59 protein-coding genes (1 of these 59 cut by a window edge) are annotated in these 57671 nt (G+C 59.7%); 46 read left to right on the top strand and 13 right to left on the bottom strand.

Going from position 1 to position 57671, the window contains the following annotated elements; genetic code table 11:
* Positions 1-60: 60 nt before the first annotated feature.
* Positions 61-2109, top strand: a complete 2049-nt coding sequence (locus H6650_19775; GenBank protein MCB8954250.1) for a hypothetical protein — start codon at positions 61-63, stop codon at positions 2107-2109.
* Positions 2110-2130: 21 nt separating this feature from the next.
* On the top strand, positions 2131-3234 hold the full coding sequence (locus H6650_19770) for a DUF4037 domain-containing protein (protein MCB8954249.1): 1104 nt from the start codon (positions 2131-2133) through the stop codon (positions 3232-3234).
* A 106-nt stretch (positions 3235-3340) separates the two neighbouring features.
* On the opposite strand, the gene H6650_19765 is transcribed toward H6650_19770, so the two are convergent.
* The 5 genes from H6650_19765 to H6650_19745 form a co-directional block, all read right to left on the bottom strand.
* A complete protein-coding gene (locus tag H6650_19765; GenBank protein ID MCB8954248.1) occupies positions 3341-3829 on the bottom strand; it encodes a hypothetical protein in 489 nt (162 codons plus the stop codon).
* Positions 3830-3922: 93 nt separating this feature from the next.
* Complete coding sequence (locus H6650_19760) at positions 3923-4426, bottom strand: hypothetical protein (GenBank protein MCB8954247.1); 504 nt, start codon at positions 4424-4426, stop codon at positions 3923-3925.
* 62 nt (positions 4427-4488) lie between these two features.
* The gene (locus H6650_19755) at positions 4489-6135 is read right to left on the bottom strand and encodes a S8 family serine peptidase (protein ID MCB8954246.1); all 1647 of its coding nucleotides are present in this window, start codon (positions 6133-6135) and stop codon (positions 4489-4491) included.
* 218 nt (positions 6136-6353) lie between these two features.
* Complete coding sequence (locus H6650_19750) at positions 6354-8459, bottom strand: protein kinase (GenBank protein MCB8954245.1); 2106 nt, start codon at positions 8457-8459, stop codon at positions 6354-6356.
* 512 nt (positions 8460-8971) lie between these two features.
* Positions 8972-9358 carry a hypothetical protein gene (locus H6650_19745; GenBank protein ID MCB8954244.1) on the bottom strand — a complete coding sequence of 129 codons (387 nt, stop codon included), beginning with the start codon at positions 9356-9358 and terminating at the stop codon, positions 8972-8974.
* A 152-nt stretch (positions 9359-9510) separates the two neighbouring features.
* Between H6650_19745 and H6650_19740 the strand changes: the two genes are divergently transcribed.
* On the top strand, positions 9511-10923 hold the full coding sequence (locus H6650_19740; protein MCB8954243.1) for a hypothetical protein: 1413 nt from the start codon (positions 9511-9513) through the stop codon (positions 10921-10923).
* Between the two features lie 283 nt (positions 10924-11206).
* A complete protein-coding gene (locus tag H6650_19735; GenBank protein MCB8954242.1) occupies positions 11207-11620 on the top strand; it encodes a hypothetical protein in 414 nt (137 codons plus the stop codon).
* Between the two features lie 61 nt (positions 11621-11681).
* Here H6650_19735 and H6650_19730 read toward each other — a convergent pair whose 3' ends face one another.
* The 7 genes from H6650_19730 to H6650_19700 all read right to left on the bottom strand — a co-directional run bounded on the left by H6650_19730 (position 11682) and on the right by H6650_19700 (position 20790).
* Positions 11682-12125 (bottom strand): Ig-like domain-containing protein, encoded by a 444-nt coding sequence (locus H6650_19730; GenBank protein ID MCB8954241.1) that lies wholly within the window; start codon positions 12123-12125, stop codon positions 11682-11684.
* 265 nt (positions 12126-12390) lie between these two features.
* Positions 12391-12993: a GNAT family N-acetyltransferase gene (locus tag H6650_19725; GenBank protein ID MCB8954240.1), complete on the bottom strand. Its 603-nt coding sequence runs from the start codon at positions 12991-12993 to the stop codon at positions 12391-12393.
* Between the two features lie 163 nt (positions 12994-13156).
* On the bottom strand, positions 13157-13996 hold the full coding sequence (locus H6650_19720) for an SDR family NAD(P)-dependent oxidoreductase (protein ID MCB8954239.1): 840 nt from the start codon (positions 13994-13996) through the stop codon (positions 13157-13159).
* Between the two features lie 148 nt (positions 13997-14144).
* Positions 14145-15641, bottom strand: a complete 1497-nt coding sequence (locus H6650_19715) for a DUF2723 domain-containing protein (GenBank protein ID MCB8954238.1) — start codon at positions 15639-15641, stop codon at positions 14145-14147.
* Complete coding sequence (mfd, locus tag H6650_19710) at positions 15638-19225, bottom strand: transcription-repair coupling factor (protein ID MCB8954237.1); 3588 nt, start codon at positions 19223-19225, stop codon at positions 15638-15640. The genes H6650_19715 and mfd overlap by 4 nt, the downstream gene beginning before the upstream one ends.
* Before the next feature lie 63 nt (positions 19226-19288).
* Positions 19289-19951, bottom strand: a complete 663-nt coding sequence (locus H6650_19705) for an aminoacyl-tRNA hydrolase (GenBank protein ID MCB8954236.1) — start codon at positions 19949-19951, stop codon at positions 19289-19291.
* 44 nt (positions 19952-19995) lie between these two features.
* Complete coding sequence (locus tag H6650_19700; protein MCB8954235.1) at positions 19996-20790, bottom strand: hypothetical protein; 795 nt, start codon at positions 20788-20790, stop codon at positions 19996-19998.
* Between the two features lie 571 nt (positions 20791-21361).
* On the opposite strand from H6650_19700, the gene H6650_19695 reads away from it, so the two are divergent.
* From H6650_19695 to H6650_19675, 5 genes are all read left to right on the top strand, one after another.
* Entirely contained in the window at positions 21362-23407 is a 2046-nt protein-coding gene (locus H6650_19695; GenBank protein ID MCB8954234.1) for a DsbA family protein, read from the top strand.
* A gap of 164 nt (positions 23408-23571) precedes the next feature.
* Positions 23572-24270, top strand: a complete 699-nt coding sequence (locus tag H6650_19690) for a hypothetical protein (GenBank protein MCB8954233.1) — start codon at positions 23572-23574, stop codon at positions 24268-24270.
* The gene (locus H6650_19685) at positions 24200-25330 is read left to right on the top strand and encodes a hypothetical protein (GenBank protein MCB8954232.1); all 1131 of its coding nucleotides are present in this window, start codon (positions 24200-24202) and stop codon (positions 25328-25330) included. The genes H6650_19690 and H6650_19685 overlap by 71 nt, the downstream gene beginning before the upstream one ends.
* Positions 25331-25388: 58 nt before the next feature.
* Positions 25389-26978, top strand: coding sequence for an alkaline phosphatase family protein (locus tag H6650_19680; GenBank protein MCB8954231.1), 1590 nt, complete (start codon positions 25389-25391; stop codon positions 26976-26978).
* 257 nt (positions 26979-27235) lie between these two features.
* Positions 27236-27787: a hypothetical protein gene (locus H6650_19675; GenBank protein MCB8954230.1), complete on the top strand. Its 552-nt coding sequence runs from the start codon at positions 27236-27238 to the stop codon at positions 27785-27787.
* Here H6650_19675 and H6650_19670 read toward each other — a convergent pair.
* Positions 27741-28391, bottom strand: a complete 651-nt coding sequence (locus tag H6650_19670) for a class I SAM-dependent methyltransferase (GenBank protein ID MCB8954229.1) — start codon at positions 28389-28391, stop codon at positions 27741-27743. The genes H6650_19675 and H6650_19670 overlap by 47 nt on opposite strands.
* Before the next feature lie 285 nt (positions 28392-28676).
* On the opposite strand from H6650_19670, the gene H6650_19665 reads away from it, so the two are divergent.
* From H6650_19665 to rpsM, 37 genes are all read left to right on the top strand, one after another.
* Positions 28677-29483 carry a class I SAM-dependent methyltransferase gene (locus H6650_19665; GenBank protein MCB8954228.1) on the top strand — a complete coding sequence of 269 codons (807 nt, stop codon included), beginning with the start codon at positions 28677-28679 and terminating at the stop codon, positions 29481-29483.
* 24 nt (positions 29484-29507) lie between these two features.
* Positions 29508-30344 (top strand): MTAP family purine nucleoside phosphorylase, encoded by an 837-nt coding sequence (locus H6650_19660; GenBank protein ID MCB8954227.1) that lies wholly within the window; start codon positions 29508-29510, stop codon positions 30342-30344.
* A gap of 120 nt (positions 30345-30464) precedes the next feature.
* The gene (locus tag H6650_19655) at positions 30465-32600 is read left to right on the top strand and encodes a S8 family peptidase (protein ID MCB8954226.1); all 2136 of its coding nucleotides are present in this window, start codon (positions 30465-30467) and stop codon (positions 32598-32600) included.
* 167 nt (positions 32601-32767) lie between these two features.
* Positions 32768-33427: a hypothetical protein gene (locus tag H6650_19650; protein ID MCB8954225.1), complete on the top strand. Its 660-nt coding sequence runs from the start codon at positions 32768-32770 to the stop codon at positions 33425-33427.
* 184 nt (positions 33428-33611) lie between these two features.
* Positions 33612-34577, top strand: a complete 966-nt coding sequence (locus tag H6650_19645) for a prephenate dehydrogenase/arogenate dehydrogenase family protein (GenBank protein ID MCB8954224.1) — start codon at positions 33612-33614, stop codon at positions 34575-34577.
* A 14-nt stretch (positions 34578-34591) separates the two neighbouring features.
* A complete protein-coding gene (locus H6650_19640; GenBank protein MCB8954223.1) occupies positions 34592-35800 on the top strand; it encodes a glycosyltransferase family 4 protein in 1209 nt (402 codons plus the stop codon).
* 159 nt (positions 35801-35959) lie between these two features.
* The gene (locus H6650_19635; GenBank protein MCB8954222.1) at positions 35960-39886 is read left to right on the top strand and encodes a DNA-directed RNA polymerase subunit beta; all 3927 of its coding nucleotides are present in this window, start codon (positions 35960-35962) and stop codon (positions 39884-39886) included.
* A 309-nt stretch (positions 39887-40195) separates the two neighbouring features.
* Positions 40196-40615, top strand: coding sequence for a 30S ribosomal protein S12 (gene rpsL / locus H6650_19630; protein MCB8954221.1), 420 nt, complete (start codon positions 40196-40198; stop codon positions 40613-40615).
* A gap of 105 nt (positions 40616-40720) precedes the next feature.
* Entirely contained in the window at positions 40721-41191 is a 471-nt protein-coding gene (rpsG, locus tag H6650_19625) for a 30S ribosomal protein S7 (GenBank protein ID MCB8954220.1), read from the top strand.
* A gap of 14 nt (positions 41192-41205) precedes the next feature.
* The gene (gene fusA, locus H6650_19620) at positions 41206-43281 is read left to right on the top strand and encodes an elongation factor G (GenBank protein MCB8954219.1); all 2076 of its coding nucleotides are present in this window, start codon (positions 41206-41208) and stop codon (positions 43279-43281) included.
* Positions 43282-43406: 125 nt separating this feature from the next.
* Complete coding sequence (gene tuf / locus H6650_19615; protein ID MCB8954218.1) at positions 43407-44609, top strand: elongation factor Tu; 1203 nt, start codon at positions 43407-43409, stop codon at positions 44607-44609.
* Between the two features lie 67 nt (positions 44610-44676).
* The gene (gene rpsJ / locus H6650_19610; GenBank protein ID MCB8954217.1) at positions 44677-44985 is read left to right on the top strand and encodes a 30S ribosomal protein S10; all 309 of its coding nucleotides are present in this window, start codon (positions 44677-44679) and stop codon (positions 44983-44985) included.
* Positions 44986-45157: 172 nt separating this feature from the next.
* A complete protein-coding gene (gene rplC, locus H6650_19605) occupies positions 45158-45826 on the top strand; it encodes a 50S ribosomal protein L3 (protein MCB8954216.1) in 669 nt (222 codons plus the stop codon).
* Positions 45827-45839: 13 nt separating this feature from the next.
* Positions 45840-46505 carry a 50S ribosomal protein L4 gene (gene rplD, locus H6650_19600; protein MCB8954215.1) on the top strand — a complete coding sequence of 222 codons (666 nt, stop codon included), beginning with the start codon at positions 45840-45842 and terminating at the stop codon, positions 46503-46505.
* Between the two features lie 3 nt (positions 46506-46508).
* Positions 46509-46802, top strand: a complete 294-nt coding sequence (gene rplW / locus H6650_19595; GenBank protein MCB8954214.1) for a 50S ribosomal protein L23 — start codon at positions 46509-46511, stop codon at positions 46800-46802.
* 80 nt (positions 46803-46882) lie between these two features.
* Positions 46883-47722 carry a 50S ribosomal protein L2 gene (gene rplB / locus H6650_19590; protein ID MCB8954213.1) on the top strand — a complete coding sequence of 280 codons (840 nt, stop codon included), beginning with the start codon at positions 46883-46885 and terminating at the stop codon, positions 47720-47722.
* 11 nt (positions 47723-47733) lie between these two features.
* Entirely contained in the window at positions 47734-48015 is a 282-nt protein-coding gene (gene rpsS / locus H6650_19585; protein ID MCB8954212.1) for a 30S ribosomal protein S19, read from the top strand.
* Positions 48016-48017: 2 nt separating this feature from the next.
* Positions 48018-48395 (top strand): 50S ribosomal protein L22, encoded by a 378-nt coding sequence (gene rplV, locus H6650_19580; GenBank protein MCB8954211.1) that lies wholly within the window; start codon positions 48018-48020, stop codon positions 48393-48395.
* A gap of 12 nt (positions 48396-48407) precedes the next feature.
* Entirely contained in the window at positions 48408-49070 is a 663-nt protein-coding gene (rpsC, locus tag H6650_19575) for a 30S ribosomal protein S3 (protein ID MCB8954210.1), read from the top strand.
* Between the two features lie 40 nt (positions 49071-49110).
* Entirely contained in the window at positions 49111-49527 is a 417-nt protein-coding gene (gene rplP, locus H6650_19570) for a 50S ribosomal protein L16 (GenBank protein MCB8954209.1), read from the top strand.
* The gene (gene rpmC / locus H6650_19565; GenBank protein ID MCB8954208.1) at positions 49527-49955 is read left to right on the top strand and encodes a 50S ribosomal protein L29; all 429 of its coding nucleotides are present in this window, start codon (positions 49527-49529) and stop codon (positions 49953-49955) included. The genes rplP and rpmC overlap by 1 nt, the downstream gene beginning before the upstream one ends.
* Before the next feature lie 5 nt (positions 49956-49960).
* A complete protein-coding gene (gene rpsQ / locus H6650_19560) occupies positions 49961-50212 on the top strand; it encodes a 30S ribosomal protein S17 (protein MCB8954207.1) in 252 nt (83 codons plus the stop codon).
* An 11-nt stretch (positions 50213-50223) separates the two neighbouring features.
* The gene (gene rplN / locus H6650_19555) at positions 50224-50595 is read left to right on the top strand and encodes a 50S ribosomal protein L14 (GenBank protein MCB8954206.1); all 372 of its coding nucleotides are present in this window, start codon (positions 50224-50226) and stop codon (positions 50593-50595) included.
* Between the two features lie 12 nt (positions 50596-50607).
* A complete protein-coding gene (gene rplX / locus H6650_19550; protein ID MCB8954205.1) occupies positions 50608-50928 on the top strand; it encodes a 50S ribosomal protein L24 in 321 nt (106 codons plus the stop codon).
* A gap of 76 nt (positions 50929-51004) precedes the next feature.
* On the top strand, positions 51005-51547 hold the full coding sequence (gene rplE, locus H6650_19545) for a 50S ribosomal protein L5 (protein ID MCB8954204.1): 543 nt from the start codon (positions 51005-51007) through the stop codon (positions 51545-51547).
* Positions 51548-51597: 50 nt separating this feature from the next.
* Positions 51598-51780 (top strand): type Z 30S ribosomal protein S14, encoded by a 183-nt coding sequence (locus H6650_19540; GenBank protein ID MCB8954203.1) that lies wholly within the window; start codon positions 51598-51600, stop codon positions 51778-51780.
* A gap of 13 nt (positions 51781-51793) precedes the next feature.
* Positions 51794-52201, top strand: a complete 408-nt coding sequence (rpsH, locus tag H6650_19535) for a 30S ribosomal protein S8 (GenBank protein MCB8954202.1) — start codon at positions 51794-51796, stop codon at positions 52199-52201.
* A gap of 12 nt (positions 52202-52213) precedes the next feature.
* Positions 52214-52756, top strand: coding sequence for a 50S ribosomal protein L6 (gene rplF, locus H6650_19530; GenBank protein MCB8954201.1), 543 nt, complete (start codon positions 52214-52216; stop codon positions 52754-52756).
* An 11-nt stretch (positions 52757-52767) separates the two neighbouring features.
* Positions 52768-53130, top strand: a complete 363-nt coding sequence (locus H6650_19525) for a 50S ribosomal protein L18 (GenBank protein MCB8954200.1) — start codon at positions 52768-52770, stop codon at positions 53128-53130.
* A gap of 249 nt (positions 53131-53379) precedes the next feature.
* Positions 53380-53925 carry a 30S ribosomal protein S5 gene (gene rpsE, locus H6650_19520; GenBank protein MCB8954199.1) on the top strand — a complete coding sequence of 182 codons (546 nt, stop codon included), beginning with the start codon at positions 53380-53382 and terminating at the stop codon, positions 53923-53925.
* Positions 53925-54110 (top strand): 50S ribosomal protein L30, encoded by a 186-nt coding sequence (gene rpmD / locus H6650_19515; protein MCB8954198.1) that lies wholly within the window; start codon positions 53925-53927, stop codon positions 54108-54110. The genes rpsE and rpmD overlap by 1 nt, the downstream gene beginning before the upstream one ends.
* Entirely contained in the window at positions 54111-54557 is a 447-nt protein-coding gene (gene rplO, locus H6650_19510; GenBank protein MCB8954197.1) for a 50S ribosomal protein L15, read from the top strand. It begins immediately after the preceding gene.
* Positions 54554-55906 (top strand): preprotein translocase subunit SecY, encoded by a 1353-nt coding sequence (gene secY / locus H6650_19505; protein MCB8954196.1) that lies wholly within the window; start codon positions 54554-54556, stop codon positions 55904-55906. Before rplO ends, secY begins: the two co-directional genes overlap by 4 nt.
* Entirely contained in the window at positions 55906-56478 is a 573-nt protein-coding gene (locus H6650_19500; GenBank protein MCB8954195.1) for an adenylate kinase, read from the top strand. Before secY ends, H6650_19500 begins: the two co-directional genes overlap by 1 nt.
* The gene (gene map / locus H6650_19495; GenBank protein MCB8954194.1) at positions 56475-57242 is read left to right on the top strand and encodes a type I methionyl aminopeptidase; all 768 of its coding nucleotides are present in this window, start codon (positions 56475-56477) and stop codon (positions 57240-57242) included. Before H6650_19500 ends, map begins: the two co-directional genes overlap by 4 nt.
* Positions 57243-57310: 68 nt before the next feature.
* Positions 57311-57424 carry a 50S ribosomal protein L36 gene (rpmJ, locus tag H6650_19490; protein MCB8954193.1) on the top strand — a complete coding sequence of 38 codons (114 nt, stop codon included), beginning with the start codon at positions 57311-57313 and terminating at the stop codon, positions 57422-57424.
* Between the two features lie 54 nt (positions 57425-57478).
* Positions 57479-57671, top strand: partial view of a 30S ribosomal protein S13 gene (rpsM, locus tag H6650_19485; protein MCB8954192.1) — the 5' portion only. Its footprint extends 188 nt past the window's final position; only the first 193 of its 381 coding nucleotides appear in the window; its start codon is at positions 57479-57481; the stop codon falls past the right edge of the window.

The raw sequence follows: 57671 nt of genomic DNA, 5'->3' as shown, positions 1-57671 counted from the left end.
GTTACTGACAAGCTGTCCGCACATTTCCGCTCATTTAATTGCGGACAGCCACTTAGCTACATGAGAAACTCCGGGAATCGCCCACGGTGGGGGGGCTGGTTACTGCTAATCCTCCTCGCGCTGGGGGTAGCCGCCTATTTGCGCTTCGCCGCGCTGGCGTACAGCGAAATTGGCCCCGACCAATCCATCCTCACCCTCATTGCCATGCGGTTTGTCAACGGCGGCCCCCTGCCGCTGGCCGCCAACAAATCCTCCGCCGGCATCATGAATCCTCCCCTCATCGTCTATTTGCTGGCGCTGCCTTTGCGCTTGCGGCCGCTGCTCAGCAGCCCCATCTTGTTCCAGGCGGCGCTAAGTTTGGGCGGCGTGGCGCTGCTGGCCTGGGGCAGCCAGCGGTTGTTTGGCCGGCGCGTGGCGGCGCTGGCGGCGCTGCTCTTTGCCGTGAATCCGTGGGCGGTCCATTACAGCCGTTTTCTGTGGAACCCCAACCCCATCCCTTTTTTTGCCACTTTGCTGCTGCTGGCGCTTTTCTTTTTTCTGCGCCCGATGCCGGCACAATCCGCCCCACCCCCATCACGTAACGCCTGGTTAAGCCTGGCGCTGCTCTGCCTGGCGGCCATCACCCAACTCCACCTGAGCGGCCTCGTCCTCCTGCCCACCGTCGGCCTCATCCTGCTCCTCTACTGGCGCCAATGGCCCGCCCCCTCCTGGCGCGGGCGACTATGGCCGCTGCTGTTGGGCCTGGGGCTGGCCCTGCTCCTCTATCTGCCGTTCCTCCGCTTTGAGCAGGCCGTGGGCTTTGGCGACTTACAGGCCGTTTTCGACGCCCTTATCGGCGGGCGCAGCGGCGTCACCGGCGCGGTCGCGGCGGCGGAGACCAACACCGCATCGCTGGCGCTGGTGCTGGAATTGGCCGACGGCGCCGCCGTCTGGGGCGCGCAATCCGTCTGGCCGGCGGCGCTGCCGGATGGCTTTTTCCTCACCACACTGCTGCGCTGGCTGTTTGTCGCCAGCCTCGCGTGGGCGGCGGGCATGATAGCCTGGGATGCGCGACGACGGCAGCCGCTTTCGCCGCGACAACTGGCGCGCGGCGGACTGCTGCTTTGGGTGCTGCTGCCCGTGCTGTTCTACCTGCGGCACACCGTCTATCTGCAAAACTACTACTTCCTCTACATATTCCCCGCGCCGTTCTTGCTGGTGGCCTTGATGGTGGATGATTGGCTGGCGGCGCTGGCGCGGCGGAATTGGCCGACGATGGCGCGGCAAGGCGTGATGGCGGGCGTTCTGGCTGTTGTGCTGGCGATTGCCGCGTGGCAGTTCCTGATCAACCAAACCGGGCTGCGACTGCTGCAACGCGGAGAGATAGGGCCGCCACAGACGGCGGCGCAGGTGACGGCGGCGATCAGCGTCACGTCGGACCTGTTGGCCCGGTATCCGACGTGTGACCTGACGATTTTGTCGGCGGGCGGGGCGGCGGAGAGTTCGCCGCTGGGGCTGGTGGAGGCGTTTGTGTATCCGCGACGGGCGCGGTTGTTGGAAACGGGGCGGGGGTTTGTGATGCCGGCATCTTGTACCCTCTACCTCGTCACGGCCCCAGACCCGCTGGCGCAAGCCTGGCTGGACACGCAGGCCACGCCGCTCGCGCCCACCATCCCCGCCACGAACGGCGACTGGCATTTCTATTACGTGGGGGGAGAAAATGCCGGCATTCTCCCCCCGCTGGCCTCCTGGCAAAACGGGCTGCAACTGGTGCAGACCGAGGTCACGGGCGCGCCCGCCGCCAACGCCACCATCCAGATTGACCTCACCTGGCTCGTCACGGAAACGCCCCCGCCGGACATCCATTACCACTTCTTCAACCACTTCCTGGACGGCAGCGGCGCGCTGGTAACGCAAGACGACGCCCCGGCCATTCAGACCCAATACTGGCGACTGGGGGATCGGCTCGTGACCCGGTTCCACCTGCAACTGCCATCGGAACTCCCGCCCGGCCCCTACGACATTCGCACCGGGTTGTACATCTGGCCCGACCTGACGCGCATCCCCCTCGTGGATAGCGCGGAGACGACGGTGACTATCGCCCAGTTCCCATCCGCCACGACGCCATAACGCCGACAAAGCGAGACGCACATGACCACGGCATCCCCCTTCATTCCCGGCCTGGAACTGGCGCGCGCCTTCTACAAGGAAGCGGTGCGTCCCATCCTGGCGACAACTTTTCCCCACCTCGTCCATTCCGCCGGGCTGATTGGCACGGGGTCCGAGGTGCTGGGCTTTGATACGGCCATGTCCGCCGACCACAACTGGGGACCGCGCGTGACGCTGTTCCTGCAAGCGGCAGACCAGGCGCGGCTGGCGGCGGATATTGATGCGGCGCTGGCGGACGCGCTGCCCCCCACTTTTCGTGGCTATTCCACCCATTTCGTGACTGCCGCGGATGAAGCGGGAACGGTGTGGATGGCGGCGGCGGCAGAGGGCGGCCCGATTCGCCACCGCGTGCACGTGATGGTGCTGGCGGACTTCCTGCGCGACTACACGGGCGCGGACCTACCACTGCCGCCGACACTGCTGGATTGGCTGCTGATCCCGGAGCAGAAGCTGGCCTCGCTGGCGCGGGGGGGCGTTTTTCACGATGGCCTGGGGCAGTTGGCTCCCCTGCAAGCGCACCTGGCGTACTACCCGGAGGAGGTATGGCGGTATTTGATGGCGGCGCAGTGGCAGCGGATTGGGCAGGAGGAGGCGTTTGTGGGGCGTGCCGGCATTGTCGGGGACGAAACCGGTTCCGCGATCATTGCCGCGCGCCTGGTGCAAGACCTGATGCGGCTTTGTTTTTTGCAGGAGCAGCAGTACGCGCCCTATGCGAAATGGTTTGGCAGTGGTTTTGCGCGGTTGGCGGCGGCGGGGGTGTTGGGGGCGGTGATGCCGGCAATTTTGCAAGCCCAAACGTGGCGGGAGCGGGAGCGGCATCTGTGCCAGGCGTACACCATTGTTGCCCGGCGGCACAACGACCTGGGCATTACGCCACCGCTGCCCACGGCGGCGTCCCCCTTTCATGACCGCCCGTTCCTGGTCATCCACGGGGAGCGGTTCGCGGACGCGCTGCGGGAGACAATTACGGATGCGCGTGTGCGGGCGCTGCCGCCCATTGGCAAGGTGGAGCAGTTTGTGGAGAGTACGGATGTGTTGTCGGCGGGGGTGAAATGCCGGCAGTTGGCCCCCCTCTACATCGACTAGATTGGTCCATTCTCCAGGGGCGAAATTCAATAGTTGGCGAATTTGGCGCGAAATTTCCGCAAATGCAAATTTGTGCGCGTCGTGGATGGAATGCCGGCATTCTCCCCTACAAAGCCGCCAGAATCCGCGCGTCGGGGGCCAGGTAATAGTCGTCCGTGGCATCCGGGAGGACCAGCGTCGCCTCCCATTGGCGCAGGCGCGCCAGCGCGGGCTGCGTCTGTGGGTGCGCCCACAACCCCGGATTAAGCGAAGGAGCCACCACAACCGGCCAACCACGCCCGATAGCTTCTTGCGTCAGGGAGAGGGGCAGGTTGTCGGCCAATCCGCCGGCGAGTTTCTGCAGCGTATTAAAAGTGCAGGGGGCAATCAGTACCAGACCCGGCGCGGGGCGCGGCAGCATTTCCGCGGCAAAGTAGCCGGTAATGACCTGATTCCCTTCGATGCGGGCCAGGTCGCGTGGGCTGATGAGGCGTTCGGAGCCGGGGGTCGGCAAGGTGAGCAACTGGCGTGTGCGCGGCAGCAGCGCGGCGATCAAATCCGGCACGCGATACGCCGTCACCGCGCCGCAGACGATCAGGTAGATTCGGTCGTACATCTGGTTTATCGGGTTCAACACCTTCCTGGAAGTTGTGCGCTTCCAGGAAGGTCAGTGATGCAGCTTCCAGGAAGGAAAGACCTTCCTGGAAGCTCATTGTTGGCGGTGATAGGCCTGTATCCGGGACCGCTGCAATAGGAGCAGGGGAACCCGCGCCGTAGGGGCCTGGGCGACGGGGCGCAGCGGGAACAGCATTGCCTGCGTCAGGGGATAGAAGTCGCGGCTGTCGTCCAGCAGGTCGGTGTCGCGGGCGTCTACGTTCACGTGAAGCTGGCCCTGAATGGCAAACGAGGCGGTGTAAAAAACGACGGGGCGGCTGGCCTTGAGGAGTCGTTCATGGGACATCTGCGCCTCGTCCAGCAGGCACAGGGCGATCAGGTTGTCCCGCACCACGGTCAGCGATTCCTGGCGCACGCCGCGTACTTGACGGTCCGCGGCCAGGGGGAACAACTCGCATGATTCAAACGCAATGTTGCCGCGACGACGGTCATTGAGAAAGTTCATTAGCTCCCCTAGCGGCAGAAGATTGCCGCGCAGCAAGAAATCGCCGAGGATGGCTTCAACGCGCAGGAGCGGGCGGTCAATGTCACGATTCATAAGATAGTTGCGCATGAAGGCGCGACGCGCTTTGTCGCTGCGTCGCGCCTCTGGGAGCGGGATCAGGGCACGATGGTGTAATTGATCTTCTCTTCGCTAAAGCTGGTGGGCGTGGTAGCGGCAGCGTAAATGGCGAAGGTCGTGCCGGGTTGGATGGTGGGCGGCAGTTGGAAGGCAATGTTGCGCGTGAAAGATTGGCCCGCATTCAGGGTCAGATTCACGTTAGCCAGGGTGGCCGTCTGCCCGGTGACGAACTCGAAGTACAGGCGCAAATTGCCGCTGACGGAGGCCTGGGTGGTGTTCGCCAGGTGCATGTCAAAGGAGAGTGTGTCGCCGGGGGAAAGCTCCGTGGGGCTGACGGGCGTCAACTGCACGGTGAGCGCCTGCGCCATGCCGCAGCGCTGCAATGCCTTGTTGACGTTGAGGCGACCGCCGGTGACGACTGGCAGGCCGGTGTTGTCCGTGCCGGCAAGTAAGCACCATTTCACCTCGTTATTCGTCAGGTCGGGGTACTGCGCCAGGAGCAAGCCCGCCGCGCCGGCCACGTGGGGCGCGGCCATGGACGTGCCAAAGAGGTTGCCATAGTTGTTGTTGGGCAGGGTGCTGCGGATGCCCACGCCGGGCGCGCCCAGGTCCACGGAGACGACGCCGTAATCAGAGAAGCCGGCGAGGGCGTCCGTGTCCGTGGTGGCGGCGACGGAGATGATGTTTGCCAGTGGATAGGCGGAGGGGTAGGAGGGGGTGACTTCCTGATCGTTGCCGGAATTGCCGGCAGCTACCACAAAAACGGAGCGCGTGGCCAGAATCGCCGCCTGCATCGCCTGGCTGGGAGAACTGCCGCCCCAACTGTTGTTGGAAATGGGCACGCCCATCATCGTCTGGTACTCAATGGCGTTCATCAGGTCGGCGTCGGAAGCGGCGCAGAGGATGATGAGGATGGGTTCAAACGCCTTCAGGGGCATCAACTTCACGTTCCAGTTGACGCCGGTGACGCCCACGCCGTTGTTGCCGACCGCGCCCACCGTGCCCGCCGTGTGCGTGCCGTGGCCCAGGCAGCCGCCGCCGGCGGGGGAGGGATCGTTGTCGCCGCCGGAGAAGTCCCAACCATGCACGTCATCCACGTAGCCGTTGTTGTCATCGTCGATGTTGTTGCCGGCAATTTCACCCGGATTGGTCCACAAATTGGCGGCAATGTCCTCGTGGCTCATGTCCAGGCCGGAGTCCAGGACGGCAATGACGAGGTCGTTGCTGCCGGTGGTGATGTTCCATGCCTCCACGGCGTCAATGTCCGCGTCGGGCGTGCCGCCGGTCTGGCCGGTGTTGTTCATGGCCCACAGGTCGGTAAACTGGGCATCGTTGGGGATGACGGTGGTGGTGTCCAGATAGTTGTACCGGTTCGGTTCGACATATTGCACGCGGGCGTCGCGGGCGAGGGTGATGAGCGCCTGGTCTACGTTGAGGGATGCCGGCAAACGCAAATGAAACACATCCGTAAACTGGTAGCGATGAATCACCTGCGTGCCGTATTGCTGGTTGAACGTATCCACCGCCGCCGCGGCGATGTCGTCCTGGAACTTGAGCAGCACCTCGCCCGGCACATATTCGGGCCGCTGGCTGACGATGGGATCGGCGGTGGCCTGGCTCTCCTGGCGCAAAAACAGCGTCAGGCCGGCCACAAGGACGAATACGAAGAGAAGCCTTTTGGTCATGATACCTCCTGGGGGAATAGTGGGTAGTGGTCAGTTGGTCATTGATAGTTTGCCGCTTGCCGTTGACAGTTGGTAGAGGTGCCGCGCGTCAACTTCTGCGAAGATGTAGGGCGATTTTCTAAATCGCCCGCCCGATTTGGAAAATCGGGCTACGGTGGTCGTTTGAAAGCGGGTTGTTGATAGTTTGCCGCTTGCCGTTGACGGTTGACAGTTGTTGGTTATTGTGAGACGCATTGGCCTTCGGGAAACAGCGGGGCAACGTAAGGATTGGTGACGGGATCGAAGGCAATGTTGCGCGAGAGATAGTAACCCGCTTCATCTTGCACGCGGATTTCATGGATCCATTGGGCGCAGCGGCGGGCATGAATGATGTGATACTGGCTGCCGCCAAAATAGCGGGCGGGTTGATCGGCGTCGAACACCCAGATGGTATATGGCTCGCCAATGCCGCCAAAGGGGATGATCCGCACTTCGCAGCGCCATTCATCGCCGGCATATTCGCACCAGTCAAAGGTGATGGTGAAGCCGATATCGGAAACGGACTCAATGGTGGGCGAGGGCGTCAGGCTGGGGGCCGGCGGCGCGTTGGGCGTGGCGGTAGCGGCGACATAGATGCGCAAGGAGACGGGTATGGGCGACCCGACCGGCTCGCCGGTCTCGTTGCGCAACTGCCAGATGGTGTCGTATGTGCCGGCATTTTGCGGGGCCAGCAGCGAAACCGTCAACGTCGTCTTGCCGGATGGCGGCACCGGTTCCTCCAGCACCAACGGATCCTCCCGCCGAAACGCCGAGCCATCCTGCACCGTTAACTGCCATCCCACTGGCCAGGCGCACGTGCCCACGTTATGCAGTTCAAAACGCAGCGGGAAGCGCAACCCCGTGGGAGCCGACTGCGCCGCCGGATTGTCATACGTGTAATAGCCTTCGTTCTCGACGGCAAAAACGCATCCCGCAATATGCGTGGCCGTCAGGTCGGGCGTGGTCATCAGGGTAGGCGTCTCCGTAGGAACAGGCGTGTCGGTGGGCGGAAGGGGCGTACTGGTGGGCAGGGCCGTTTCCGTGAGGGCGATGGCGGCGACGGCCGTGCCGGCAAAATCCGGCGTCGGAACCGCTTCCGTCGGCGTTTCGGTTGGACCGGGCGTCTCCGTTGCCGTCGCCGCCGCCACAACCGCCGTTGGGGTCGGTGATGGCACGGGGCGGAAGTAGCTAAAGGCATACGCCCCGGCAGCCGCGGCCAGGATGAGCAGCAGCACGGCGGACAACATCCAGGGGATCCAGCGGTGGCGGTCCGCTCCACGAGGCGGCGGCGTGGAAGCCGCCGGCGCGATGCTTTCCAGGGTCGCCAGCCGCGCCTCCCAATCGGGTGGCGGGGATGGATGGGTGTTGCTGACGCGGGTTTGCGCGGCCATCGTACTCATGATCGCCAGCGGTTCATCGCGCATTAAGTCGGGGGGCAAGGCCGCCAGCAAGTCACCACCATTTTCGCGCAGGGCCTGGCGCAGCGCGTGGGCAAACTCATAGCCGGTTTGGTAGCGATCTTCGGGCGCTTTGGCGGTAACACGCAGGATGACTTCCTGAATGCCGGCAGGTACGTCAGGATTTACCATGATGGGCGGAGGCAGCGGCTCGGTCACGTGCTTCATCACCACCGCCAACGGTGTCGTCGATTCAAACGGCAGCCGCCCCGTGATCAGGTGGTAGAAAAGAATGCCCAGCGAGTACAGATCGCTGCGCTCGTCCCCCAAATGCCCCATCCCCTGCTCCGGAGCCATATACGCGGGCGTGCCCACCATAGCCCCCGTGATAGTATGCGAGGGTCCGCCCAAAATCTTGGCGATGCCAAAATCGGTGAGGACAGCGGTTCCGTCGGGCCGCAGCATGATGTTGCCGGGCTTGATGTCCCGGTGAATCATGCCGCGCGCATGGGCGTAGGAAACCGCGTCGATCAACTCCAACATGAGGCGCACCGCCCGGCTCAGGGGCATCCGCTCGCCGCGCGCCTCAAATTGCTCAATCTCCTCTTTCAAGGAACCGCCGCCGACAAACTCCATCACGATGTAGTACGTGTCATCCACCACGTCGAAATCGTACACATCGGCGATGTGCGGGTGCCGCAACAGGGCCATCGCTCGCGCTTCTCGCTTAAACCGCTCCAGAAAATCCCCTTCTTCCGCCAGGAAACTGTGCATCAGCTTCAACGCCACGTAGCGGTCAAGGTTCTGCTGATAGGCCTTGTAGACCACAGCCATGCCGCCACGCCCTAGTAGCTCGATGATCTTGTATTTGCCGATTGCGCGGCCTATGTAGGCGTTGGGGTCTGACATCTCTTTCAGGAACAGATAATGCGATACGTTAGGTCATTCGCCGAAATTCGCGTGCGCTTACTCGAAGACGCCCCTCTGGTTTTCTCACCTCTACGGGGGATTATCTCTTGAGTAAACCTGGCAAACTGGCGTGGATGGTTACATACGAGTTTTCGATGGCAATCGTTTTTTGACGGCAGTTTGAGTAAACGGACGGTAAGCAAGGCCAGGATTATAATCCGGGCGCGACATGACTCTCCAACCCATTTCAGCAGACCAACCCCGTCCCGCCACCGACGTGTGCTTCGGCCGCATCCGTTCATAGAGACTTCGCTCGGAAATTGACAGATGCGCCCTAAGTCCGATTGGACCAATTTCCTCCGGTGAATTTGGTCCAATCTCCAGAGAGCGTTAGTAGTTACGACCGGAGCAGGTTTGGAAACCGCTCCGCTCTCTTTGGAAATAGCTCAACCGCGCAATTCCTATGCTATCAGCTTTTGCCGCCCGACAATTGGCAACACCCGAACAATGTTTTACTCCGACTCCTGTGGTGCGCGGCTATCGGCCAAAGAGAAATGCGCCGTCCGCTGGTCCACAATTTGCCGTTTCTCGCCGGGGGCGACGTAGTAAGCAGTCACCAGGACGGTGTATGGTTCGGCCGGCTGGGCGTCACGCAGATGCATGGTCAGGTGAAAGTTGGGTTGAAGCGCTTCGATGACGTTGAGCGTGCCGGCAATTTCACCCACTGCATTCCGCACCACGACCTCCAGCGAGGGGCGCTCCAAAAACGGTGTCAGGTCAAAACCCACGGCCACGCGCCGCCCATCCGGGTAGACGTGCAAGCCAATCTCGTTGATCCGCACCTCTTCGCGGGATTTGCGCATCTGCGAAGGATCGTCGAAAAATTGAATCTGAGCCATGTGCGCATTATAACTCGTAGGAACGGAATCTAGCAATTCGCTCCAGAGGCAAAATCGGGCGAACAGCGGAGAAGAAGGCACAATCGAGATGGTATAATCAGGCCATTGCGCCATTTAATCTGCTACTGGCGCCCGATGGCCTGGATGAAATCATGGCAATGACCCCCGTGGAACTGGTTTTGGATGTGGTCGCCTATGCCTTTGCCCTCTGGCTAGGGCTACATGTTTGGTCGCGCAATCCGGGCGTGGCGCGGCTGCGCTATGCCGGCATGGGCTTGATCACCTATGCGCTGGCTTTGGCGGCTGCCGGCATGTCCGCTTTCACACCGGCGCCGGCATCACTCGCCTGGGGGCGCTGGAGTTGGACACTGGCGCTGATGCCCGCGTTATTTTGGTGCGCTACAATCTTCACGCTCACGTCCGACAATGCCGCCACGCCGGAAAACAGTCATCTGTCGGCCATAGGGGCGCTGCCGGCCATCGCTCTGCTCTTATTCCTGATGGGGATAGGGACGCCGTTCCTTTTTGTTTCATCTGATCATACATTGCGACCGGGTCCGTTTTTTGCCGGCATTGCCGGCATCATCTCCCTGCTCATGTTCACAGCCCTCGTCGTCGCCTGGCGACAATACCGCCGCCAGCCGCGGGCACCGCTGGGGCTGGCGCTCATCGCCACCCTGTTTTTTGGCCTCGGCATGGGATTGGTCATGTTTCCGCTGCTGCCCCTGCCCCTGTTGTGGCGACTGTTGGCGATAGGGCTGGACCTGGTCAGCCTGGGGCTGGTGGTCGCCTTTCTGGACGCCCTGGATGCCGGCGAGTCACTGGCGCGCGACCTGCTACGTTCCTTCACCTTCTCCCTGGCGATCAGTTTGCTCTTCGGCGGACAGGTAACGCTGGCCATCCTCATCAGCACCGGTCCCATACCCGCCATGCTCCTCCTGCTGCTGGCAAGCATCGGCACGGCCATCCTTGTACAGACGCAAGCAAGCAGGCTGCAAGCCGCGCTGGACCGCCTCTCTCTGGGGCGCGCGCCCCGGATGCAGCAGGAGCGAGAAACCCTGCGGGCAGTGGCGGAGGCTCTGCCGCGCGCGCGGGAAGACATGCCCCCACACTGGCTGGCCTCCGACGAGTTCGCCCGCCACACGCGCCGCGCCCTCAGCCACCTGGGGGCGCTGCCCCGCCTGGCCTCCAACCCGTTGACGCGACTGCGCCTGGTGGAGGAACGACTGGCGCGCCGACAAATACCGGATAACACCCTGGCGCGCGCCACGGAACTGCAAGCGATGCTGCGGGAAAGCATTATCCGCCTGAAACCCGCCGAGGACGCCGATTTTAACGGCAGCGACGCCTGGCGCTTCTACAACGCCCTTTACTACCCGTACGTGGTCGGCTTGAAGCCGTACAGCCGCCGCGCCCTGCACGACAATCTGGCCCCCACGGAAAAGGCCGCGCTTGACTGGTTTCGCGGGCAGGTTCCTGAGCGCACGCTCTATAACTGGCAAAAAGCAGCCGCGGAACTCATTGCGCAGGATTTGCGCGAGCGGGAGCGGAAGGTCGATGGTTGATGGTTGGCCGTTGGCGGCTGGTCGTGCCCGCCGACATTCGTCCTTCGTCTTTTCCCCTTAATTCCCCCCTCAGCCAACCATATTCACCCTATCTGGCACAATTTGGCACTTTTTTTCATAGACCTGGCACTGGTCCTGGCGGTATGCTGCGGCCATGAAACGGGGTAGATGACCACCGGGCATGATGGTCTGAGACGCACCGGCTACAACCAATCATCAACCGGCGGTCATCGTAATCGTGGTCCCCTCCCCACTAACACTTTCATCAACAAGGAGACACCGTATGTATACGAATGGTTCTGTTTCCGCGAGGATGCCTGCCTGGGTTTCTTCCGTGGTCACGGCGAATGGGATTTTTTGCGCGGGAAGCGGTCTCGTGCTGCTGGTCGCCAGCCGTCCGTTGGCGCAATTTCTGGGACCGGTGGAGGCGGTGATGCCGGCATTTCCCCTCCTCGGCATCATCTTATTCTTGTACGGCTCCCTGCTCGTGTGGCTGGCGCGCACAGGCAGGATCAACCGCCACCTGGTGGCCGTGATGGCGGAGTTGGATATAGCCTGGGTTTTAGGGAGTTATGGGCTGCTGTTTTGGGGTGGATTGGCATGGACAAATGCCGGCAAATGGACCATCATCCTCATCGCCGAAATCGTCTTCACATTTGCCCTGGCGCAGGCCATCGCCTGGTGGAAAGGGCGCTGACCGCGCAGGTGCCGAGCGCGGCGCACAACAGTGTGCGTCGCGCCGGCACCATGTCGCGCCGCTATGGCACGACGATATTCTTGGAAAGAACGCTGTTCACGTCGTCAAACGTGTAACCCGCCTTCTGCATCCCCTGGATCGTCAGGTTATAAACCCCCACGCCATCCGTGGTGAGGAAGCGAGCAATGCCACTGGCATTTGTCTGCGCATACCGGCTCTGCGTTGAGCCGTTAGGCAACGTCCACGTCGCGGCCACAATCGCGCCATTAACCGGCTGATTGTTCTCGTCCCGCACAAACACAAACCCGCCAACCACGTAGCCTTGACCGTATGGTACGGAAACACCATAGATGCCCACAGAGCGCAAGCAGTTCTGCGTGCATTCATACCCACTGCCAAACAACTGCCAGTCCAGCTTCTGCGCCGACAGTTCCATGTAAGGCGATAGGGCAAACCCGGCCATCAAGACGAGCAAAACAATAATCGTACGACTAAATTTCCTCATAATCATCTCCTTTGAAAATGTAGGGCGATTTTCTAAATCGCCTCTGAAAATGTAGGGCGATTTTCCAAATCGCCCGCCCGATTTGGAAAATCGGGCTACGACGGCACATCATTTTCATTCATGGTGGTCGGCGGCAGCCTGTGAAGTCTCCTTTGAGAACACCTTGTGGGGCGAGTTTCTGGCTCGCCTGAAAAAAGTTGACGGTTGGTAGTGTCGCGGCGCGAGCCGTGCGCGTCTCACACAAGCATCCACAAAATCCTGACGGTCACAGAGCGTGGTGTGCCGCGCGCCCCTGTTCTTCTTGCCGCGACTTCAGCCAATCGTCACGATAAACGCGGTAGATGTAATGATGGACCGGCTTCGTATATCCTTGCATCGAAGCGGGAAACTCAACAACCGCCTCGCCAACTCGCCGCCCGCCAACCGCTTCCTGCATTTTAATTGAGGCCGCATTTTCTACATTCGGCGTAGCTTCCACGGCAATACATTCGGTATGGTTGAATAGGAATTGCAGCAATCCCCTTTTTATCTCCACACCATAGCGATATCCCCAATAGGCGGGGAGCAGCTTCACATCCGTTCTGGCAATCCGCTCCTCGTCAGGAGGGTGCAGATGGCATTCGCCAATGGACTCTCCACTCGATTTCAACCTGACCACCAGCAAATGATCAAATGGCGGGTTTTCCTGGTTATTTATTCGTTCCTGGATTTCCTTTTGCGTGATTGGCAAGCCTTGCGGGAAGCCGACGTTGTGCATGACCTGGGGGTTGGTCCATAAGTCATAAAAGAGTGCGGCATCTTGATCTGATGCAACTTGAACGAGTAGCCGTTCCGTTTCAAAAACGGTCTCGCTTGCCGAAGCACTCATGCAAACATCCCCTTCATGTGCCCATTCGCGGGGTCGTTTCTTGCGAAATGCTGGGCTGCGCTCAGGCAACGCCGACTAAGAGCAATCCAGAATGGGATCAAGGCTTTTTCGGTACGGAATGGGATCATTGCCGCTCCTTCAAACTGGCGATGCAATGCACATCTTAATTCATCGCCAGTCCCAGGGTTGTACTTAAGTCCCATAATTGCCGGCATAACGCCTCATCTTTCACTGTCTCATTTACCTCGGTGCGCGTTTGCAGATCGAAGTACTGCCCATTTAAACCTTCGACTTCGGGAGAAGTGGCTAACCAGACCGGCGCCTTGGCCCCTTCTTCTGGCGTATCCCACGACCGCTTCATAAAGCGTAACAGCAGTCCAACAATGCCCGACGCATCGCCCAAATGGGTACGAATCACGCCAGGATGCACGGCATTGACTGTCACGCCGCTCCCCGCAATGCGGCGCGCCAATTCTCTGGTAAAAAGAAGATTGCACAACTTGGTATTGGCATACGTCTTTATGGCTTTGAAATCGCGTCCGTAGGGGGTTTTGTCGAGGTTGAGTTTCCCCATGGTATACAAACCCGCATTGACATTGACAATTCGTGCCGGGGCGTTGGCTTTGAGGCAGGGCAGCAGTCGGGTGCTTAAGATAAATGGAGCCAGATGGTTGACCATGAAGGAATACTCCAACTGATCCGGGTTGATCTGCTTTTTAAGCATCCAGACGCCCGCGTTGTTGATCAAAACAGCGATGTTGGGAAATCTCTCAAGTAGCGTATCCGCTAACTGATGCGTACTGGCTATTGTACTCAAGTCGCCGATGACCATTTCGACGTTTGCATGGCGAATTGCCTGCTGGATGCCGGCAACAGCTTGCACGCCCCTATCCTGGTTACGGCTCGTGATAACCACATGATGCTCGGCCGCCGCCAATGCTTGCGCAATCGCTCTTCCAATCCCGGTATTGCCACCCGTCACCACAAATGTTCTATTGGTCATTGGCGAAAACCCTGATAACTATGGGAGATTGGACCAGTTTCACCAGAGAAAATTGGTCCAACCTGGCCTTTTACAAACCCTGTTCATATTCCCGTGCTTCCGTGGAGAAGCCCATACGCGCGCGATGCACCAACCACTCCATGTCGTTTCACGGCGCTTCCTGGCGAGGGCGCACGGCATACAAGGGCCCCACGGGAACAAATTCAAACGCGGCACGCAGGGCAATAATGGGTTCGTTGATATAAACAGGACGCTGTCCTGATTGCGCGTAAATCAATTGATTCAGGCTGGCGCGGTCAATGAGAAAACGATTGATCGCCTGTACGTCCGGGCGCTGGTTTTCTACGAGTTGCAGATATTCTACCAGAGGAATTGTATCCCACCACCCCACAATAAGGGCATTTTCTTCAACTTGCGCCAGGATTTGCTCCCCTCTTTCCCGCGCGCTCCAATCAGTGGAAAGGTCAACGCGCGGCCAGGTCACGAATAGCCCGACCAGCACGGCGGCGGCTATGATGCCGCGCAGTAGCCAGCCATTGGCGCGCCCCTGTTCGCCGGCAGCGGCCCACCGTAGCAACCATTGGTAGCCAACTGCCAGCCAAAGCGCCCAGATGAAGTAGGCAGGCAGAAACATAGTGGCTTTGTCCAGGACGCGGTAATTGACGTAGAAGATGACGTTTGCCAGGAACATGAGCAGGAGCGCGCCCCCCCAGCGCCAATCCCGCCGCAGGGTGACGACCAGCCCCAGCAGGCCGGGGCCAATGCCAATGATGAGGAAGGCCTGCCATAGCTGGTTGATAAATCGGCTGACTTCGGTGAGCAGTTCGGCGGCGGTATAGGTGAAGAGGAGGCTGCTAAACTGTTTGCCGGAGACGAGCCACCAGAGGCCGTCCAGTGTACGCAGGTTAATGGGGTGGAAGATGGCCTGGCTGTCGTAGCTGCCGGCATAATTAAATGCCGGCATTCTCCCAAACCGCCACGGCACATACCCATACACGCACACCCCCAACAACAGCCCCCCACCCGCCAGCAGCAGCGCCCGCGGACGCAGCGCCTCGCGCGGCGCGGTCGTCAACACATACCACAGGCAACCCGGGGCCAACAGCACCATCGTCACATGATTGCCCATACTCAGCCCCATCCACAGCACCGCCAGCCCCAGGCGCGCCGGCGTCGGCTTTTCCGCCCAACCACGCAGCAGCAGCAGCAAACCCGCCATCAGCGCCACGTGCAGCGTATACACCTCCGCCACCAGCGAAAGCGACCAGTAAAACGGGGCCACCGCCAGCAACCCCAACGCCCCATAGCGGGCCGTGCGCGAGACACCATCACGGCGCAGCAAACGATCCGCCAGCAGCAGCGCCACCACCCCGCACACCGCCGAGAGCAAATTCAGGCGATACCCCACGTCCCCCAGCGGCAGGCGTGACCACAGCCCGCCGATGATTAAGTAGAGCGGATACCCCGTGGCCCGCGTGATGCCCCCCGTGGCCGCCGCCACCGTCAACTCCGCGCTATCCAGGTTGTAGACAGTCGGGGCCAGCGTGCGCCAATAGAGCGCCAGCGGCAGCAAAAACGCCCAGCCCTCCAGCCGGGCCAGCCGCGGTCGCCAGTTTCGCCACCACGCTGCCGCGGCCCGACTCATGCCGGCACGACATCCGAGTTTACCGCCTGAGCAGCATCAGGAAAAGTCGGCAACTTCTCCAAAAGCTGCACCAGGCGCACCTGCCAATCTTTCGTCCCCCCCTTCCAGGACATCCAGATAGCCGAACGGCTGACACGCACCTCCGCGCCCAGGAACCGCTGCAAACGGAAACGGTCGATTTGCTCCAGTTGCGGCCAACGCAGGCGAATTTGCTCGTTCTCCACAGTCACGCCCACCGCCCCCGCCCGCGCGGCCAATGCCTTAATCCGCAGTTGATAAAGCAGGTTATCCACGGGATCGGGAATCGGGCCAAAACGGTCGGCCAATTCCGCGGCCATCTCGTCAATCTCCGTCATCCGCTCCAGTCCGGCCATGCGCCGATACAACCGCAGCCGCAGCGCCGCATCAGGCACGTAGTCCGGCGGCACATACGTCGCCAGGGGCAGGTCGATGAGAATACTCTCGCCCAACTCCGGTGGCACTGTTTCCCCACGCCGCTCCGCCTTTTTCCGCTTCACCGCGTTCGCCAGCAGCCGCGTGTACAGGTCAAAGCCGATAGCCGCGATGTGGCCGCTCTGGCGCGCCCCCAGCAGGTCGCCCGCGCCACGAATTTCCAGGTCGCGCATGGCGATTTCGTACCCGGCCCCCAGATGCGATTCCTCGGCAATCGTTTCCAACCGCGCCTGCGCATCCGTCGTCAGCGTGCGCCACGGCGCATGGAAGAAATAGGCATAGGCACGGTTCATGCCGCGCCCCACGCGCCCGCGCAGTTGGTGCAACTGCGACAGGCCAAACTGCTCCGCGCGATCCACAATCAGGGTGTTCGCGTTGGGAAAGTCCAAACCGCTTTCAATGATGGTCGTGCTGAGGAGAACGTCTACTTCCCCATCGGCAAACCGCTGCATCACGTCTTCCAGTTCGCGCTCGCTCATTTGCCCGTGGCCGATGGCAATGCGCGCGTCCGGGACCAGCCGCTGAATCTGGTCGTGGACGATGTTGATCGTTTGCACACGGTTGTGCACGACAAAAATCTGTCCGCCACGATCCAGTTCGCGCAGGATGGCGCGGCGCAGCAGCGTTTCATCCGCCTCGCCTACATAGGTCTGCACGGGCAAACGTTCGGCGGGTGCGGTGGCAATCACGCTGACATCGCGCGCGCCGGCAAGGCTCATATGCAGGGTGCGCGGGATGGGTGTGGCCGTCATTGTTAGCACGTCCACTTCCTTGCGCAACTGCTTCAGGAGTTCCTTGTGACGCACGCCAAAACGCTGCTCTTCGTCGATGATCAACAGCCCCAGGTCCTTGAAGGAAACGTCGTCGGAGAGGAGGCGGTGGGTTCCGATGATGATGTCCACTTTGCCGGCACGCAAGCCCCGAATAATCTGATCCTGCCGCGACTGCGTGCGGAAGCGAGACAACATATCCACGCGCACGGGAAACGGTTGCAGCCGCTGCTTGAAGGTGTTGTAATGCTGCTGCGCCAGGATGGTGGTGGGCACAAGGATGGCCACCTGCTTGTCATCCAGCACCGCTTTGAATGCCGCACGCAGGGCCACCTCCGTCTTGCCATATCCCACGTCGCCGCAGATGAGGCGGTCCATCGGCTGCGCCCGTTCCATGTCTTGCTTCACTTCGGCGATGGCGTGGAGTTGGTCCTCCGTCTCCTGGTAAGGGAAACTGGCTTCCATTTCCGTCTGCCAGGGAGCATCGGGGGCAAAAGCGTGTCCGGCGACGGCTTCCCGTTCCGCGTACAGTTCCAGCAGGTCGTCCGCCAGTTCGTCTACCGCCTGCTGCGCCCGCGCGCGCGCCTGCCCCCAGGAGCGGTCGCCCAGGCGGTTGAGCTGGGGCGTGGCTTCTTCGGGGCCGATCCATTTGCTGAGGCGGTCGGCGTGGTGGACGGGGACGTAGAGGATGTCGCCATTGCCGTATTGAAGCTGCAAATACTCTCGCTCCGCTCCACCCACGGAGCGGACGACGAGGCCGAGGAAGAGGCCAATGCCATGTTCCAGATGGACGACGTAGTCACCGGCGCTGATGTCGGCGAAGAAAGTTTCCGGGGCGATGGAGCGGGGGGCGAGGCGACGACGGGGCGCGGGGCGATTCCAGCCGAATAGCTCGGCGTCGGTGAGGAGATTGAGGAGAATGCGGTTGTCGCTGAGGCGTTCGACGAGGAAGCCTTCGCTGAGGCTGCCTTGCACAAAGGTGAGGCTGCCGCTGTCGGGCATTTCGGGAATGTCGTCTACGGGGTGGTAGGCGGGAAGAACGTCGGCGAGGGTGCTTTGCGTGCCGGCATCTGGCCCCTCTTCCCGCCACAATTCCGCCAACCGCTGCGCCTGGCGACTGACCACCAGCGTCGTTTCCCCCTGCTTGCGCCCCTGCGCAAGCTGCGTCAGCAGTGGCTTAATCTGGCCGCCATAGCGCGGACCGGGCTGGAAAAACGGGGCCAGCGACATCGGCCCCAGGTCCGAGGCATGTTCCGTATGTTCGCCCAGCGTGAGCACGCGCCGGTAGGCCAGTTTCGCTTCCATGTCGCTCCAGGCAAACAGCGGGCCGCGGTAGCCAGGGGGCAGGCTGGCCTGCTCCTCCGCCAACTGGTCGGCGTGGTCATGCAGTTCGCGCACGGTCTGGTCCAACACGTGCCAATCGTCCACAACCACCAGGGCATCGGACGGCAGGTAGTCGAGTAGGGAGTCGGGGCGGCTGTAGAGGAGGGGCAGGTAGTATTCCAGATGGGGGGAGGGCAGGCCGCTGGCGAGGAGGGGGATGTCGTCCTGCCATGCCGGCAAATCATCCTCTTTCGGCGGCGCTTCTTCCTGCAACACCATCCCCAGCGGCTGCATTTCCCCGGGCATCGCCTCCCGCGCGGGCGGAATCACCACCCGCTCCAGCAAACTATCGGCCACGTCGGCGGACCGCTGCGTGGCCGGATTGAAATAGCGCATCGTGTCGATTTCGTCCCCAAACAACTCAATACGCACCGGATAAAGGCTGGCAATCGGGAACACATCCACAATACCGCCGCGCTGGCTGAACTGCCCCGGCGACTCCACTACGGACACCGCCTCGTAACCACTATGCAGCCAGTTCTGGCGTAGTTTCTCCAGGTCCACAATCTGGCCTGTGCGCAGCGTGCGCGTAGCCGTCACGAACCGGCCGCGGGGCGCGGTCTTTTGCAGCAGCGCCCGCGCCGAGGTGACGATCAGGGGCGGGTGCGGCAGCGGCGGCGCGAACGGCATTTGCAGCATGGCTAACTGCGTGAGCACCGCCAACCGCCCCAGGCGACTGCTCTCGCTCCAGGGGCCACGCTCAAATGGCAGCGGCGTCGGCTCCAGGAAGCGCAGAGATTGTCGGTCCGGCGGTAGCCAGGCAGCCAGGTCCTGCCGCCAGATGGGTACGGCATCAATTCGCCCCGTGATGAGTACAATGGGCACGTTGGCTTCGGCATGGATACTGGCCAGCAGCGCCGGCCAGACGCTGCGCGGCAGCCCCAGCGGGGCCACGTCGGCGTCTTCGCGCAATTTTCGGCGCAGTTCCTGGTAGGGGGGAAGCTGGTCGAAGAGGGTTAATAGGCCGGAGATGTTCATGGGAATAATTTATGGGTGAATGGTTGCCGTGGCGCTTCCGGGCAGGTGGGCTGGTCTATTTGGTCATCCGTTATCTGCGTCTCTGCCGGCAACGGGGCCGTTGTGGCGCGTCATGGCGATGTCTATACCTTGCGTGAGAAAGGTTTCCACGGCGGTCACGGCTTCTTGCAACATGATTTCTACGGTGATCTGTTCGGCTTCGGCAAAGTTTTGCAGCACGAAGGCGGCGGCGGGAAGTCGCCCAGGGGGACGGCCAATGCCCAGGCGCAGCCGGGGGAAGTCGTCGCCCAGATGCTGGATGAGCGAGCGCATGCCGTTGTGGCCGCCGGCGCTCCCTTTTTGGCGCAGGCGCAGCGTACCCAGGGGCAAATCCAGTTCGTCGTAGATGACGAGGAGGCGGCTGGCGGGTATTTTGAAGAAGCGCAGGAGTTGGGAGACGGCCGCGCCGCTGTTGTTCATGTAGGTTTGGGGCTTGGCGAGGATGACGGGAATGCCGGCAATCTCCCCATCCCCCATTATCGCCTGACTACGCGACTTGCCCACCTGGATGCCACGCGCCTGCGCCAGTTTGTCTATCACCATAAAACCGAGATTATGGCGGTTCTGGCGATATTCGCGCCCCGGATTCCCCAGACCGACCACCAGCGCCCGTTGGGGCGTTGATTCTGCGGCGAGGGCATCCGGCTGCAAACGGGAGAAGAGTGTGTCGAGAGAGTTATCGGACATCATGGCAACAATCAGTATGGTGACAGAGGGCGGACGCGCATCCCTTATGATCGGGGACGGCGGGTCGGCAGGCGGCGCAGCCAGCGTGTGAGCGCGCGCAAGAATACATAGAGACCACCGATGGCGAACAGGATGCCGGTGACACGCACGCCTGCCCAAAACGCACGGGAGAAGCGACCGGCATCAATGCCGGCAAGCTGCCCCAGCAAACCGCCCGTCTCCGAAGCGCCCTCCCCGCGCCCCCGCTCCGGCGAGATGGGAACCACATCGCCGGGCGGCGCGGCCAACGGCGTGAGGGTGGGAAACGGCGTCAACGAGGGCAGCGCGGCGGGCGATGGCACGGCAAAGGGGGTGGCGCCGGTCGATGCGGGAGGCGTGACGGTGACGGTTGTGGTGATCGTGGGTGTAGCCGTGGGTGTGTCGTTGGAAATGATGACGCCGCTGACGACATATTCATCGTAGTTGTAATCCTGGCGCACGACGCGCAGGCGGAGTTGATAAGCGCCATCAGGAAAGACGGCGGCGTTGGTGTTGCGCCCGACGGTGGTGTCCCACAGGGCGAGCGTGCCGGCATAAACAGGCTGGTCTCCTTCGGCAAAAACGATCCAATCGCCGCCCAATTCGCGGCGGAAGGCGAGTTCGTAGCGGAGGAAGTTGGGGTCGGCGGCGGTTCCGGAGATGGACACGATGCCGGCAACGGTCTCCCCGTCCGCCGGTTTTTCGATGCCATTGGTGCGAGTTTGGGCGGATGCCGGCATGATCCACCACGCCGCCCCCAACACACCCAACCAGCCCCAGCACAACCACCACAGCAGACGTCGCCTGTCTTTCTTGTTCATACGAGATACGGTATCTTCTCAATAAAGGGTGGTAAAGTTGGTTGGGCCTGTCGAAACCAACGGCCTTCGACAAGCTCAGGCTGCATTTCCCCCGAAATATCGAGAGCTGGCGTCTGGCGAAATCCACATAGGGTGGCCGGATCAAACGCCATACGTGGGTCGGCTGAAGCCGCCACGCCAAAAACGCCAGTGTCCAGTTGAGAATTTACGGGATACGTAAAAATGACTGTGCGTAAACCAAAAAGTATAGTCTAGCACAGCCGCCAGCCTCTGGCGAATCGCACGGAAGGCGGAAGTCGAGAGCACGTGCCCGGCCCCTCGCCACCCACCCCGCACATAAGCATTACCTGATCGTCGTCGTCCGTTCACTTGGTCGAAACAATGCGTGTGTGTCATAATTCCCCCCTGACGCAAACTGATTTCACCTTATGCTGACCATCGTTCTGGCGGCGCGGGCCTGGCCTGAGAGCCAGGCTATTGTGCGCCAACTGCCCCGGCTCCGCCTCCTGTCCTTGAGGTCAGCGTGAGAGAACGATCCGACCGATTGCCCATCAAGACATGGAGTAACTTTATGAAACCTCGCCTTTCGCCCGCGCCGCTTCTTTTCCTGGGCAGCTTGTTGCTGCTTTTTATCATAGCCGCCTGTGGCCCCGTGGAACCGTCCGTCAATGAAGGCGATACGCCCGCCGTAGATTTTGCCGCAACGGCCAATGCGGCATCCCTGGCCACGAGTGAGGCTATCACGGAGGCCAGTGTCGATCCGGAACTGCCCGCGGAATCTCCTGCCAGCAATGTGTCGGCAAATGCCGGCATCGAACCCACCATCAACATTGACCCCAACAGCAGCGCCATCTTCGCCGAGGGGCTGCAAGTCGGCTTCACCGTCGAAGGCTACCCCTACATGGGCGACCCCAGCGCCCCCGTGGTCATGGAAGAGTATTCCGACTACCAGTGCCCCTTCTGTAGCCGCTTCTTCACGGAAACTTTCGCCGCATTGCGCCAGAACCAGATCGCCAACGGCGAAGTAGTCTTCATTTTCCGCGACTTCCCGCTCACAAGTATTCACCCGCAGGCCGTGCCCGCGGCCAACGCCGCCCGCTGCGCCGGCGCGCAGGGCGCGGCGCAGTACTGGGCCATGCACGATCTCCTTTTCAGCACCGTCTCTCAGTGGGCCAATGCCGGCTATGAACAGGCGCTAACCAATCTGGCGAACCAGGCCGGGCTGGATATGGCCGCGTTTTCCGACTGCTTCTCCGCGCTGGAATACAACGACGCCGTGAAAGCGGATGCGCAGGACGCGCAGGCGCGTGGCGTCAACAGCACGCCCTCCTTCTTCATCAACAATCAACCACTGGTGGGCGCGCAACCGTTGGCCGTCTTCAACCAGGCCATCGAAACCGTCATGAACGGGGAACAGATCGCCGCCGCCGAAACCGAAGCCCAGCCAGACCAGCCGGTCGTCGCTCCCACCCCGGCCACGCTTACCACGAATTTCGCCGCCGCCAAAGGCGACCCGGGTGCGCCCGTCACTATCATTGAATTCACCGACTACCAGTGTCCTTACTGCCAACGACATTTCGCGGAAACGCTCCCCAGCATCATGCAAGACATGGTGGACACAGGTCAAGTCTATTACATTATCAAGGACCTGCCGCTGGAAAACATTCATCCGGCAGCGCGTGCCGCGGCCAATGCCGCCCGCTGTGCCGGGGATCAGGGCGCGTATTGGGAAATGCACGACATCTTGTTTGCCAGACAGCCCATCTGGAGCGACCCCAACGTGGACACAACGCAAAGCCTGATCGACCTGGCCGTGGAGTTGGGGCTGGATCAGGCCACATTCTCCGCCTGCCTGACTTCGCAAAAGTACGACAGCGAGGTGATAAACAATAAGGACGAGGCGCTGGCGCTGGGGGTGGACGGTACGCCATTCTTCTTCATCAATGGCTACCCGCTCAATGGCGCGCGCCCAATTGAGCACTTCCAAATTGCCACATCGCTGGCGGCGGAAGGACGATTGGCGGAAGCTTACGTGCCACAGCCAACCCCCACGCCGATACCCACGCCCTCTGGCCCCGTTAATGTCTCGCTAGATGACAGCTTTGGCATTGGCAACCCGGACGCGCCCGTGACAATTGTCGAGTTCACGGATTTCCAGTGCCCGTTCTGCAGCCGCCACCACGCGCAAACCTTCCCGTCGCTGCTGGAATCGTACATCAACACGGGTCAGGTGTATTACGTGATAAAAGATTTCCCACTGACGTCCATTCATCCGCAGGCGTTTTTGGCGTCGCAGGCGGCGTGGTGCGCGAGCGAACAGAGCGCCTCCGTGGAAATGATAGGTTTGCTGTTTAGCAAGCAGGGAGAGTGGGGCAACGAGAATGCGGCGAATTTGTTTACGAATTATGCCGGCACACTCGGCCTCGACACCGCCAGTTTCAACCAATGCCTGCAGAGCGGCCAATACGACGACGCCATCAACCGCAACCTGCGCGAAGGCGCAAGCCTGGGCATCACGGGCACGCCAACCTTCTTCATCAACGGAAACATGCTCGTTGGCGCGCAGCCTCTGGACGTCTTCAACCAGGCCATCGAACAGAGCCTCGCCGGTCGCTAACACGGCGGAAACATTATCAACCTTACAGGTCTTTGGCGACCTGTAAGGTTGATTGCCCAAAACTGCCAAGCCAGATTGGACCAATTTCCTCTGGTGAAAATGGTCGTTGCATGCGTAAAATTGGTCCAATCTCCAGATAGCGTTAATCGTTACGATTGTCCCTCATGCTAAAATTCGGAAAATCCGTCCCCTATCTGCTCGATCCCGCCCGCCCCCACCCCCGCGTCACGCCACTGGACCAGGCGCGCGCCGCCGCGCAACCGCCACAGGCGGTCCCTTTTCACTGCAAACCGTGGGGAGACGGGCAAAGAGTTGGCTGGACCCTGTTTTACGGCTACCTCACGGACGTTACAATTTCCGTCAGCGCCGCCGATGTTCTGGCGGTGGAGAACCTGCCGATGTTGGCCCGCGAGACCAATCAGCCGCGCATCATCCACCAGTTCGCCCCCGACCATTTCGGCATCGGCAGCGGCTACACCTTGAAAACGCCGCCAGGATTCGTCTCCTTGCTGCTGCCGGCAACGGATCCGCCGCCCGGCCTGGAGATGATTACCGGCGTCATTGAGTCAGACTGGTACCCACGCCAAACATTCCTCGTCTTCCGCCTGCCACAGCCCGATCAGCCGGTTCATCTTACGCGCGGCGCGCCTCTGGCCCGCGTCGTCGTCATCCCACGCCAGGACAACCTGACGGCACAACCTCTTTCCGCCGCGGAAATGGAAGACCTGGCGCAGGTAGAGCAACAATATCTGGCGGAAGCAGAAGATACGGCGAGCCGGTGGACCGCCGCGAATGGCGCGCAATTCACGCATCTCTACCGTATCTGGTCCGCTCTACACCGGCATGACATCGCCGCAAAGTAAATCCGACACGACGCTTCCCTTGCCGGCATTCGGCGTACAATTCCACGGGCTGCGGTTGGTGCTGCATTGCGCCGACGAACGCGCCCGCGCCCATTGGCGCACCCTGTTCGATGGCTTCCCACAGGATGAGGCCGCCGAAACGGCGGTAGCCGAAACGGCGGTAGCCGAAACGGCGGTAGCCGAACCGGATGCCGCCGATCTTTGTTTTGTGATTCGGACAAGGGATGCGCTGCCGTCGTTGCCGGCATTTCCACCCTACTTCCAGACCCCCCACCACGATCCGCACGCCCCTCGCCCCAACGTCGCCGCCTATCGCCTGCGAGATGGGCGCGTGCTACTGGCCTTTCACGATGGCGCGCAGGTCGCCCTGCCACTGGGCCAGCCTGCCGGCAACGTCATCCCGGTAGAGGCCGTGATCACGCCCGCTATTTTCAGGCGTGGGCGCGTCGAAGACGTAATTATGGCGGCGCTGGCGGCGTTGTTGCGTCCGCGTGGCTACTTTCTCTTGCACGCTTTTGCCGCCGTTCGAGATGGCGCGGCGACATTGTTGGTAGGGCAGTCAGGCAGCGGCAAAACAACCACGGGACTAAACCTGCTACGGCGTGGCTGGCATTACCTGGCAAACGATCTGACGCTGCTACAACAGCGCGCGGATGGCGTGTACGCGCTGCCTTCGCCGGGTGGGTTTAGCATCCAACCATCGTCGCTGCGGCTGCTGCCGTGGCTACAGCCGCTGGCGCGCAAATGGCCGTTGAATGGAGATGATGGGAAATATCACATGCCGGCATCCATCCTCATCACCCACCGCGCCCCCCCCAGCCCCATCCGCGCCCTCTACTTCCCCCAAGTCAGCCACAGCCCCACCAGCCGCCTCCACCCCCTCAAACCTGCCCTCGCCCTCGCCCACCTCATGTCCGAAAGCATCGACAGTTGGGACGAACCCACCCTCGACGCCCACGTCAGCCTCCTGCAAGCCCTCTCCCAACAAGCCCCCGCCGCCACCCTGCACCTGGGATACAATACGGAGGAAATAGCAGCGTTGATAGTTGACGGTTGTTAGTTGACGGTTTGCGGTTGGCGGTTTCTTCGCCACTCGCCACACACCACTCGCCCCTCCCATGCCACTCCTCATTGCCGGACTTGACGGCGCAACCTGGCAGGTGCTGCGCCCCCTGCTCGACGCAGGCAAACTCCCCACACTGGCCCGCCTCCGCGCCCAGGGCACGCACGGAACACTTACCTCCGTCTGGCCGCCCATCTCCGCCGCCGCCTGGGTGAGTATGCTCACGGGAACCAATCCCGGACAGCACGGCGTCTTCGATTTCCGCAACCTCGACCTGAGCCGCTACAGCGGCCACGACGAGCAGCTTGCCGGCGCCGCCAGCTACCAACTGCCCACCCTGTTTGACCTCATCGACGGCGGCGTTATCGCCTACCAGGTCCCCCTCACCTACCCCGCCTGGCCCGTCCGCGGCGTCATGGTCGCCGGCTACCCCACCCCCGACCGCCGTCGCGCCTACACACAGCCGCCAGCGTGGAGCGCGCGCCTGGGTCCGCTGGATACACACACGGCGGACCAGATCAGTCGCGCCCGCCCGTCGCGCCAGGCAGCCATCTACCGTCACAGCATGGCTACCATGACGAACAACCTGCTCCGCCTCAGCCAGGAGGTGGATTGGGACCTACTCATGTTCGTTAACGGAGCCACTGACGGTGCCCAGCACCGCTTCTTCAAATTTGCCCAACCCGGTTTTCCCGGCGTCAGCGCGGCGGCGCGGCAGCGATACGCCCCCTTGCTGGCGGACGTGATGATCGCGGCGGATGCGGAATTGGGGCGGCTGCTGGCGCACCTGCCGCCCGACCTGAACGTAATGGTCATTTCCGACCACGGCGGCGCGCCGCGCCCGCAACGCGCCTTCCACCTGAATGCCTGGCTGGCGGCGCATGGCTGGCTGCGGGCCAAGACGTCCGCCACCGCGCCGCCGTTGAGCCAGGCAGCGGTAGAGTGGGCCAAGCAACGCCTGCCCGTGGTGGACTGGGTGAAGCAATCGCTACCGACCCGGCTCAAGGAGCGCCTCAGCCGTATGCGCGAGGGTATCGACCAGATCGACTGGCCACGCACACAAGCCTATCGCGTAAAGCTCAGCCACCCCATTGAGGGCGTCCACCTGAATCTACAGGGTCGGCAGCCGCATGGCTGTGTTCCCCTTTCTGCCTACTCATCACTACGCGAAGAGATTTTGGCTACTTTGCGGCGGCAGCCGACGGTCGTGACCGCCCTACCGCGAGAAGCCGTGTATCATGGCCCCCACCTGAACCGCGCCCCGGACATCCTGGTACGGCTTCAGCCCGATGTGGACGGGGGCGCGGGGCTGCACGAGATGATGACGGAAATTCCTCCAAGCTGGCTGCGCGGCATCAGCGGCTACCATGACCTGAATGGCATCCTGGTGGCGGCGGGGCCGGCATTTGCACAAGGTGAAATACAGGAAGCCCGGCTGATTGACATTGCACCGACGGCGCTGCACGCGCTGGGTCAGCCCGTGCCGCGCCACATGGATGGGCGGGTGCTGCCTCTGTTCGCGCAGCCGCGCCCCGTGCGCTACGCGGAGGTGTCGCCAAAGCAGGAAAAAGGAAAGGAGCTATTGAGCGAAGCGGAAGAGCGCGGTATCATGGACGCTCTGCGTAACCTGGGGTACATTGAATAGGCAGCTATCTTCCTGGAAGCTTTTTGAACTTTAAGCGTAACTGCTCAGGAACGGAAAAAAGATAAGACAACGAAGTTGTTTCCTTACCGTTCCTTCAAACTGACGATGCCATTCCGCACTTTTTTCATCGTCAGTCCTAAGCCTGATTGGACTCATTTTCTCCGGTGAAAGGGGTCCAATCGCCAGAGAGCGTTAGTCGTTACCATCATTCATTGAGTTTCCAGGGAGGTGGCACACTTCTTTGGAGGGCAACCATCATGCGAACGATTCATTTCGGCAGTATTTGGGGCGTAACGATCAGCGCGAAAATGCCGGCACTCATCAGCAGCCTAATCCTTTGGGCAACCTTGGGCGCGGCCGGGTATCTGTTCCTCGGCCTATCCCTGGGATCCGCCGTGGCGGGCGGGTTCGTGGCCGTCCTGCTGCACTGGCTCTCCGATCTGGGGCATCAGTTGGGTCACGTCTGGGCGGCGCGGCGCGTCGGCTGGCCCATGCAGCGGCTGCACCTGCACTGGTTCCTGATTGGCTCCTTCTATCCGCGTGACGAACCGGAATTGCCGGCATCCGTCCACATTCGTCGCGCACTCGGAGGCTCCCCCGCCAGCCTGCTACTCAGCCTGCTCGGCCTCCTCGCCATGTTCGCCCTCCGCCCCACAGGCGGGCTGCCCGCCTACCTGAGCCAGTTTTTCTTCTGGGAAAACCTGCTCGTCTTCGCCCTGGGGGCCTTCCTCCCCCTCGGCTTCACCGATGGCAGCACCCTGCTCACCTGGCTGCCGCGTCTGCGCCAGGAACGTCAGAAGAACTCGTAACGCTTTCCCCTTCCGCCGCCCGCTGCCACCAGAACCAGGCAGACGGCCACGGAGGATTGTCGCCGACCTGGGTCGTGCCATATTCGACGCGCCGGAGGTGGAAGCCATCGCTGAACAAGCGCCGCAAAAGCGCCTCGTCGAGCCAGCGCGCTTCGGCGGCGTCCGGCGCGCGCAAATGCGCAAACAGGAGATAATGCGCGCCAGGCCGCAGGAGGCGGCGCAGTTCATGGCAATAGGCCACCAACTGCACGGACGAAAAATTGTGCATACAGCCCACATCCAGCGCCAGATCATAGGGAGCAAACAGGAACGGCATAGCCGTGACCTGGCTGAGGTGAAACCGCACGCCGTCCACGCCCATTCGCTGCGCCCGCGTGACCGCGCCGGCGATGGCTTCGGCGATGAAGTCCACGGCGTCCACTTCCCAACCCAACCGCGCCAGGTAGATGGCCGCCCGCCCAAAGCCTGTACCCAGGTCCAGCGCGCGCCCCGGCAACAACGTCCGCGCCAGGTCTATCACTTCCGGCGGCGGCAATTCCTGGTCCCAGGGAACTTGTCCACTCTGGTATCTTTCCAGAAGTTGGTGGTAGATGTCGTCTGACATGGGAACCATCCTTTTTGCGTCCATAGCGGACCAGGCCCATACAGGGAGGCGTCCTTGTCGTCTCCGCCCGTGCCGGGCAGCATGGGATGGCAGCAACTATACGACATTGCGGAGTGGAATGCACAGGAAACAGATTGGTTCATTCTCGGAGAATGAACCAATCTTGCCCCTTAGTGGCTGTCCGCAATTAAATTATCGGAAATGTGCGGACAGCTTGTCAGTAACCGTCCGTAAAAAGTGCGAAGTTATTTTGGGGCGGTTACATAGGAGACAGATAGCGCGTCTGTGACCGGTCGTATGCCAGGTATTCGTCAACACGTTTATGATCATTGGCCCCGCTACGTGGGCATCGCTCTGGCTAACGCGGCGCTGCTGCTGCTGATCCTGATGGTGGCAAGCCAGGGTTGGTGGGCGTATGCGTTGTTCGCGGCGGCGATCTGGCTGGTGCTGTTTTATTTTACGGCGGTGGGGCTGCTGCTGGCCCAGCGGCAGGGGCGCTCCCCGGATTATGCCTATTTGTTTGCGCTGGGGGAGATTACGCCGACGGAGCGGTTTGTGCAGATTGAGGTGGGGCGGAGAGATGCCGGCATTTACCTCACCACCCTCCTCACCACCGGCAAATTAACCATCATCGACCTGTATAACCCCCAACTCACCCCCAATCCCACCCTCCGCCGCGCCCGCCAGCGCCTCCTCCACCCGCCCCCCGACCCGCGACGCACCTGGATTGCCGGCAGCGTGGACCTCATCCCCCTGCCCGACAGCAGCGTTCCCGCCATCATCCTGCACGACACGCTGAGCCAGTTTCCGCAACATGGCGACCGCCAGCGCCTGCTGCAAGAAGCGTACCGCATCCTGGCTCCCGGCGGCAGGCTCCTCCTCTCCGAACGCACGCGCTCCCTCACCAACTGGCTCGTTCTCGGCCCTGCCGCCAACCGACTGCCCGAACCCGATCACTGGCGCGAAATGCTGCGACAGGCCGGATTTCACCCGCGGCAGGAGCAGCCGCGCCACGACATTACCACCTGCTTCCGCGCCGACAAAGCCGCCACGCCCCCTGAATATCAACTTGCCTTCAAGCTGGACCTTTAACCACTGTGACTACGCGCAAATACCATGCCCCCCAACACCCCCACCCTGCCCGCCCCCGTCGTCGTCATCTTCGGCGGCACGGCTGCCTACGAAATTGATCCGGGCGAATTCGCGCCCATCGTCGCCCGTCGCCGGCTCACCACCCCTTATGGAACCTCGCCCCTGTTCTACCAGTTACAGACGGCGGACGGTCGCGCGGTCTGGTTTAGTAGTCGGCATGGCGAGGACACCCTGGCGCGATCCGCCCGTTTTGTCAACCATCGCGCCAACATCTGGGCCGCGCGCGCCCTGGGCGGCACGCACATTCTCTCCTGGAATGGGGTGGGTGCGATCAATCCGCGACTGCGCGTGGGCGACATGGTTGTGCCGGCACGCTTGTTGGATTGGACACGCAACCGGCAGAGCAGCTTTGGCCCCACACCCCATCCCAGCCGCGCCGCCGCCCGCACCATTGACCACATCAACCAGGGAGACGACCCGCGCCAGGCGGCACAGCCTTTCGCCGCCGACGCACGCCAGGCGATTTTGGTCCACGGCGATGCCACCCTGGACCCGATGGCGGCCTTGACCTACGTCTGCACGGAGGGGCCACGACTGGAGACAGCGGCGGAAATCGCCCTCGCGGGGCAACTTGGCGCGGATGTGGTGGGGATGACGCTGTGCCCGGAAGTGTGGCTGGCGGCGGAACTGGGGGTGGCCTACGCCAGCCTCTGCCTGGTCACGAATTTTGCCACGGGGCTGTGGCATCTCGATCCCCGGCGTGATTTTGGCGCCGGCGTGGCGCGCCGCGCGCTGCCCGTGCTGCTGGCGGCGGCGGTTGAATTGGGCGCTCGTACGGCATTCATGCCGGCATCCGCCTAACTGTCATCCAAAATAGCGCGGAACAGGGGCAAAAACGAGAGACACACGATAAGGTTTCACATAATTATGACCATCTGTCGTCAACCTATCCGTTCTATTTTAACTGAGGAGGTTTTTCATATGAGATTGAAACAGTCCCGTATTCTGTATGTTGTTGCCGCCATCCTGGCGCTCGCCCTGCTGGCCGGCCCATCCTTTGGCGCGGACAGCGCCGCGGAGACGCAGCAGCGCGAGGCGGATGCGCCCGTCCTGTATGCGGACAGCGCCTATGCTATTCCCGATCAATACATTGTCGTTTTCAAACAAGGCGCCACCGCCGCCGTGACCGGCAGCCTGACCAACCAGGTTGAGGCACTCGGCGGGAAGGTCCAATACATTTACACGACGGCGCTGCAAGGATTTGCCGGCACGCTCTCCCCCGCGGCCCTGGCCGCCACCCGCCGCGACCCCAACGTCGCCTACATCGAAGCCGACCAGCAGGCTTGGGCCACCACCACACAGCCGAACGCCACCTGGGGCCTCGACCGGATTGACCAACGCGACCTGCCGCTGGACACGACCTACACCTACAACCTGACCGGCAGCGGCGTCCATGCCTACATCATCGACACCGGCATCCGCCCCACGCACAATGAGTTTGGCGGGCGCGCCTCCATCGCCTACGACAGCGTTGGCGACGGACAAAACGGGAATGACTGCAACGGACACGGGACGCATGTTGCCGGCACAATTGGCGGCAGCACGTATGGCGTAGCCAAAGCCGTCACCCTCCACGCCGTGCGCGTTCTCAACTGCCAGGGTTCCGGCTCCAACTCCGGCGTCATTGCCGGCATTGACTGGGTCACCAATAACCACCAAAGCCCGGCCGTGGCCAACATGAGCCTGGGCGGCGGCGCTTCCACGGCTATCGACAACGCCGTCATCAGCTCCATCAACAGCGGCGTCACGTACGCGATTGCCGCGGGCAACGACAACGCCAACGCCTGCAACTACTCCCCGGCCCGCGTAGCCGCGGCCATCACCGTCGGGTCCACGACCTCCTCCGACGCCCGCTCCTCCTTCTCCAACTACGGTACTTGCCTGGACATCTTCGCCCCAGGATCAGACATCACCTCCGCCTGGAACACCAGCGACAGCGCCACGAACACCATCAGCGGGACGTCTATGGCCACCCCGCACGTCGCCGGCGTAGCCGCCCTCTATCTGCAAAGCAATCCGGGCGCATCCCCGGCCACCGTGACCAACGCCATCATCACCAGCGCCACCAGTGGTCGCCTCAGCAGCATTGGCACGGGATCGCCCAACCTGCTGCTCTACTCCCTGCTGAATACGAACCCGCCCCCCTCTCCCACGCCGACAAACACACCCGGACCGCAAACGTGTACAACCTACACCAGCACCGACGTGCCGAAAAGCATTTCCAGCAGCGGCACACCCACGGTCACTTCAGTCGTCACGGTGGGCGGCAGCGGGACCATTGTGGACGTCAATGTGCTGGGGTTGAATGGCACGCACACCTGGATCAATGACCTGGACTTCAATTTGCAGAGTCCTGCCGGCACAACCGTGCAGATCATGGCCCGTTCGTGCGGCTCACAGGACAACTTCAATCTTAGCCTGGATGACGAGGCCGCGCCTGGTTCCTGGCCTTGCCCACCAACAAACGGCGGAACCTACCAACCCAGCAATCCGCTCTCCACGTTTGACGGGCAAAACAGCGCCGGAACCTGGACACTGATCATCCACGATAATGCCAACCTGGACGGCGGCAGCCTCAACGGGTGGAGCGTGGAAATCTGCACCGCGGGCGGCGGCGGCAACCCCACCCCCACACCCATCCCACCGACGGCCACCCCGACGGCCATCCCCCCCACGCCCACCAATACCCCCGTGCCCCCCACGCCAACGCCCATCCCCCCCACACCCACACCGCCTCCTGGTGGCGATCCCTGCACCAACTGTGAGCATTTCACCGGTACGCTTTCCGGCGCGGGTGATTATGATTATCAGCCGAACGGGACGTACTATTACAGTAATGCCGGCACGCACAATGGGTGGTTGGAAGGTCCGGCAGGCACAGACTTCGACCTCTACCTCTACAAGTGGACCGGCTGGTATTGGTCTTCCGTCGCCAGCTCAACCAGCGCTTCCAGCAGCGAGAGCATTAGTTACAACGGATCCGCTGGCTACTACTACTGGCGCATCTCCTCTTACAGCGGTTCTGGCGGTTACGATTTCTGGCTCGAACGTCCGTAGGAAAAGATGCCGGCAGTCTGAAACATAACCTGATGAAAGCCCCGTCCCTGGAGACGGGGCTTTTTTTCGCCAGCATTCGCAATCTCAGACACACGAACCCCCGCACGATTGAGGGATGTCGCAAGTCAACTTTCACCGCTTTTGCCCGCTTGAGATACAATGGTTGCATGATCACGCTGGCTGTCCTTGATTATCGAATGCCGGCACGCGCCGCATCCTCTCCCGACATCCTGGAAACCCCTTTCGGCCCGGTTGCTGGCCGCCGCACCGCCGGAACCATAACCCTGGCCGCGGCGACGTTGCCCGATCCCCGTGCCGCCGCCTACGCCGCGCGGCTGGCGGGGGCGGAACGTGTCCTGGCCGTCATTTTGGAACCAGACCTGACGCAGCCCACGCTCCCCCGCGACTTCATCGAATTCACCGACGAACGCCCCACGACCTTTTTCGAGACCGTCGGCACGGGCTACGTGCAACAGCAGCCCCCCTTTTGCCCGGAAATGACCACGGCCCTGGGCGCGGCGGGAGCGCGGCAGGGGGGCAACCTTCTCATCCTCGACAACCTCCCCGCGCCAGATACGCGGGCGTGGTGGCGCAACCAGGGCGTGGCAGCCTTCACCACCCACTCCCAACCTGAAGGAGCGTTGTGCCGCGAGCTAGAGATGTGTTGGGCGACGCTGTTGGTCCCGCCGAATTTCGATCTGTCGGGCTGGCCAGGTGGGGTCAACCTGCCATCGCCGCGCGCGTGCGCCTGCGGGCACGCCATGCAGTTCGCGCGCCGCGCCGGCAAGCTGCCGCCGGACTGGCGGAGGTGGGTCATCCCCCGTTAAACTTCTCCCGCTGTCACTTCCATTATCTTGGGGTATACTTCGCCCGTTGGGATCATTTTGGTCCATTCAGGCAGCCGTGCGCATCCGGCAGGAGATGCCGGCATTTTACCAGCACCACCACGACCATTCAGTGAGTCGCGCGTGACCGGCCAGAGCAGGCAGGTCCACCAACTACCTACAGAATATGAAAGCACAAAGAGTATCCATCATCGGCCTGGACCGCATCGGCGCGTCTTTCGCTCTGGCGCTCAAACGGCCTGAACTCAAACTGAAACGAGTCGGCTTTGACCTGGATGCGCCGCTGGCCAAAGAAGCGGAAAAGAAAGGCATCATTGATGAAAGCCGCTGGAATCTCATCGGCGCGGTGGCGGGGGCGGATATTGTAATCCTGTCTCTGCCGGCATTTGCCCTGGAAACCACCCTGCGCCAGATCGGCCAGGACGTGCAGGAGCATACCCTCATTCTCGATGCCTCCGACGCCAAAGGACTGGGGCAAAAATGGGCCGCGCAGTACCTACGGCAAGGGCACTACGTCGGCGTCAAGCCCGTACTGGCCGCCAACATGCTGGCCGATGGCCGCGTCGGGCTGGAGGCGGCCACCCCGGATCTGTTTCGGGACTCGGTGATGTGCTTAATGCCGGCAGCACGCGCCGAAGAAAAAGCCGTGGAAACCGCCATCAACATCGGCCTCCTCGTCGGCGCGCAACCCTACTTCCTCGATCCCCACGAATACGACAGCCTCGCGCAAGGCGTAGACACCATCCCCGGCCTCCTCTCCGCCGCCCTCTTCCGCGCCATTACCCAGGCCACCGGCTGGCGCGATATACTCCGCTTTGCCGGCCCCACGTTTGCCCTCGGAACCGCTGCCTTGCGCCAGCCCGACCTGGGCTATCAAGCCATCCAAAACAAGGCGGCCACCCTCCGCTGGCTGGAAAGCATCATTAACGAACTGCGCGCCATGCAGCAGCAAATATACGAAGGGGAATCAGAAACGCTGGACGCGCTGCTTCAACAACTAGCCATCGAACGCGAGGAATGGTTGCGCCAGCGTGCCCGCAACGACTGGCAAGAATTTCCCCTTAACAACATTGATCCCCTGACCATGCGTGAACGCCTCCTGGGGAGCCGCCGTAAAAAAAGCGACAACTGACGCCCGCCTGCATCATGCCGTCCAGACCATTCAACATCTTAATGATTGCCCCCACCTCCTTCTTTGCCGACTACGGTGGGCACATTCGTATCCTGGAGGAAGCGCGCGTGCTGCAAGCGTCCGGGCATCGGGTCACCATCGTCACCTACGATAAAGGAAAGGACGTCCCTGGTCTCACCATTCACCGCACGCCCGCCCTTCCCTGGCACGCCGATTACGAAGTCGGCTCATCACGGCACAAGCTGGCACTCGACGCATACCTGGCCATCAAAAGCCTGCGCGTCATGGGCATGGTCAAGCCCGACATCGTACACGGGCACATGCACGAGGGCGCTCTACTTGGCTGGCCACTGGCGACCATTTGGCGCGTGCCCCTCGTCTTCGACTTTCAGGGCAGCCTCACCGGCGAAATGGTCGATCACCACTTCCTCGATCCCCATGGGCGGCTATTTCCCTGGATGTTTCGGCTGGAAAAGTTCATCGCCAACCTGCCGGACGCCATCCTCACCAGTTCGCTACGCGCACAAGATTTGTTGATGGACAAGTTCCAGGTGCCCTCGCGCCGCATCCATCCTCTGCCCGACTGCGCCAACCTGACCCGATTTGATCCGACGCAATTCAGCCCGGAAGCAAAGCAGCGGCTGCGGCGGCAACTGGGCATTCCCCCAGAGCGACCGTTGGTCGTGTACCTGGGGCTGCTGGCCGACTACCAGGGCACGGATCATCTGCTGCAAGCCGCGGCACGGTTGCGCCGGGCCGGGCACAACATCCACTTCCTGATCATGGGCTTCCCCAATGTAGACCACTATCAGCGCATGGCCGCGGACCTGGGCGTAGCCGATCACGTCACCCTCACCGGCCGGGTTGATTATGAGGACGCGCCCGCGCGGCTGGCGTTAGGCGACGTGGCCGTCTCCGCCAAGATGTCCAAGACGGAAGGGAGCGGCAAGGTACTCAACTACATGGCTATGGGGTTGCCTGTGGTGGCCTATGACACGCGCGTGCATCGGGATTATCTGGGTGAGGGCGGCGTATATGCGCCGCTGGGAGACGTGGAAAGCCTGACGCAAGGGCTGCTGGCTTTGTGTCAGGATGGCGCGCGCCGCCAGGAACTGGGCGCAAAACTGCGTCGGCGCGCACAGGAGCATTTCAGTTGGGAAGCTGCCGGCAAAACCATTTTGGAGCTGTACACCCGCTTGACAAGGCAGCATGTAGTGCTATAATGTAGGTTCGCGTCACTGTGCATCCTGAGACGCGAGCAAACAGAAATCACGGACGCAAACAGCGGGTGCAACAAATGGGTTGCGCCCTTTCTTTGTCGTGGTTTCAGCCGCACACAAATTGGCCGCGACCCCCTAACTTACAAGAGCAGGTAAGAACACATGCCACAAAGGACTCTCAAGAGCTACGCACGTACCAAAGCCCCACTGGAACTACCTCGCTTAATCGACGTTCAGCTCGAATCCTTCATGACCTTTCGCGATGAAAGTCTGGCGGAACTTTTCGAGGAGATTTCGCCCATCACGAGCTATAACGGGAATCTGGAACTTTATTTTCCATGCTCACTGCCGGCAGTGAAGGATTTCAATCTCAGCTACTGGTTTGGCGAACCGAAGTACAGCGTGGAAGAATGCGTGGAACGAGACATGAGCTACTCCGCGCCGTTGTATGTGAAGGTACTGTTGTACAGCACGGACCTGGACCAGCCCATCGTGCAAGATATTTTCATGGGCGATTTTCCGTTGATGACGGATGCCGGCACGTTCATCATCAACGGCACTGAACGCGTCGTCGTCAGCCAGCTTATCCGCTCCCCCGGCGCCTATTTTGAAATCCAGGAAGAACGCGCCACGGGCCGTCCCCTGGCCATGGGCAAACTCATCCCCGACCGCGGTGCGTGGATGGAATTTGAAACACGCAAAACCGACTACCTCACCGTCAAATTCAACCGCAAGCGCACCGTCCCCATCACCCTCTTCCTGCGGGCCATGGCCGCCGTGGATGACGGTCTGGGCAACCACCTGCTCAAAACCGGTTCCGACCAGGAACTCCTCGACCTCTTCGCCCACGTAGACACCAACGGCGAACACCTCTACATCCAGGGCAGCATTGAGCAAGAACCCCCGTGGGAACCCGACCGCTCCCTGCCCGAACAGGCCCTGATTGAGTTCTACAAGCGGATGCGCCCCGGCGATCCGCCCACGCTGGACAACGCGCAGCAATACCTGTATGAACAGTTGTACGACAAGCGCCGCTACGACCTTGCCCGCGTCGGACGCTATAAGCTCAACAAGAAACTGGGCCTGCACGATCTGGTGCCACTAGAGCATCGCACCATCACCCAGTACGACATCGTGCGCCTGGTTGAACACATGATTCAGATCAACAACGGCATCGAAGGGGCGGACGACATCGACCACCTGGGCAATCGGCGCGTGAAGACGGTGGGTGAGCTACTGCAAGCCAAACTGCGCGTCGGGCTGCGCCGCATGGAGCGCGTTGTCAAGGAACGCATGTCCATTCGGGAATCCGACACCATCACGCCCGTGGCCTTGATCAACATTCGCCCCGTGGTGGCCGCCATCCGCGAATTCTTCGGCAGCTCCCAGTTGAGCCAGTTCATGGAACAGGCCAATCCGCTGGCGGAATTGACGCACAAACGCACCCTCTCCGCACTGGGGCCTGGCGGTCTGCGCCGCGAGCGCGCCGGCTTCGAAGTGCGCGACGTGCATCACAGCCACTATGGGCGCATCTGCCCCATTGAAACGCCGGAAGGCCCGAACATTGGCCTCATTGGCCGTCTGGCCAGCTACGGGCGCGTCAACAAATACGGCTTCATCGAAACCCCCTACCTGCGCGTGCGCAAAACGATTGTCGGCGATGACCCGGACATGATCAACCATGATGCTTTTGTGGACATCATGGACGCCGACGGCAACGTGCTGGTGGCGGCCGGCGAGACGATCACCGAGGACGCCTTTGCGCGCATCAAAGAAGCCAACCTTCCCGAAGTCAAGGTGCGCCCCTTCCTCACCGACGATCTGGTTTATATGTCCGCCGATGAAGAAGACCCGTTTACCATTGCCCAGCTAGGCGCGCAGATTGATGATCGCGGCCAATTCATGGAAAACCGCATCTCCGTGCGGCGCAATCAGCAATTCCGTTTCTCCTCCGTGGAGCGCGTGGATTACGTGGACGTGGCTCCGCGCCAGATCGTGGGCGTCTCCGCTGCACTCATCCCCTTCCTGGAACACGACGACGCCAACCGCGCCCTCATGGGTTCCAACATGCAGCGCCAGGCCGTCCCCCTCCTCGACCCAGACGTCCCTATCGTCAGCACCGGCATGGAGCAGCAAGCCGCCATGAACTCCGGGCAGGTCGTCGTCGCCGCGGAACCGGGCGAAGTGCTGCGCGTCACCGGAGACGAAGTCGTGGTTCTGGGGGAGAACGGACCGCGCAACTATCGCCTGCGCAAATACAATCGTTCCAACCAGAGTACGTGCATTGACCAGCACCCGGTTGTCAATAAAGGGCAGCGCATCGAAGTGAACGATGTGCTGGCGGACAGCTCCTCGACGGAAAATGGCGAACTGGCGCTGGGGCAGGATGTGGTTGTCGCTTTCCTTTCCTGGGAAGGCGGCAATTTTGAGGACGCTATCCTGGTCAGCGAGCGCATGGTGTATAATGACAAATTCACGTCGATCCACATAGAAAAGCATGAAGTGGAGGCGCGCGACACCAAGCTGGGGCCGGAAGAAATCACGTATGATATTCCCAACGTCAGTGAAGATGCGCTGAAAGACCTGGATGAACGCGGCATTATTCGCATCGGCGCGGATGTGAAGGCGAATGATATTCTCGTCGGCAAGATTACGCCCAAAGGCGAGAAGGAGTTAAGCCCGGAAGAAAAATTGCTGCGGGCGATCTTCGGCGACAAGGCGCGCGAAGTGAAGGACTCCAGCCTGCGGTTGCCCCATGGTGCGCGGGGCAAGGTTGTGGATGTGCAGGTGTTCAATCGGCAGCAGGATCGAGATTTGCCGGCAGGCGTGGAAACCATGGTCCGCGTCAGCATCGCCCAACGGCGCAAAATCTCGCAGGGTGACAAAATGGCCGGTCGGCACGGAAACAAAGGGGTTATTTCCAAGATTGTGCCCGTGGAAGACATGCCTTTCCTGGCTGACGGCACGCCCGTGGACATTATTCTCAGTCCCATCGGTGTTCCTGGCCGTATGAACCTGGGACAGATATTGGAGACCCACCTGGGTTGGGCCGCGCATCGGCTGGATTTTCGGGCCATTACGCCCGTTTTTGACGGAGCCAATGAGCGAGAAATCGCCGCGGAATTGGGCCGCGCCTGGTTGATGGACCACGCCTGGACTATCGTCACGGATTGGGCATGGGATTGGCTGAAGGAGATGCACCGTCACCAGGACGACCTGTATGACGACCGCGAAGCGCGCAACATGTTTGTGTCCGCGTGGCTGGGCGAACTCGGCTATGACGTAGAGCGGCTGCAATCTGATCGCACCTACGCCCGTTATTCGGTGGCCCGCGAATGGCTACAAACGCAAGGATGGACCCCGGAAGATGTGTTCCCGGCGACCACGTTGAGCAAGCAGGCGTGGCGCCCGACCAACGAAAAGACCATCGAAGTTTGCGTGCGTGAGTGGTATGCCTGGATTTTGGGCAAATATGGCGAATGGTTGCCTGAATCACTGATTTTGGATGCGTACGCAGCGCCCCTGGATGCCCTGGTAGAGAAATCAAATGACGTCACGTATCACACAGGCATTCCCCTGCCCACCCGTGGCAAGGAAAAGCTGTTTGATGGCAAGACGGGCGAGTCGTTTGACCAGCCGGTTACAGTGGGAATCATTCACATGCTTAAGCTGGCGCACCTGGTCGAAGACAAGGTACACGCTCGCTCCACGGGGCCGTACTCCCTGGTGACACAGCAGCCGTTGGGCGGCAAGGCACAGTTCGGCGGGCAGCGTTTCGGCGAAATGGAAGTGTGGGCGCTGGAGGCGTATGGCGCCGCGCACACGCTGCAAGAAATGCTCACTGTAAAATCGGACGACGTGCAAGGGCGCGTCAAGACGTATGAGTCCATTGTTAAGAACGAGCCGATTGAAGAACCGGGCGTGCCGGCATCTTTCCGCGTCCTCGTTAAAGAATTGCAAAGCCTCGGCCTCGCCGTTGAAGCTGTCACGGACAGCGGTGACGTCATTCACTTTGGTAAAGAAGACGACAACCGGCAACGGCAATACGTCGGCACCGGCCTCATGGACCTGGCGCGACGCAATCATTAGAGCGTGTCAACCAGCAACCATTCATGCTGACGCATAGTCGGCCAAACCACCAAACCGTAAAAGTTTGACAATGTCAAGCCGAACAGGTAGAATTCTCTTTCAATAAGTCTACTAACGGTTGGGTAATTAATTTGCAGGTCCGGTTTTCCCTTCTGGGATCGGAAACCAACTTTAGTTACCAATTAAATAAACGAATCCCGACTGGAGGCCATCGGTTTTCATCACCGATGGCCTTCGTTTGTCGCTTGAAATAGCTGTTTTCGTTCGTTTTGCCGCACGGTTTTGAGAGTAACTAAGGAGAAGACTAGCGTGCCAACCATCAATCAACTTGTACGCAAAGGGCGACAGGAAAAAACGAAGAAAAGTACCGCGCCAGCTTTGCAGTGGACCTTTAACACGTACAAACAACGTCGGACGCAGCAGCCAAAGGGTGCGCCCCAAAAGCGCGGCGTCTGCACGCAGGTGAAAACGGCCACTCCTAAGAAACCTAATTCCGCTTTGCGGAAAGTTGCCCGTGTGCGTCTTTCCAATGGCATTGAAGTGACTGCCTACATCCCCGGCGAAGGCCACCGCCTGCAAGACCACTCCGTTGTGTTGGTGCGTGGTGGTCGCGTGAAGGACCTGCCTGGCGTGCGCTATCATATCGTCCGCGGGACGTTGGATGCCGATGGCGTGGAAAATCGTAAGAAAGGTCGGTCCAAATACGGAACCAAAGCGCCCAAGAAGTAGGCGCATCCTGAACATTCGTTTGCAAGACGATAGAACACGAAAATTTGCAGAGGGAATCGGGCGCGCCCTGTCAACGCCCCAGTTCCCATAAACGGAGATATTTCTATGGCGAGACGTTATCGGCCCGAAAAACGAGATGTTGATCCTGACCTTCGCTACCAGAGCGTTCATGTGTCCATGTTTATCAATCGCCTGATGCACAGCGGCAAAAAAAGCACGGCGGAACGGCTGTTTTACGATAGCATGGATATGATTGAGGAGCGCACCAATCGCCCCGGGATCGAGATATTTGATGAAGCGATGCAAAATGTCGCGCCGCACATTGAAGTGCGTCCGCGCCGCGTAGGCGGCTCGACCTATCAGGTTCCAATTGAGGTCGCACCGGATCGACGCATCACGCTGGCAATGCGCTGGCTGATCGCTGCCGCCCGCAACCGCGGCGGCAAGTCCATGGCGTCCAAACTGGCAAATGAGTTCATGGATGCCGCGACGAAACAAGGGGCGGCAGTGAAGCGGCGTGAAGATACACACCGCATGGCAGAAGCAAATCGTGCTTTTGCTCATTATCGCTTTTAGAAGTGTGAACGAATATGCGCTATCCACTTGAGCGGGTTCGCAATATCGGCATCATCGCACATATTGATGCCGGCAAAACGACCACCACCGAACGCATCCTATACTACACCGGCGTCATTCACCGCATGGGTGAAGTCCACGAAGGAACCGCCACCATGGATCACATGGTGCAGGAACAAGAACGCGGCATCACCATCACCTCCGCCGCCACCACCACCTTCTGGCTCGATCACCAGGTGAACATCATCGACACCCCCGGCCACATTGACTTCACCGCCGAAGTGCAACGCAGCCTGCGTGTACTCGATGGTGGCATCGTTGTCTTCGACGCAGTTGCCGGTGTACAACCTCAATCGGAAACAGTCTGGCGGCAGGCCAATGATTACGGCGTACCCCGCATCTGCTTCATCAACAAAATGGACCGCGTGGGTGCTGATTTCGACCGCGCCGTCGGTATGATCCGCGACCGTCTGAAGGGCAATCCCATCCCCGTGCATTTCCCTCTGGGCGCGGAAAGTGATTTCTACGCCGTCGTAGACCTCCTTTCTATGGAGGCTATCGAATGGCACGAAGATGACCTGGGCGCGCATCCCGTGGTCGTGCCCATCCCCGAAGAGTTCGAGGAAGCGGCCGCCATCGCCCACGCGCAGCTCGTTGAAAGCATCGTAGAGCTGGACGACGAACTGATGATGCGCTACCTGGAAGAAGAACCCATCGCCGCCGACGAACTCAAGGCAGCCCTGCGTGCGGCCACGCTGCGCGGCGTGGCAACCCCAGTCTTGTGTGGCACGGCCCTGCGAAACAAAGGTATTCAGGAAGTCCTGGACGCCGTTGTGGACTACCTCCCTTCTCCGCTGGACGTTCCCCCGATGCAGGGCGTCAATCCCGTCACGGACGCGCCTGAAGACCGCATCCCCAGCGACGATGCCCCCTTCTCCGCCCTCGTCTTCAAAATCGTCACCGACCCCTATGTCGGCAGACTGGCTTACTTCCGCGTCTACTCGGGAACCGTCGCCGTCGGCAGTTCGGTCATGAACAGCACCAAGAACCGTAAAGAACGCATTGGTCGCCTGCTGCGCATGCATGCCGACCACCGCGAAGACGTAAAACTCATTCAGGCGGGCGATATTGCCGCCACGTTGGGACTGAAAACGACCTTTACCGGCGACACGCTGTGCGATTTCGGGGCGCCTATTATCCTGGAAGCCATTGACTTTCCAGAACCCGTCATTTCCATGGCGATTGAACCGAAGACCACGCTTGACCAGGACAAACTCTCCCTCGCTCTGCGCGCACTCGCCGAAGAGGACCCCACATTCCAGATAAAGACGGATGAGCAAACCGGCCAGACCATTCTCTACGGGATGGGCGAATTGCACCTGGACGTTCTCGTTGACCGGATGCGACGCGAATTCAAAGTGGCAGCAAACATTGGCAAACCCCGCGTGGCTTATCGGGAAACGATCACCGCTCCCGTACAGAAGGCGGAGGGGCGCTTCGTGCGCCAGACGGGCGGCCGCGGTCAGTACGGGCATGTCGTAATCAATCTTGAACCGCTGCCTCCGGGCGAAGGGTTCGTATTTGAAAACGCCATCATTGGCGGGATCATTCCTAAAGAGTACATCAAGCCAACAGAAGCAGGTATCCGTGAGGCGATGGAAACCGGCGTTTTAGCCGGCTACCCCATGGTGGACGTAAAGGCCTCCCTGATTGACGGCTCTTTCCATGAAGTAGACTCCTCGGAAATGGCTTTCAAGATCGCCGGCTCCATGGCCCTCAAAGATGGGGTGATGAAAGGGCAGCCCGTTCTGCTGGAGCCTATCATGGCCCTGGAAATCGAAGCGCCAGAAGAGTACACGGGCGACATCATGGGAAACCTGTCGGCGCGGCGCGGCATGATCGAAGGCATTGAAGTCCGCGCCGGGGGGATTCAATCGATTAAGGCGTACGCGCCACTGGCGGAGATGTTTGGCTATGCGACTGATTTGCGATCCATGACGCAGGGACGCGGCACGTTCACAATGGAGTTCCACCATTATGATCGCGTCACGCAGAAAATAGCTGATGAGGTGCTCAAAGGGGCGCGTTGATGCGCTCTGGCGCCAGAACAAAGGCGAGTTTACAGGTCAGATGTGGCGATTACGGCAAAATGGTCCGACCGTAATTCCAATGGATCTAAAGCACGCAAGCATTATCAAAGAGAGGGTTTTGAATAATGGGCAAAGAGAAATTTGTACGTGAGAAACCACATGTCAATATCGGCACCATTGGTCACATTGACCATGGTAAGACCACGCTCACCGCGGCCATCACCAAGACGCTGTCCCTGAAGGGATGGGCGGATTTCCGCGCCTTCGACCAGATTGACAACGCGCCAGAAGAAAAAGAGCGCGGTATCACCATCGCCATCGCCCATGTCGAATACGAGACGGAGCATCGCCACTACGCGCACGTAGACTGCCCGGGGCATCGTGACTACATCAAGAACATGATCACGGGCGCGGCGCAGATGGACGGCGCAATTCTGGTGGTGGCGGCGCCGGACGGGCCAATGCCGCAGACGCGGGAACATGTGCTGTTGGCGCGGCAGGTGGAAGTGCCGGCCATGGTCATCTTCCTGAACAAATGCGACATGATGGATGACGAGGAGCTGTTGGAACTGGTGGAATTGGAACTGCGGGAACTGCTGGACATCTACGAGTTCCCTGGGGACGAGACCCCCATCGTGCGCGGCAGCGCGCTCCATGCGCTGGAGTGCGAGAGCAAAGACCCGGACGCGCCGGAGTATGCCTGCATCTGGGAGTTGATGCGCGTGGTGGATGAGTACATTCCGCAGCCAGAGCGAGACGTGGAAAAGCCGTTCCTGATGCCGGTGGAAGACGTGTTCTCCATCAAGGGGCGGGGAACGGTGGTCACGGGTCGCGCGGAGCGCGGCGTGCTCAAGCCGGGCGAGGAAGTAGAAATCGTCGGGCTGCGCGACGACATCCGCAAGGTGATTGTGACCTCGATGGAGATGTTCCACAAGACGCTGGACAAGGTGGAAGCGGGCGACAATGCTGGCTTGCTCCTGCGCGGTGTGGGACGTGACGAGGTGGAGCGCGGTCAAGTGCTGGCGAAGCCGAAGAGCATCACGCCACACAAGAAGTTTGAAGGGGAAGTGTACGTGCTGCGCAAGGACGAAGGGGGACGGCACAAGGCGTTCTTCCCCGGGTATCGGCCGCAGTTCTACATCCGCACGATGGACGTGACGGGTACGATTACGCTTCCCGAAGGTGTGGAAATGGTGATGCCGGGCGACAACGTGAACATGCTGGTGGAGTTGATTACGCCGGTGGCGTTGGAAGCGGGTGGTCGTTTCGCTATCCGTGAAGGCGGCGTGACCGTGGGCGCCGGCGTCATTACGAAGATTTTGGAGTAGTTCCTTTGCACAAAAGAGGGGCGCGGCGCGGATTTTCGGGCGTGGCGCCTCTCTTACTGAGGCGACGATTATGGCTCAAAGAATACGAATTCGCTTGAAGGCTTACGATCACCGCGTTCTGGACCAATCGGCCAAGCGCATTGTGGGAACAGCAGAACGCACAGGGGCGCGCGTGTTGGGTCCGGTGCCGCTGCCGACGCGCATTGAGCGTTTTACGGTGCGGCGCAGTACGTTTATCGACAAGGACTCTCATGAGCACTTCGAGATTCGCACGCACAAGCGATTGATCGATGTGATCAATCCCGATTCTAAGACGATTGACACGTTGATGCGTTTGAATTTGCCGGCAGGCGTTGATATTGAGATTTCCATTTAAGCCACTGCCGGCATTTTGTCATCGCACGTCTACCTGCCCTACCGGGGCCGGAGCGAGAAAGCTACTCGCCCAACCAGGTTGTCAGCGCAACCCGCTTTCTTGACGCGAAGACGTGCCACAATTCGGATGATGCAGTTCTCGCCTGGTGAGCTGACAGTCCGTGGAGGAAGTAATGAAAGGGTTACTTGGTTTCAAAGTGGGCATGACCCAGATTATTGAACCGAATGGCGATGCCGTTCCGGTGACAATAATCCAGGCGGGACCATGTCCGGTGACGCAGGTGAAGACCATCAAGACTGATGGCTACAATGCGGTTCAGCTTGGGTTCGCGGAAACAAAAGACCAACGGCTGACGCGCGGTCAACTCGGTCATCTGGGTCGTGTGAAGGCGGGCAAGAAGAATCGTCCGCGCAAGAATGTCCGGAATATGCCGGCACTCAAAATCCTGCGCGAGTTCCGTACCAAAACCGCCGAAGATTATCAAATCGGCCAGGTCCTCACCGTTGAGCAATTTGAAATTGGCAGCCACGTTGACGTGACTGGAAAGAGCAAAGGACGAGGCTTCCAGGGTGGTGTGAAACGCCACGGTTTCCGTGGTGGTCCCAAAACCCACGGCCAGTCCGACCGGCATCGCGCCCCCGGTTCTATCGGTTCCACTTCTCATGTGGGCCGCGTCTTCAAGGGCACGCGCATGGCAGGCCGCATGGGCAATGATCGCACTACGGCCCAGAACTTACAGGTGGTTCGCATTGACCCGGAGAAGAATCTGATCGCGGTCAGAGGCGCCGTGCCCGGGGCCAAAGGCGGCCTGGTTATCATTCGAGAAGCTGCGAAGAGCTAGTGGAGACAGTGTGATGGAAGTTCCTGTTATGAACATGGCTGGTGAGCAGGTTGACCAGGTTGAGCTTTCGCCCGTTATTTTTGAAGCCAAAGTCAACCGCGGCCTGATGCACCAGGCGCTTGTACGACAATTAGCAAACGCCCGCCAGGGCACACACAAAGCCAAGACCCGTGGTGAGGTGAACCGCACGACGGCCAAGTGGTATCGGCAAAAAGGCACGGGCCGCGCCCGTCATGGCAGCCGTCGCGCCCCCATTTTTGTTGGCGGCGGCGTGGCCCACGGCCCCCTGCCCCGCGACTACAGCAAGGATATGCCGCGCAAAATGCGCCGCGCCGCCTTGCGCTCCGCGCTCACCGTGAAGGCCCAGTCGGGAGATGTGGTCGTCGTGGATCGACTGCACCTGGACACACCCCGGACGAAGGAAATGTCCGCGGCTTTGGCCCGACTGGTGGGAGATGACAGCGTACTGCTGCTGATGCCGGCGGACAGCGACAACAATATCCTCCTCTCCGCCCGCAACCTGGCGGATGTGAAGCTGCTGCGCGATACGTACCTGAACGTACGCGACGTGCTAGGATACGGCAAAGTCGTCCTGTCGCTGGAATCGCTAGATGCGATTGAATCCTTCCTCGGCCAGGAAGACGCTTACACCTACGCTATGTTGGAAGAGGAGGAATAAGCGATGCATTGGCGAGACATTATCCGTCGCCCGGTAGTGACGGAAAAAAGCACGATTATGGTTGACCGTTATAACCAGTACACGTTTGTGGTGCATCCTCAGGCCAACAAAGTGCAAATCAAAATGGCCGTGGAACTGGCCTACCCGAATGTGACCGTGGAGAAAGTGCGGATAGCGAATATGCCGGCAAAGCGCGCCCGTCGCCTGCGCCGTATGGCCATTCGCAAATCTGGCTGGAAAAAGGCCATCGTCACTCTCTCCCCCGGTGACACAATCAACGTATTTGAAGGTGTTTAGTAAGCAGGGATGACGGTTTCGCCCACCGTGGGGTCTCGTTCCCACCAACGGCGAAATCTGCGCCCATCTCTGGAGGAAACATGCCAATCAAAGTATTCAAACCAACTTCACCTGGCCGCCGCGGAATGAGCGGCCAGACATTTGAAGAAATCACGCACAGCCAGCCGGAGCGCAGCCTGTCAAAAGGATTGCGCAAGCGGGGTGGTCGCAATTTCCGTGGCAAGGTCACGGTGCGGCATCGCGGCGGCGGGCACAAACGGCGCTATCGCTTCATTGATTTCAAGCGGGACAAATTCGGCATTCCGGGGCGTATCGCCTCTATCGAATATGACCCCAATCGTTCCGCCCGCATCGCGCTGGTCGTCTACGCCGATGGCGAAAAACGGTACGTTGTCGCCCCTCTTGGCCTGCGCGTCGATGATACGATTCTTAGTGACGAACGCACGGAAATTCGCCCCGGCAACACGATGCCCATCCGCAACATCCCTCTGGGTACGCAGATACACAACATCGAATTGCAACCAGGTCGCGGTGGTCAGATCGCTCGTTCTGCCGGCACTTCCGCCCAACTCCTGGCCAAAGAAGGAGAGCAATACGCCATCGTCCGCCTTCCTTCCGGCGAAGAACGCTACATCCGCCAGGATTGCCTGGCAACCATCGGCCAGGTCGGCAACGTCGAACACGGCAACGTCAAACTTGGCAAAGCAGGTCGCAAACGTCACCTGGGCATCCGCCCCACCGTGCGCGGCTCTGCCATGTCGCCGCGAGACCATCCACATGGTGGTGGCGAAGGCCGCTCTCCCATTGGTATGGCTGGCCCCAAAACCCCCTGGGGCAAACCCGCCCAGGGCACACGGACCCGCAGCAACAAATCCACCGACAAGTTCATTTTTCGTCGCCGTAGCAAGAAGCGCCGTTAGGAGAACAAGCGATGTCAAGATCACTCAAGAAGGGTCCATTTATCGACCCCAAACTGCTGAAAAAAATCGAAAGATTGAACGCCACCGGTGGCAGAATGGTCATCCGCACCTGGTCACGGTCCAGCACCATCTTTCCGCAAATGGTTGGTCACACCATTGGCGTCTATGATGGCCGCCGTCACATTCCCATCTACATCACCGAAAACATGGTGGGGCACAAACTGGGTGAATTCGCCCCTACCCGCACCTTTCGCGGCCACATCAGCAAAGCAGAAAAGAAAGGGCGTAGATAACGATGATAGAAGCATTCGAAGTCAAAGCGGTGGCCCGACACATTGGCATTTCGCCACAGAAAGTCCGTCTGGTCATTGATACAGTTCGTGGAAAAGATGCGGAAGAAGCGCTAGAGATACTGCGCTTCATGCCCAATCGAGCCGCTGAACCAGTCTTCAAACTGGTGCAATCAGCCATTGCCAATGCCGAAGAAAACTTCGGCCTGGAAGCCGATGATCTGTTCATCAGCCGCATTTACGCTGACGAAGGACCGCGCAATCGTTTGCGCCCCTATGGTGGACGCTTCGGCGCTCGCGGACGGTTTAAGCCGATCATGCGCCGAACCTCGCACATAACCGTTATCCTGGCCGAGCGTGAAGCGACGGAATATCTAGAGTAAGGAGGACTAACCTTGGGGCGTAAAGTACATCCAATCGGATTTCGTTTGAAGATTATTCGCGACTGGAATACCCGCTGGTATGCCGAGGGCGAACGCTACCGCGATTTGCTGCACGAGGACTTCGCTATTCGTGCGTTGGTGCGCCAGGAATTGGCTCAGGCCGGCATTTCCAATATCGAAATCGAACGTTTTCCGAATCAAGTTCAAGTCGTCATCTGGACGGCCAAGCCAGGTATTGTTATTGGGCGGAAAGGCGCAACCGTTAAGGAACTGCGCAATAAACTGAAAGACTTGACCAACAAAGCCGTCAAGTTGGAAGTAGAGGAAATCACCCAACCCGACCTCGATGCCCGACTGGTAGCCGAGAACATCGCCGGCCAGCTTGAACGGCGCATCTCCCACAGTCGCGCCATGAAACGGGCCGTGACCCAGGCTATGCGCCAGGGCGCGCAAGGCGTGCGCATCGAAGCAGGTGGCCGTCTCTCCGGCGCGGAAATGGCCCGTAAAGAAAAAGTGTGGGACGGGCAGGTGCCGCGCAACACATTGCGCGCCAACATTGATTACGGCTTCGCGGAAGCCTTAACCACCTTTGGCCGCATTGGCATTAAAGTGTGGATCTACAAAGGCGAAGTCCTGCCGCAGAAAGAAACCACGGACGTCTACGTCAGCAGCTAGGCTAAAAACAGCGGCGTTCGAGATATTTGGAGAATTCATCATGTTAATGCCAAAACGCGTCAAGTATCGCAAACAGTTTCGTGGGCGGATGCGCGGCATGGCGAAAGGTGGCACGGAACTGTTGCACGGCGATTTTGGATTGCAGGCGATGGCCCCCGGGTGGATAACCAGCCGCCAGATCGAGGCAATTCGCCGTACCATCGTCCGCCAGATGCGCCGTCGTGGTAAGTATTGGATTCGCGTCTTTCCCGACAAACCCGTGACGGCAAAACCAGCCGAAACGCGCATGGGCAAGGGCAAAGGCTCCGTAGACCATTGGGTTGCCGTGGTAAAGCCTGGCCGTATTTTGTTCGAGATTTCCGGCGTGCCGGACGACATCGCCCGTGAGGCTCTGCGCTTGGCCGGGTACAAACTGCCCATCAAAACGCAGGTCATTGCACGAGAAGAGGGAATCTAATGGCTAGCATTGTGGAATTACGAGACATGAGCAACATCAAACTGGAAGAGATGTTGGAAAACGCTCGTGAAGAAATGTTCAATTTGCGTTTTCAGCGGGCTACGGGCCGCCTGGAAGATTATTCTCGCCTGAAGAAGGTGCGCCAGGAGATCGCTCGCCTGGAGACCGTTCTCAATGCCCGTCATCAGGCTGTTGCCCTGGCGGCGCAAGAACCTGAGATTGCAGCTGTGTTGGCCGGCAAAGAGTGGCAGGCCAGTGCGCACTATGACTATGAGCTGAGTACCTGGTTGGTGACATTCACGGACAATAATGATGCCAGCATGGCGACAGCCCAGGTCAATCTGAACCAGAAGCACAACTTCCCGCGCCAGAAGCGTCAGGAAGGGCGGCAGCCGCGCCGGGTGACGCAGTACGAGATTGCAGGGTAGAGAAGATGAGAGATCAACGCAAACGTTTAATCGGAGTCGTAACCAGCGACAAGATGGACAAGACCGTAGTCGTGGCCGTGGCGACGACTAAGCGCCATCCTCTGTACGGTAAGGTGGTTCGGCTGGTAAAGAAATATAAGGCGCACGACGAAAAGAATGAATGCCAAATCGGTGATCGCGTGCAGATTATCGAATCTAAACCGATCAGCCGCGACAAGCGTTGGACAGTCATGGCTATCCTGGATCGCGCCCAATAGGAGACAACACCATGATTCAACAAGAAAGTCTCTTAAAGGTAGCGGATAATTCAGGAGCGCGCGAAGTCTCCGTGATCCGTGTTTTGGGTGGTTCCAAGCGCATTTATGGACACGTGGGCGACATTGTCGTAGCTACGGTGAAGAAGGCAACGCCGAATGGAACGGTGAAGAAGAGCAGTGTGGTGCGCGCCGTCATTGTGCGCACCAACAAAGAGTATCGCCGCTCCGATGGCAGTTATATTCGTTTTGACGATAACGCCGTTGTTATCCTGGGAACGGATGGCCGCACACCGGTAGGGACACGTATTTTCGGCCCTGTGGCGCGCGAACTGCGAGAAAAAGGCTTTAGCCGTATTCTATCGCTGGCGCCAGAAGTGCTGTAGGAGAGTAAGGCTATGCGTCTCAAAGTAAATGATCAGGTAGAGGTAATTGCCGGCAACTTCAAAGGCATTCGTGGCACCGTTTTGCGCGTTATTCCAGAACAGAATCGCGTTGTCGTCTCTGGTGTCAATGTCGTTAAGAAGCACCAGAAACCCCGCCAGACAGGTGGGCGTCCCGCGCCCGGCGGCATTATCGAGTTTGAAGCGCCTATTGATGCTTCAAACGTGATGCTCGTTTGCCCCACCACGGGCCAACTGACGCGCATTGGATTGCGCCGCGACGAAGATGGACGACGGGTACGCTATTCCAAGAAAAGCGGTCAATCATTAGAGTGACATCACTGGCGCTGTGCCAGACAGGCAACCATCTGGCAAGACCTGTCTGCTACTCAGCCTGGAGGATAGAATGGCTATTACAGCATTAACAGAGCAGTACAAAGAAAGCGTTGTGCCGGCTCTGATGAAGGAATTCAAGTACAAAAGCGTTATGCAAGCGCCGCGCATCGAAAAGGTCGTGGTTAACGTTGGCCTGGGTGAAGCACTGGACAACCCTAAGGCGTTGGAGTTTGCCGTGCGCGACATCACGACAATTACGGGACAAAAACCCGTCGTCACCAAAGCTCGTCGCTCTATTGCCGGCTTTAAGCTGCGCGAGGGCCGCACCATTGGGGTCAAGGTGACGTTGCGCGGCGACCGTATGTGGAGCTTCCTCACCAGGCTTATCCACGTGGCGCTGCCCCGCACGCGCGATTTCCAGGGCGTTTCCCCCTACTCGTTTGATGGTCGTGGGAATTACACGCTGGGTTTGCGCGAGCAGCTCATCTTCCCGGAGATTCGTTATGACTCTATCGACAAGGTGCGCGGAATGGAAGTGAGCATTGTAACGACCGCAAAGACGGATGATGAGGGACGACGTTTGCTGGCACTGTTGGGCATGCCCTTCAAGCGTGATTAGGCCAGTTTGATAGACACCATCCGTTGTGACTGAGAGATAAGGACAAAGATATGGCCAAGAAATCCATGATTGCGCGGGAAACCAAGCGTAAATACAAGGTTCGGGTGCGGAATCGCTGCAAGTTGTGTGGTCGGCCACGTGGCTACATGCGTCGTTTTGGATTGTGTCGCATCTGCTTCCGTGAAGAAGCCCTGAAGGGGAACATTCCGGGCGTTGTGAAGGCAAGTTGGTAGAGGTAGGTGCATCATGTCAATGAGTGATCCAATTGCTGATATGCTCACGCGTATAAGAAATGCAGTAGAACGGGAACATAAATCCGTTAGCATGCCCCATTCCAGAATCAAAGAGGCGCTGGCGTCCGTTTTGAAGGAAGAAGGTTACATTGATGACTTCATCGTATTGCCCGAGCAACCACAATCGGTTTTGCGGGTGCAGTTGAAGTACATCGGTGACCGGCGTACACGCCACTCGGTTATTACTGGCCTGGAACGTGTGAGCAAGCCAGGTCGCCGCGTGTATGTAGGAAAAACCGAGATTCCCTGGGTGCTGAATGGCATGGGAATCGCCGTATTGACAACCTCACGGGGTGTCATGACCGACAGTAAAGCCCGCCGTCTGGGCGTCGGTGGTGAAGTCCTGTGCAAGATTTGGTAGAAGAGGTATGGCATGTCCCGAATAGGAAAAATGCCTGTCCCTGTTCCGGCAGGTGTAAAAGTGGAAATTGACGGGTCTTTTGTGACAGTGACCGGCCCCAGGGGCAAACTGTCACAGCAACTGCACCCGGATATGATTGTTGAGGCGGATGCCGGCATCTTGCGCGTGAGTCGTCCTAGTGATACACGAGAGCATCGCGCCCTACACGGCCTGACGCGCGCCCTCCTGAACAACATGGTTGTTGGCGTCAGTGAAGGCTTCAAGAAACGCCTGGAGATCGAAGGTGTCGGCTACCGCGCGGAAATGCAGGGGCAGGACCTCGTACTCTTCGTAGGTTATTCCCATCCTGTTACCGTGGTTCCGCCACATGACCTGAAGTTCGAGGTGGAAAACCGCGGCAAGAGCATTGTGGTAACGGCCAACGACAAACAGGTATTGGGTGAAATCTGCGCCAATATCCGCAAACAGCGTCCCCCGGAGCCATACAAAGGCAAAGGAATTCGCTACGCTGATGAGACTATTCGCCGCAAGGCTGGTAAAGCTGGTAAAGTTTAGAGGTAGAGACGATGTCTATTAAATCCAGAGAAGCGCGTAAACGTCGTCAGCGCCGCATTCGCATGAAGCTTTCGGGAACGGCGACGCGTCCCCGCCTGAATGTATTCCGTAGTCTCGATCATATTTATGCTCAGGTGATCGACGATGAAGCAGGACATACGTTAGCGGCCGCGTCCACTGTGGACAAGAAACTGGTTGCGCAGATGGCGGGAAAGACGAAGAAGGAACAGGCCACGCTGGTCGGCAAGGCCGTAGCTGAACGCGCCAAAGAGCAAGGAATCAACCAGGTTGTGTTTGACCGTGGTGGATACCTTTATCATGGGCGTATCAAGGCCCTGGCTGATGGCGCTCGTGAGGGCGGCCTTCAATTCTAAGGGTTCGTGCAAAATTGACTTTGGACTATCCGACAAGGAAGAACCCTTTCAGCGCCTCCGTCAATGCCAAACTCGTAAACGGATGCGCCCGAAGGGTTCGTGCAAAATTGACTTTGGACTATCCGACAAGCAAGAACCCTTTCAGCGCCTCCGTCAATGCCAATCGCGCATACGGAAGCGCCCTAATGCTCGCGGGCGTGTCGCTCAGGCGGCATCATTAACGCGAGAGCGATCCTTCAGGAGAGAAGCATGGGTCAGAGAAGACAATCATTTCGTGACCAGGAACGAGATGAATTCGACGAGCGAATCATTGACATTAAGCGTGTGGCCAAAGTCATTAAGGGTGGCCGCCGTTTCTCGTTCCGGGTCGTCGTCGTCGTTGGCGACAACAAAGGCAACGTCGGCTTTGGCATGGGCAAGGCCCGTTCCGTCCCTGACGCTATCCGCAAAGCCCTGGATACGGCCCGCAAATCCATGACTAAGGTGTCGATGGTGGGCACGACGATCCCGCATGAGGTGATCGGGCGGCATGGCGCGGCCAAGGTGCTGTTGAAACCGGCCGCCCCCGGCACGGGCGTTATCGCTGGCGGCGGCGTACGCGCGGTAGTTGAAGCGGCAGGCTATAAAAACATTTTGTCCAAATCGTTGGGCAGCGCGAATGTGTTGAACGTCATTCTGGCGACGTTGGACGGCCTGCACCAGTTGAAGAACGTACAACAGGAAGCCGCGGAACGAGGCAAGGAAAACATCCTGGAAGTGACCCCGTTCTGGGCGCGCAAGCAATGGCGGGGTTGATCATGGCAAAGCTGCAAATTACCTACAGCAAAAGTGCGATTGGCTACGAAAAGAGTCAAAAAGCAACAATTAAGGCGCTGGGATTGCGCCGCCTGCATCAGACCGTGGTGCGGGAGGATACTCCTGTTATCCGTGGTATGATTAACAAGGTCAGCCATTTGCTGACGGTGGAAGAGGTGAAGTAAATGAAACTGCACGATCTGCGTCCGGATCCTGGTTCCAGGAAAAAGCGTAAGCGAGTGGGTCGTGGTATTTCGGCGGGTCAAGGCAAGACAGCCGGCCGTGGTACCAAAGGTCAAAATGCCCGCAGCGGCGGCGTGAAAGGCGTCTATTTTGAGGGTGGTCAGCTTCCGCTGGCCCGTCGTCTGCCGTACAAGCGGGGCTTTACAAACATTCGCAAGGTAGAGTATACACCGGTTAATTTGCGCGATTTGTCGGAACTGGATGCCGGCACTCATCTTGACCCCTACATTATGTCCGCGGTTGGTCTCGTCAAGAAGCCAACTGATCCCGTCGTCATCCTCGGTGACGGGGAAATCAGCGTTGCTTTACACATCAAAGCGCACCGTTTTTCCAAATCAGCCCGGGAAAAGATCGAGGCCGCGGGTGGAACCGCTGAGGTGATCTCATGATTGAGTCCGTACGCAATGCCTTTGCTTTGCCAGACCTGCGCCGGCGTATTCTATACACCGTGGCCATGCTGGTGATTTACCGTCTGGTATCCAACATCCCCGTACCGGGCGTTGATTTGATTGCCTGGGAGGCGTTTCGTACCCAGCAAACGAGCAATAGCCTGATCGAGGTTCTCAACCTGCTTTCCGGCGGCGCGGTACGCAACTTCTCCGTCATGGCCCTGGGGGTTTATCCCTACATCACCGCCTCCATTATCATCCAGTTGTTGCAGCCGATTGTTCCCCAGTTGGAAGAAATGGCTTCCGAAGGGGAATCGGGGCGTAACCGGATAAACAAAATCACCTATTACATGACCATTCCGCTGGGACTCTTGCAAGCTGTAGGTCAGATTCGTCTGATCGGCTTCAGCATTGGCGGTCTGGAGCAGATCATGCCCCATTTCGGCTTTAGCCCGGCCAGCAACATCCTGCCCACCCTGACCACGCTGGTGGCGATGACGGCGGGCACGATGTTTGCCATCTGGCTCGGCGAGTTGATCACGGAAAATGGTATCGGGCAAGGCGTTTCGTTGATCATCTTTGGCGGCATTGTCTCGCGCATTCCCGCAAATCTGGCGCAGCTATTCACCATTCCCGAACAGGTGGCGCGCATCTTTACGATTATCGCCTTTGTGGTGATCACCGTAGCCACCATTCTCGTCATCGTGGTTATTCAGGAAGGGCAGCGGCGCATTCCCGTGCAATATGGACGGCGGGTGCGCGGGCGCAAGATTTATCAGGGACAGAGTACGCACGTGCCGCTCAAGGTGAATACGGCGGGCATGATCCCGATCATCTTCGCGCAGTCGTTGATCGCCTTCCCCGCGTTGATGGCGCAATTCTTCATCACGGCTTCCAATGAAGGGTTCATCAGCAAGGTCGCAACGGGTATTGCCAACACGTTTGGGCAAAATACGGGCTTTGTCTATTGGACACTCTATTTCCTGTTGGTCGTGGGCTTCACTTTCTTCTACACGGACGTGATGGTACAACAGCAGAAGCTACCGACGACCTTGCAGCGACAGGGCGGCTTTATCCCCGGTATTCGTCCGGGTAAGAAGACGGCCGATTACATTATGTCCGTGGTGCGACGCATCACGTTGGTGGGCGCGTTGTTCCTGGGTATCGTGGCGGTGATGCCGGGTATTATGGAACTGGTTGCCGGCATTCTCAACATCCAGGGTCTGGAACAAAGCGTCCTCGTAGTGAATGGCGCGGGGCTGATCATCGTCGTCGGCGTCGTTATCGACACCATGCGACAACTGGAAGCACAACTGCTCATGCGTCATTACGAAGGATTCATAAAGTAATGAAGTTCGTGGTGTTAATGGGCGCACCGGGCGCCGGCAAAGGAACCCAGGCGAAGAAGTTACAAGAAGCACTGGGTTTACCACAAGTGGCGACGGGTGATCTGTTCCGCGAAAACTTGAGGAATGAAACCCAACTGGGCATGCTGGCAAAGTCTTACATGGATGCCGGCAAACTCGTTCCCGATGAAGTGACCGTGGGCATGGTCAAAGACCGCCTCTCCCGTCCTGATTGCCAGGGCGGCGCCATCCTGGACGGTTTCCCGCGCACGCGCGCACAAGCAGAAGCACTGGCCGGATTACTGGCCGAAATGAACGCAAACATCAACGTCGTCCCCTACATCAACGTCGATCAAGACGTGTTGGTGCGGCGCCTGCTCAAACGAGCGGAAATCGAAGGGCGCGCGGACGACAATGAAGAGACCATCCGCACCCGTATGCGCGTCTATCAGGAACAAACGCAACCGCTGCTCGATTTCTACAAGGAACGCGGGCTTTTGGTAGAAGTCAATGGAGAACAGCCCATTGACGCCGTTTTCCAAGACCTGGCGAAAGTCATCAAAGAAGCAGCATGATCATCCTGAAGTCGCAATCGGAACTCAAAACGATGCGCGAGGCCGGACGCATCAACGCCCATGTGCTGGAAGCGGTGCGCGAGGCCATTCATCCTGGCGTCACCACCCTGTACCTTAACGACATTGCCGAGCGCGTGCTGGAGAAGCACGGAGCCACACCCATCTTCAAAGGATATTCCTTTGGTGGAAAACTCCCTCCCTACCCGGGCGCGCTCAACACCTGCATTAACGAAGAACTGGTACACGCCATCCCCAGCAGCAAACGCATCATCCGCGAAGGGGACCTGGTAAGTATCGATTGTGGGACGTTGTTCAAGGGATACATTGGCGATTCCGCCTTCAGCATCGGGGTAGGTTCGGTAAGCGCGGAAGTCGAAATGCTGCTGACCGTAACGGAACAGGCGCTGCAATTAGGCATCGCGCAGGCAGTGGCCGGGAATCGCATTGGCGACATCTCCGCGGCCATTCAGGACCACGTCGAAAGTCATGGGTACAACGTGGTACGCGGCTATGGCGGGCACGGTGTTGGCCGCTCCATGCACGAGGAACCACATGTACCGAACTATGGCAAGGCGGGGCGAGGCGTGAGGCTGCGCCCGCGGATGACGTTTGCCATTGAGCCAATGGTGCTGCAAGGCAAGAAAGATGTAATCGTCATGCCTGATCAGTGGACAGTTGCCGCAAAAGATGGCAAACTTACGGCTCATTTTGAACATACGATTGCCATTACGGATAATGGCCCGGAAATACTGACGCTTCCGTAAAAAGGAGCGTTTGGCGCGGTTTGCCAACCAACGTTCACCTCAGGCAGCCGCATCAGGAGTAGGTGACAATGAAAGTATCAGCATCAGTCAAGCGGCGTTGTCCTAAATGCAAAGTTGTCAAGCGCAAGGGCGTCGTGCGCGTTATTTGCGTCAACCCGAATCACAAACAACGTCAGGGATAGAAGGCGGCGCGCTGCGGTTGCCTTATTCTGCACTGGAGATTTTGAGAGGAACATATGGCTCGTATTGCCGGCATTGACATCCCCAACAACAAGCGGGTAGAAATTAGCCTGACCTACATCTACGGCATTGGCAAAAAGACCAGCCAGAGCATTCTGGCCCAGACGGAGATCAACCCGGACACCCGGGTCAAGGATCTGTCCGAAGCAGAAATTACCCGTCTGCGCCAGGTCATCGCCAGCGACCACA

It is taken from the genome of Ardenticatenales bacterium, assembly GCA_020634515.1.
Lineage (GTDB): Bacteria > Chloroflexota > Anaerolineae > Promineifilales > Promineifilaceae > JAGVTM01.
This window is presented reverse-complemented; position numbering and strand designations above follow the sequence as displayed.

Bases quoted from the DNA above. Each gene is read 5' to 3' on its own strand.
- H6650_19775 (MCB8954250.1), top strand. From the start codon at position 61: ATGAGAAACTCCGGGAATCGCCCACGGTGGGGGGGCTGGTTACTGCTA.
- H6650_19770 (MCB8954249.1), top strand. From the start codon at position 2,131: ATGACCACGGCATCCCCCTTCATTCCCGGCCTGGAACTGGCGCGCGCC.
- H6650_19765 (MCB8954248.1), bottom strand. From the start codon at position 3,829: ATGTACGACCGAATCTACCTGATCGTCTGCGGCGCGGTGACGGCGTAT.
- H6650_19760 (MCB8954247.1), bottom strand. From the start codon at position 4,426: ATGAATCGTGACATTGACCGCCCGCTCCTGCGCGTTGAAGCCATCCTC.
- H6650_19755 (MCB8954246.1), bottom strand. From the start codon at position 6,135: ATGACCAAAAGGCTTCTCTTCGTATTCGTCCTTGTGGCCGGCCTGACG.
- H6650_19750 (MCB8954245.1), bottom strand. From the start codon at position 8,459: ATGTCAGACCCCAACGCCTACATAGGCCGCGCAATCGGCAAATACAAG.
- H6650_19745 (MCB8954244.1), bottom strand. From the start codon at position 9,358: ATGGCTCAGATTCAATTTTTCGACGATCCTTCGCAGATGCGCAAATCC.
- H6650_19740 (MCB8954243.1), top strand. From the start codon at position 9,511: ATGGCAATGACCCCCGTGGAACTGGTTTTGGATGTGGTCGCCTATGCC.
- H6650_19735 (MCB8954242.1), top strand. From the start codon at position 11,207: ATGTATACGAATGGTTCTGTTTCCGCGAGGATGCCTGCCTGGGTTTCT.
- H6650_19730 (MCB8954241.1), bottom strand. From the start codon at position 12,125: ATGAGGAAATTTAGTCGTACGATTATTGTTTTGCTCGTCTTGATGGCC.
- H6650_19725 (MCB8954240.1), bottom strand. From the start codon at position 12,993: ATGAGTGCTTCGGCAAGCGAGACCGTTTTTGAAACGGAACGGCTACTC.
- H6650_19720 (MCB8954239.1), bottom strand. From the start codon at position 13,996: ATGACCAATAGAACATTTGTGGTGACGGGTGGCAATACCGGGATTGGA.
- H6650_19715 (MCB8954238.1), bottom strand. From the start codon at position 15,641: ATGAGTCGGGCCGCGGCAGCGTGGTGGCGAAACTGGCGACCGCGGCTG.
- mfd (MCB8954237.1), bottom strand. From the start codon at position 19,225: ATGAACATCTCCGGCCTATTAACCCTCTTCGACCAGCTTCCCCCCTAC.
- H6650_19705 (MCB8954236.1), bottom strand. From the start codon at position 19,951: ATGTCCGATAACTCTCTCGACACACTCTTCTCCCGTTTGCAGCCGGAT.
- H6650_19700 (MCB8954235.1), bottom strand. From the start codon at position 20,790: ATGAACAAGAAAGACAGGCGACGTCTGCTGTGGTGGTTGTGCTGGGGC.
- H6650_19695 (MCB8954234.1), top strand. From the start codon at position 21,362: ATGAAACCTCGCCTTTCGCCCGCGCCGCTTCTTTTCCTGGGCAGCTTG.
- H6650_19690 (MCB8954233.1), top strand. From the start codon at position 23,572: ATGCTAAAATTCGGAAAATCCGTCCCCTATCTGCTCGATCCCGCCCGC.
- H6650_19685 (MCB8954232.1), top strand. From the start codon at position 24,200: ATGGCGCGCAATTCACGCATCTCTACCGTATCTGGTCCGCTCTACACC.
- H6650_19680 (MCB8954231.1), top strand. From the start codon at position 25,389: ATGCCACTCCTCATTGCCGGACTTGACGGCGCAACCTGGCAGGTGCTG.
- H6650_19675 (MCB8954230.1), top strand. From the start codon at position 27,236: ATGCGAACGATTCATTTCGGCAGTATTTGGGGCGTAACGATCAGCGCG.
- H6650_19670 (MCB8954229.1), bottom strand. From the start codon at position 28,391: ATGTCAGACGACATCTACCACCAACTTCTGGAAAGATACCAGAGTGGA.
- H6650_19660 (MCB8954227.1), top strand. From the start codon at position 29,508: ATGCCCCCCAACACCCCCACCCTGCCCGCCCCCGTCGTCGTCATCTTC.
- H6650_19655 (MCB8954226.1), top strand. From the start codon at position 30,465: ATGAGATTGAAACAGTCCCGTATTCTGTATGTTGTTGCCGCCATCCTG.
- H6650_19650 (MCB8954225.1), top strand. From the start codon at position 32,768: ATGATCACGCTGGCTGTCCTTGATTATCGAATGCCGGCACGCGCCGCA.
- H6650_19645 (MCB8954224.1), top strand. From the start codon at position 33,612: ATGAAAGCACAAAGAGTATCCATCATCGGCCTGGACCGCATCGGCGCG.
- H6650_19640 (MCB8954223.1), top strand. From the start codon at position 34,592: ATGCCGTCCAGACCATTCAACATCTTAATGATTGCCCCCACCTCCTTC.
- H6650_19635 (MCB8954222.1), top strand. From the start codon at position 35,960: ATGCCACAAAGGACTCTCAAGAGCTACGCACGTACCAAAGCCCCACTG.
- rpsG (MCB8954220.1), top strand. From the start codon at position 40,721: ATGGCGAGACGTTATCGGCCCGAAAAACGAGATGTTGATCCTGACCTT.
- fusA (MCB8954219.1), top strand. From the start codon at position 41,206: ATGCGCTATCCACTTGAGCGGGTTCGCAATATCGGCATCATCGCACAT.
- tuf (MCB8954218.1), top strand. From the start codon at position 43,407: ATGGGCAAAGAGAAATTTGTACGTGAGAAACCACATGTCAATATCGGC.
- rplC (MCB8954216.1), top strand. From the start codon at position 45,158: ATGAAAGGGTTACTTGGTTTCAAAGTGGGCATGACCCAGATTATTGAA.
- rplD (MCB8954215.1), top strand. From the start codon at position 45,840: ATGGAAGTTCCTGTTATGAACATGGCTGGTGAGCAGGTTGACCAGGTT.
- rplW (MCB8954214.1), top strand. From the start codon at position 46,509: ATGCATTGGCGAGACATTATCCGTCGCCCGGTAGTGACGGAAAAAAGC.
- rplB (MCB8954213.1), top strand. From the start codon at position 46,883: ATGCCAATCAAAGTATTCAAACCAACTTCACCTGGCCGCCGCGGAATG.
- rpsS (MCB8954212.1), top strand. From the start codon at position 47,734: ATGTCAAGATCACTCAAGAAGGGTCCATTTATCGACCCCAAACTGCTG.
- rplV (MCB8954211.1), top strand. From the start codon at position 48,018: ATGATAGAAGCATTCGAAGTCAAAGCGGTGGCCCGACACATTGGCATT.
- rplP (MCB8954209.1), top strand. From the start codon at position 49,111: ATGTTAATGCCAAAACGCGTCAAGTATCGCAAACAGTTTCGTGGGCGG.
- rpmC (MCB8954208.1), top strand. From the start codon at position 49,527: ATGGCTAGCATTGTGGAATTACGAGACATGAGCAACATCAAACTGGAA.
- rpsQ (MCB8954207.1), top strand. From the start codon at position 49,961: ATGAGAGATCAACGCAAACGTTTAATCGGAGTCGTAACCAGCGACAAG.
- rplN (MCB8954206.1), top strand. From the start codon at position 50,224: ATGATTCAACAAGAAAGTCTCTTAAAGGTAGCGGATAATTCAGGAGCG.
- rplX (MCB8954205.1), top strand. From the start codon at position 50,608: ATGCGTCTCAAAGTAAATGATCAGGTAGAGGTAATTGCCGGCAACTTC.
- H6650_19540 (MCB8954203.1), top strand. From the start codon at position 51,598: ATGGCCAAGAAATCCATGATTGCGCGGGAAACCAAGCGTAAATACAAG.
- rpsH (MCB8954202.1), top strand. From the start codon at position 51,794: ATGTCAATGAGTGATCCAATTGCTGATATGCTCACGCGTATAAGAAAT.
- rplF (MCB8954201.1), top strand. From the start codon at position 52,214: ATGTCCCGAATAGGAAAAATGCCTGTCCCTGTTCCGGCAGGTGTAAAA.
- H6650_19525 (MCB8954200.1), top strand. From the start codon at position 52,768: ATGTCTATTAAATCCAGAGAAGCGCGTAAACGTCGTCAGCGCCGCATT.
- rpsE (MCB8954199.1), top strand. From the start codon at position 53,380: ATGGGTCAGAGAAGACAATCATTTCGTGACCAGGAACGAGATGAATTC.
- rplO (MCB8954197.1), top strand. From the start codon at position 54,111: ATGAAACTGCACGATCTGCGTCCGGATCCTGGTTCCAGGAAAAAGCGT.
- secY (MCB8954196.1), top strand. From the start codon at position 54,554: ATGATTGAGTCCGTACGCAATGCCTTTGCTTTGCCAGACCTGCGCCGG.
- H6650_19500 (MCB8954195.1), top strand. From the start codon at position 55,906: ATGAAGTTCGTGGTGTTAATGGGCGCACCGGGCGCCGGCAAAGGAACC.
- map (MCB8954194.1), top strand. From the start codon at position 56,475: ATGATCATCCTGAAGTCGCAATCGGAACTCAAAACGATGCGCGAGGCC.
- rpmJ (MCB8954193.1), top strand. From the start codon at position 57,311: ATGAAAGTATCAGCATCAGTCAAGCGGCGTTGTCCTAAATGCAAAGTT.